This window comes from Serratia sp. 22278 (assembly GCF_052045405.1).
GTDB classification, from domain to species: Bacteria; Pseudomonadota; Gammaproteobacteria; order Enterobacterales; family Enterobacteriaceae; genus Serratia; species Serratia marcescens.
Genome location: NZ_JBQEOW010000005.1, coordinates 1 through 54,602 on the forward strand (window position 1 = coordinate 1; position 54,602 = coordinate 54,602).

The following is a 54,602-nucleotide window of genomic DNA, read 5'->3' on the forward strand; positions in this document are numbered from 1 at the left end:
TGGCTGATCGATGAAACGCTCATGCCGAGTTGGCGCGCGGCCGCGGTAAACGACCCGAACTCAACCACTTTGGCGAATACCGACATCCGTTTTAATCTTTCCATTATTCACTCTGGCTTAAAAGTGATTTAGATCACAGATTGTTGATGCCTTGATAGTAAGCAGGCTAATATAACGTGGTCGGGTGAATAGACCTTACCAACGTGCGAGAGCGATCGGCGACGTAATCCTGCCGCTCCTCCGGCACCCTCGCAATCCCTGTCGTGGACGTCTGCCCCAAAGTTTAACCTTTTTTCGGGTTCGTGACCTGGACAAGCTGTCTGGTCAAGATTTGTGGCGCGCGCACGCTAAAATGTAAAGAGAATGTGAATGGCGAGATGTGTCTTTCCCCGGCGCAGTGAACAATAAGGAAAAAGTGATGAGTTTGCTTCCGGTTATGGTCATCTTCGGACTGTCGTTTCCGCCGGTGTTTTTCGAGCTGCTGGTGTCGCTGGCGCTGTTTTTTCTCTTGCGCCGCCTGCTGCAGCCGACGGGGATTTACGATTTTGTCTGGCATCCGGCGCTGTTTAACACTGCGCTGTATTGCTGCTTGTTTTATCTGATTTCATGTCTTTTTGTTTGAGGTCGCTGTGAAAAATTTTTCGATAAAAATAACCCGAATCGCGATCACTTTGATTCTTGTGCTGTTGGGCATCGCCGCGATATTCAAGGCCTGGGTGTTCTACACCGAGTCGCCGTGGACGCGTGATGCCAAGTTTACCGCCGATGTGGTGGCGATCGCGCCGGATGTCAGCGGCCTGCTGACCGACGTGCCGGTGGTGGATAACCAACTGGTGAAGAAAGGCCAGGTGCTGTTCGTGGTCGATCGGCCGCGTTATGAGCAGGCGTTGGCGGAAGCCGGCGCCGACGTCGCCTACTATCAAGCGTTGGCGGCGGAAAAACGGCGCGAGGCCGGCCGCCGCGTGAAGCTGGGCGTGCAGGCGATGTCGCAGGAAGAGATTGACCAGTCGAACAACTCGCTGCAGACCGTGCAGCACCAGCTGGCGAAGGCCGTGGCGGCGCGCGAGCTGGCGCAGCTGGATCTGGAACGCACCACGGTGCGGGCTCCGGCCGATGGCTGGATCACCAACCTCAACGTCCATGCCGGCGAATACATCACCCGCGGCTCGGTGGCGGTGGCGCTGGTGAAGAAAGATTCCTTCTACATCCTGGCGTACCTGGAAGAAACCAAGCTGAATGGCCTGAATAAGGGCGACCGCGCGGAGATCACCCCGCTCGGCAGCAACCGCATCATGCACGGCACCGTCGACAGCGTGGCGGCGGCGGTGAACAACAGCAGCAGCACGGTGAACAACAAAGGGTTGGCCTCGATCGACAGCAACCTGGAGTGGGTGCGCCTGGCGCAGCGCGTGCCGGTGAAGATCCTGCTGGACGCCAAGGATCAACAGCATCCGTACCCGGCCGGCACCACCGCCACCGTGGTGATCGTCGGCAAGAACGATCGCAATGCCGACAGCGGCTCGCCTTTTGTGCGCCTGATGCACCGGCTGCGTGAGTTCGGCTAATGAGCAGCCCAACCTTTATCCGGCTGAGATTCGCCTTCAAACTCAGCTTCGCGATTGTGTTTGCGCTGTTCGTCGGCTTCCATCTCAATCTGGAAACCCCGCGCTGGTCGGCGATGACCGCCGCCATCGTCGCCGCCGGCCCGGCCTTTGCCGCCGGCGGCGAACCCTTCTCCGGCGCCATCCGCCACCGCGGCTGGCTGCGTATCATCGGCACCTTTATCGGCTGCTTCGTCGGCCTGATCATTATCATCACCACCGCCCGCGCGCCGGTGGTGATGCTGCTGCTGTGCTGCATCTGGGCCGGTTTCTGCACCTGGCTTTCTTCGCTCATCAAGGTGGAGAACTCCTATGCCTGGGGGCTGGCCGGGTATACCGCGCTGATCATCATCGTGACGGTCGCCACCAGCGAGTCTCATCTGCTGGAAGCGCCGCAGTTCGCCATCGAACGTTGCAGCGAGATCGTGCTGGGGATCGTCAGCGCCGTGTTGGCGGATCTGCTGTTCTCGCCGCGTTCGATCAAACAGGACATCGATCGGGCGGTGGATCAGCTGCTGGTAGCTCAATACCGCCTGATGCAGATGTGCATCAGCAACGCCGACAAAGAGGATATCGACCGCGCCTGGAGCAATCTGGTGAAGAGCACCACGGCGCTGGACGGCATGCGCAACAATCTGATGATGGAGTCCTCGCGCTGGCAGAAGGTCAACCGCCGGGTAAAAGCGCTGCATACGCTGTCGCTGACGCTGATCACCCAGGCCTGCGAAACCTATCTGATCTTGGTGAATCACCCGGAGGCACTGAAAGACAGCCTGCGGGAGCAGCTGATGGTCCCGGCGGAAACCCCGCAGGAGATCCACAAGCGCATGAAGCTGTTGCGCCAGGTGCTGACCACGCATCGTTCCGAGGAAACGCTGCCGACCATCACCGGTTGGGTCGGCGCGGCGACGCGCTACCTGCTGCTGTCGAAAGGCGTGCACGCCAACTGCAGCATCAGCGCGGTGGAAGAGGGGGTGTTGAGCAACGAAACCGTGGTCAAGCCGACTTCGGCGGAAGGGCATCACGCGATGATCAACGGCCTGCGCACCTTTGTGGCGACGGCCTTCGGCAGCCTGCTGTGGCTGTGGACCGGCTGGACGTCCGGCAGCGGTTTTATGGTGATCATCGCGGTGATCACCTCGCTGGCGATGCGCACCCCGGCGCCGCGCATGGTGGCGATGGATTTCGTGCTGGGCATGCTGGCGGCGATCCCGGTCGGTTCCCTGTTCTTCATGGTGATCCTGCCGGCGACGCAGCAGAGCATTTTGCTGCTGTGTCTCAGCCTCGGCCTGCTGGCGTTTTTCATCGGCATCGAGGTGCAGAAGCGGCGGCTCGGTTCGCTGGGGCTGCTGGCCGGGACCATCAACATTCTGGTGCTGAGCAACCCGATGGAGTTCAACGTCACCCAGTTTCTCGACGGGGCGCTGGGCCAGTTCCTCGGCAGCTGCGTTGGGCTGATGGTGCTGCTGCTGATCCGCGACAATTCGCGTGAACGCACCGGGCGCACGTTGCTCAACCAGTTCGTCAGCAGCGCGGTGTCGGCGCTGACCACCAAGGCGGCGCGTCGTCGGCAAAACCATCTGCCTGCGCTGTATCAGCAGCTTAACCAGCTGCTGATGATGTTCCCGAACGACATCGCCAAGTATCGTCTGGCGTTGAACCTGATCATTGCCCACCAGCGCATGCAGCGGGCGGAGATTCCGGTCAGCGAAGAGCTGTCGGCCTTCCACCGCCAGATCCGCAGCACCGCCGATCGGGTGGTCTCCGCCAAGAACGACGTCAAGCGCGCCTATTACTACGATCGCTTGCTGGGTGAAATGAACGAGTACCAGCAGAAGCTGGTGGACAATCAGGCGCCGCTCAGCGTCACCGGGCCGGTGAAACGCCTGGCCGACATGCTGCATCGCTATCGTCACGCCTTGATCGATTGATGCGTTCCCTCCTGTTGCGCCGCGTTGTGCGGCGCCTTCCCTGACTATACTGAAAGCAGTGCCTGACATGGCGGGCCGTCTCATGTGAGGCGGCCTGTTTTCAGAGAGACTCCGAGTGCCAGAACGACTGGAAAGTGGCATCATTGTCATGAATGGATGAAACGCTCACCGCCGCGAAAACGTGACGTGCCGGTCATCTTAGTTTCATCCAGGTCGACTATATACCTAACTAGCCTGGGGGAGCTGCGGCGCCTTCGGCGGCATAATTTCAGGGAATGTCATGAACAAGCGGATTCTGTTGGCGATTGTCATCGCCGTGGTCATCGCCGTCTTCAGCGCGCTGCGCGGCAGCGAGCACCGTGCGATCGGCGGCAATGCGACGGTGGTGCAAGCGCCGGCGGGGCAACAGCAGAGCATCGATCGGCTCACGCAGCAGCAAACGGTGGTGAGCTACCTGCAGCAGCATCAGCGGCTGCCGGGCTATTACGTCACCAAGAAGCAGGCGCGCGAGCAGGGCTGGGACCCGCGTTCAGGCAACCTCTGTGCGGTATTGCCGGGCAAGGCGATTGGCGGCGATCGATTCTCTAACCGTGAAGGACAACTGCCGAGCGCCGGCGGCCGGGTCTGGCGCGAAGCGGACATCAATTACCAGTGTGGCCGGCGCGGCGCCGATCGCCTGCTGTATTCGAGCGACGGTCTGATCTTCGTCACGCGCGACCATTACAAAAACTTCATTCGTGTGGAGTGAGTTTGATGGCAAAAGTAGAGTTTGATTTTGAACAGATCCAGGATGTGCCGACCTTCTACCGCGATTTTGCGCACAAGTTTGCGCTGGACGAGGGATTCGGCGCCAACCTCGACGCGCTGTGGGACGTGGTGACCGGCGATATCGGTCTGCCGGTGGAAATCGAGTTCACTCACCTGAATGCCCGCAGCAAGCGTCGTTTCGGCGCGATCATTCTGCTGTTTGAAGAGGCGGAAGAAGAGCTGGAAGGCAGCCTGCGCTTCAATATCCGCGAAAGCAGCGGCGAACCGGCGCATCACCGGGGATGAAACGGGTTCATCCCGGGATGGCGGCGCTTAGTCGGCCGCTTCGGCCAGCTCGCGCAGGTATTGGAAGATCTGGCGGTAAGCCTTAGGCGGCTTGTTGGCGGCCTTCTCTTTCTGCGCGTTGCGCACCAGTGAACGCAGCTGTTGGCGATCGGCGGCCGGATACAGATCCAGGATCGACGGAATGACGTCATCGCCTTCTTCCACCAGGCGGTCGCGCAGCGCTTCCAGTTTATGGAACAGGGAAACCTGCTGGTTGTGGCGGTTTTTCAGCTTGTCGAGCGCGGTCTGGATCGGCTCGATATCGCGGGCGCGCAGCATTTTGCCGATCAGCTGCAGCTGACGGCGACGGCCCTCTTTCTTGATCTTCTGCGCCAGCTCGATGGCGGCGCGCAAATCTTCGTCCAACGGAATGCGGTCCAGCGCGTTTTTGCCCAGATCGACCATTTCGGCCCCCAGGTCTTTCAGCGCTTCGGCATCACGTTTAATTTCACTTTTACTGACCCAGATAATCTCGTCATCGTCCTCGTTTTCATTCTCCGGGACATCGTCGAGCCAGTCTTCAGGCTGTTTGTTCATGGTAGGCTCCGTTAAAAAGAGGCTAATCCTAACAGGTTGTCCGGCAACCCGCCAATTGCGTGCCCTGAGCAAACTGAGTATAGCTGCCGCGCTGGGGCATTATCATGTCTAGGCTCCTGTCCTCTGAATTCATGCTGTTGTTTTTATCATCATGTTTGTATAAAATTTTATACAAAAGGAGGTGGTATTCATGGATGATGGCATCGAGAAAGCCATTGATTGGCGCGGTTCATCGTTAGAGGATTTGTTGGCCTTTCCAATCGATGCGCGAAAAGCGGCAGGATTTGAACTGAGTAAAGTGCAAAGAGGTTTGGAGCCCGGTAATTGGAAAACGATGACCAGTTGTGGAAGTGGCGTTATCGAAATCCGTTTATATGCCATCGGCGGCGCGTTCAGGGTGGTCTATGTGGCAAAGTTCAGCGAAGCGATCTACGTCTTGCACAGCTTTCAGAAGAAGACGGAGAAAACCAGCCGCCACGATATTCAGATAATCAAAGCGCGTTATGACGCGGTTATTAATGAGCGGAGTAAAGGTCATGACCAAACCGATTGATACCGGTTCACGCCACGTTACGCCCGCAGGCGGCAATGTGTTTGCGGATCTGGGATTTTCCGCCGACGAGGCTCGGCAATTGCAAGCGCAGTCCAATGCGGAAATTGCGCAGCTTATCGCACTGAAAAAACAGCTGATGGGTGAGATCAGCGCGTGGATTGAGGAAGAAGGCTATCGCCAGGAAGAGGCGGCGCGTTATCTGCATACTTCCCGGCCGCGCGTGTCCGACGTGGTGAATCAGAAAACCGAGAAATTTACGTTAGATGCGTTGGTCAACATGATGGCGAATATCGGCAAGTCGGTAAAACTGATCGTCGAGTGATGCATGGCTTTTGCATGTTATCCCGACTTTGCCGTTCGGCTTTATGCGAAATTCAACGCGGTTCCTGTTAGACTCAACGGCAGAGATCTCAGGATTTTTGCGCGCCGCCCCGCGTGCACAACTACGCCGCTCCGGCACTTTTCTCAACGATTTTCTGATTAATTATGGCAGATTGATGAAAGTAGTCACTCAAGTTGCAGAACAGCGCAAGGCGCTGGAACAGGCCGTTTCTCAGGCGCTGGAGCTGGCCCGCGCCGGTTCCGACGCGGCGGAAGTCGCGGTCACCAAATCGACCGGCATCAGCGTCAGTACCCGCTTCGGCGAAGTGGAAAACGTCGAGTTCAACAGCGATGGCGCGCTGGGCATCACCGTGTATCACCGCCAGCGCAAAGGCAGCGCCTCTTCCACCGATCTCAGCCCGGACGCCATCGCCCGCACCGTACAGGCGGCGCTGGACATCGCGCGCTACACCTCTGAGGATCCTTGCGCCGGCCCGGCGGAGAAAGATCTGCTGGCGTTCGAGGCGCCGGATCTCGATCTGTTCCACCCGACCGAGCTGGACGCCGAGCGCGGCATCGAGCTGGCGGCGCGCGCCGAGCAGGCTTCGCTGGCGGCGGACAAACGCATTACCAACACCGAAGGCGGCAGTTTCAACAGCCACTACGGCATCAAGGTGTTCGGCAACAGCCACGGCATGCTGCAAAGCTATTGTTCCAGCCGTCACTCGCTGTCCAGCTGCGTCATCGCAGAACAGGACGGCGACATGGAGCGGGATTACGCTTACACCATAGGTCGGGCGATGGGCGATCTGCACAGCCCGGAGTGGGTGGGGCAGGAGTGCGCCCGCCGCACGTTGGCGCGTCTCGCGCCGCGCAAATTGTCGACCATGAAGGCGCCGGTGCTGTTCGCCTCCGAGGTGGCCACCGGATTGTTCGGCCATCTGGTGGGCGCCATCAGCGGCAGCAGCGTTTATCGCAAATCTACCTTCCTGTTGGACTCGCTCGGCAAGCAGATCCTGCCGGCGTGGCTGACCGTCGAGGAGCATCCGCATCTGCTGAAAGGGCTGGCGTCGACGCCGTTCGACAGCGAGGGCGTGCGCACCCAGAGGCGCGATATCGTCAAGGACGGCGTGCTGCAAACCTGGCTGATGACCAGCTACTCGGCGCGCAAGCTGGGCCTGCACAGCACCGGCCATGCCGGCGGCATCCATAACTGGCGCATTGCCGGGCAGGGCGCGGACTTCGCCGGCATGCTGAAGCAGCTCGGCACAGGCCTGGTGGTCACCGAGTTGATGGGCCAGGGCGTCAGCGGCGTCACCGGCGATTACTCGCGCGGCGCCGCCGGTTTTTGGGTGGAAAACGGTGAGATCCAATATCCGGTCAGCGAGATCACCATCGCCGGCAACCTGAAAGACATGCTGCGCAACATCGTCAGCGTCGGCAGCGATATCGAAACCCGCAGCAATATCCAGTGCGGTTCGGTGCTGCTGCCGGAAATGAAGATCGCCGGCCAGTGATCCGCTGCGCGGCCGGCGCCCGCCGGCTGCGCGTTATCCCGTCTCAACCTTGCTTACAAATCTCCGGTTTCGATTTTTCCCGGCCTTGCCTATGGTAACGGTGGGTTAATTAAAACAATAACTGGAAGGTGAGCAAACATGCAGAATACCCTGAAAGCGCTGGCGGCGTTGACGCTGCTGGCAGCCAGTTCGCTGGCGGTCGCCGCCGATCTTGGCGACGATATGGACACCCTGGCGGAAAACTACAAAACGGTGCTGAATACCGACTCCGCCGCTACCCTCACACAGAGCCTGCAGAACATGCGCGCCGCCGCGCAGGATGCCAAACAGGGCACCCCGCCGAAGCTGGAAGACAAAGCCGCCGACAGCCCGGAGATGAAAGATTTCCGCAGCGGGTTGGATACCCTGATCGGCCAAATCGATCAGGCGCTGGCGCTGGCCAATCAGGGCAAAGTCGCCGAAGCGAAGCAGCTGGCGCAGGGCTTCAAGCAAACCCGCGACGCCAACCACAAGAAATTCCGCTAATCCGTCAACCGTCGCGCCCGTCTTCCGTCAGATAGGAGGAGGGCGCCTGCCCCAGCACGCGGCGGAACATGGTTGAAAACGCCGCGCTGCTGTCATACCCCATTTCCATCGCCACCTGTGTCACGCTGCGTCCTTCGGCCAGCAGCGCCAACGCCAGCACCACGCAGGCGCGCTGACGCCATTGCGAAAACGGCAGGCCGGTCTGCGCGCGAAAGAAGCGGCTGAAGGTGCGAATGCTCATGTACAGACGAGGCGCCCACCGCTGCGCGGAGTCGTGGGCGTCGGGGTGCTGCAAAAAGGCGCGGCACAGCTCACCCAGCCGAGGATCGGCGGGCAGCGGGATGTGCAACGGCAAGGGCTGCAGCCTGGCCAGCTCGTGCAGCAGCAGCGCCGCCAGCGCTCCGTCGCGGCCCTGTTGTTCATACTCCAGCGGCATATCCACCGCCGCCATCAACAGCTGGCGCATCAGCGGAGTGACGCTGACCACCTGACATACCTGCGGCCGTTCGGCGGGCAACGCGCCGGGTTCAAGGTACAGGCTGCGGGTGGTGACGCCGACCATCCGCACCGCGTGCGGCATCTGTGGCGGCAGCCACACCGCGTGCTGCGGCGGAACGACCCAATTGCCTTGCTGCGTGAAAACGTGCATGACGCCGGTAGCGCCGTACAGCAACTGCGCGCGCCGGTGGCTGTGCATTGGCAGCAGATGCCCCGGCGGATAATCGGTGCCGATGGCGATCACCGCACGGGTTACGTGGTCGATGTCATCAATGCGGACGTTGCGCATGTGTTCCCTTTGGCGGGCAGATTGGCCGAAACGCAATGATAGTTGGCCCTTCATATAAAGCAAGCCAGCGACGGTCGCCCTACTATCGGGGCAGAAAAATAACGCTTGTTCGGGGCGCCGTTATTTTATCGGCCATGAAGCCCGTGCAAGTCTTCACACCAGGGTGGGACGAAGGTTCTCGTTCTCGCAATACAAGAAGTTAATAAGGAATAAAGCGTCATTTTATTCCAACACCTGAAGCAATAGTTCTTAGCGCAGTTCAATGACTATAAGGTGATATTTCATGTATAAGTTCGGTGTGATTGGCGGCGGGGCCGCCGGCATCTCTTTTGCGTATAACTTTATAAAAAATAAGTCGGTTAATCATTGCAAAAGGCCGCTTTCCCTGACGGTTTTCGACAAGCAGGGATTTAAAGGCGGCATGGCATACAGCAGCGATTTTGACAGCCATATATTAAATATGACGCCGGAAAATATGTCGGCGGATATTTTCGACGATGCGCACTTCGTTGATTGGATCGCCATGCATTTCCCGCAGTTTTGCCAGGATCGTTATCCGCCGCGCTGGCTGTATCGGGAATATCTCGATTTTATTCGCGACATGACAATATATATGGCGGCGGACAGTAACGTGGTGCTGAATTTCGTCACTGCCGAAGTGAATGCCATCGCGCCGCACGAAGCCGGCTATCGGCTGACCACCGCCTGCGGCGGCGCCGAGCAGATGAACGCGCTGGTGCTGTGTTCGGGGCACAACCCGCCGGAGTGCCTTTACCCGGTGGATGGGGTGATCGCTTATCAGGCCCATCAGGATTTGCCGCCGATCAACCCTTATTCGAGCATTGGCGTGATCGGCTGCAGCCTGACGGCGATTGACGCCATCGTTGAACTGATGGAGCGCCTGGGAGCGACCGACATCTGCGCCCTGTCGCGCTCGGGCCTGTTCCCCAGCGTGCAGCCGGCGGTGATGCGTCCGCCGCCGGAGGCGTTTGTTGAGGCGCTGCGGCGCTTTGTCGCCGGCCGCGATTTTATTGACGCGCATCAGCTGGTGCATGCGATCAACGCCGCGCTGGCGCGCCACTATCCGGGGCCGGAGCGGCTGACGGTGCTCTCAGCGCTGGGGGAAAGGCGCGATTGCTACCGCGATCTGGCGGACAGCCTCGATCGCGCGCGTTTTGCCAGAGAGCATATCTGCAGCTATCTGGCGGCGATCCACCCGGCAGTGTGCGCCGCCTGGGTCAAGATGGATGCCAACAACCGGCAGGTCTTCATGCGCTTTTACAACTCCTCCTGGATGCGCAATCGGCACGCCATGCCGATCAAGAATGCCAACAAGATCGTGGCGGCGCTGGAGAGCCAACGCCTGCGCGCCTGCGGCGGCCTGGTGGATATCAGCAAGGCAACGGACGGGTTTATCCTTCGTTGCCATGAGACGCGGGTGCGCGCGCAGTATCTGTTCAACTGCACCACGCCTTCCTATCAACTGCCGCCCAACCGCCTGAGCCAGCAGTTGCTGCAAGACGGGCTGGTGCAAGAGAACCTGTTCGGCGGCGTGAAGTGCAACCCGCATACGCTGAAAATCGCCGACCGACGCGGCCGTGAGCAGCATCTTTACTCGCTCGGCGCGCCCGCCAAGGGCGATCTTTTTTACACCTCGGCGATGGAATCCATCACGCGGGATATCAGCAAAATCGTGTTCAACAACCCTATTTTCAACGCAAAGAAGGCTGAAGTATGAAGAACGTAGCGCTCTTTGTCGGCAACGACATTTTCTCCTGGCTGGTGTGTCAGGATCTGATCGCCGCCCTGAAAGGCGAGTGTGCTTTTACGGTGTATTTCCCCCTGGCGAAAAGCGGCGGCCGCACCCAGGAGCCGGCGGTTCGCCGCCTGGGGCTGTATGAGCGCGAGGTGCTGAACGATTTTGTGTTCCCGTTCGTTGGCCGCAACGCCGCCGCCTGTGAGGGGGCCTATCAATCGCCGGCCCTGTTCCTGGCCGCCGCCGGGGTCAAGGCGCATCGCGTTCTCGACATCAATGACGCCACGTTTATCAGCAGCCTGGAGCATATGGACGCGGTGATCTCCCTGCGCTGCTATCAGAAATTCTCCGCCGATTATGTGCGCGCCTTCAGCCGACGCGGCAAGCTGCTGTGGAACCTGCACCCCGGCGACTTGCCGCGTTATCGCGGGGTGATGACGCTATTCCGCGCGATGATGAACGGTGACAAGGGCTGTGCGGTGACGCTGCATGAAATGGATGAACACTGGGACGCCGGCCCGGTGCTCGCCCGTCTGCCCGCCGAGCTGCGTCACGATCTGTCGTTCCTGGAAAACATGATGTTGCTGGGCGTGCAAAGCGGCACCTTCCTGGCGCGCCAGCTCATGCGGGCGGAACGGAGCGAAGCGATAGCGGCGGAAAAGCAGGGTGATTCGCGCTATTGGGGCTTCCCGGACGCACAGACGCTGGCGCGGGCGGAACAGGCGGGCATTGAGCTGGTGGATCACGACGCCGTGCGCGAGCAGTATTTGGGGCTGTTCGTCGGCGAGCGCTTCCACCCGCTGGCGGGGCAGTTCTGCGCCGGGTTCGACGACTTCGTGCGGGCGCACGGCCATGATTGAAACGTTGATTGTACTGGGCGCCGGTTTTCTGACCGGCATCACCACCATTCTGTTTGGCTTCGGCGGCGGCTTTGTGGTGGTGCCTTTCGTCTATCACCTGATCTCCGCCTCGGGCGAGCAGCCCGGCCAGGCGATGCATATTGCTGTAGCGACCTCGACAGCGGTGATGATCCTCAACGCGAGTTACGCCACCCTGACCAACTGGCGCAGCGGCAACCTGCTGCGAGAAACCATCGTGCCGCTGATCTTTTTCATCGGCATCGGCGCGGCGCTGGGCGCGTTCGCTTCCTCGCTGCTGGCGGACGGCGTGATCCGCGGGCTGTTTGTGGTCTATATGGCGGTGACCATCGCCGACTGTCTGTTCCGCCGGGGCTTCCTGATCAAACCGGCGCGCGCCGAACTGTCTCCCGCCACGTTGTGGGGCGGCGGGCCGCTTATCGGCGGCATCGCCACCCTGCTGGGGGTGGGCGGCAGCGTGATGACCGTGCCGCTGCTGCGCCGCCATGGTTACGACATGAAATATTGCGTCAGCGCCGCCAACCCGCTGTCGATCCCGGTGGCGGTGATCGGAGCGCTGATGTATATCGTGTTGGGATGGCGCGAGATGAGCGGGCCGCAGTATCTGGGGTACGTCAATCTGAACATTCTGGGGCTGCTGGTGGTGGCGGGGATTGCGGGGATCGTGTTTGCCAGGCGCTGTTTGCCGAAGGTGAGCGATGCGCTGCATGCCAAAATCTACGTGCTGCTGCTGATCGCCGTGCTGATCGCTATCTGCATCTGAGACAGAAAGGGCGGCCGGATGCCGCCCTGAAAACCGCTTAACGGTGGTATTCGCCCGCCGCTTCCGGCTGGTACAGCAATTCCAGCACTTCAATCCGCGCTTCTTCACCGTTCGGCAATTGCCAGGAGATCTGCTTGCCGACGTGCATGCCGAGCAGCGCTGCGCCCAGCGGCGCCATCACCGACAGCTGATCGTGGCTGTCTTTCAGCGAGGCTGGGTAGACCAGCGTGCGCACATGCTCTTCATCGGTGTGCAGATCGCGAAAACGCACGCGGCTGTTCATGGTCACCACGTTGGCCGGCATTTTCTCCGGCGGCAGGATTTCCGCGCGATCCAACTCGTCGTTCAGCGCGGCGGCGACGTCGGTGTTGGCAAAGGCCGGTTGTTCCAATAGCGCATCCAGGCGTTCCGCATCCAGCTCATTAATAGTAATGATGGGTTTGGTCATTCCACTCTCCAGTCAAATCAAAGGGCGCCAGTCTGTGCGCCCATAAATTCGGAAAAACAACACAAAGCAACACCCCCGCGCCAGAGGAGCGGGGGTGTGGGTAATGTCGATTTGTCCCATTGATAGTAGGCGGTTGGGGCGAGAAAAGAAAGAGATCCCGATCACGAAGGCTTTTATCGTCAATCGAGGCAAAAAAAACCGTTAGCCGGGTTATGTAATTGTTATCTCATTTACTTTTTCGCCATAACGCCGTTTTGCGAAATGGATCCCCGCGCGTCATTCAATTTCCACTTCGAACTGGAAAAAACCGGTCTACACAGAAAATCTTGCCGGGGGTAGGGTAAAGACATCACAGAAAGCGGGTTATTCAGGTGATGCGCTTTACGGCTTACTGATTAATGTGGGATCTAGGGGTACTGAAAAGTGAATGATGGATCTGCTTCGATAAAAGAAATTGAACAATCCGATGTCAGCGAAGCCGGTGAGATCACCGCTCGGGTGCTGGCGGATATTACCGCGATGCTGAATGCTGAGAATATTTATACCAATGCGGTGCAGCAACAGATGCTGGAATCGCATATTCGCGCCATGGTGCTGCGTTCAATAACCGGTGAGCCGTTGCCGGAGGTGGATAAATCGCTTTTCGACGAAATTTCCGCCGAGTCCATGCAAATGGCGGAACGCGTGGTGAATCAGTTTGGCACATTGCCTATCGAAGAAGCCTATTTGCTGTCCGTGCACTTCGAAGTGGCGAAAGATAATAACGCATAGCGGTTAACGCATCGATTTCAATCAGGAGAATATACCATGGGTCAAATTACCGTAGTGATCGGCGATCGTTTGGGCAAAGGGCAAAAAGTCGGCCAGGGCGTTGAAAACGCAGGTGGAAAAGCGGTGGTCATCCCCGGCGTGGCGGCGGATATGAAGCTGGGCGACGTCATGAAAGCGGAAAACGCGCAGCTGGGCATCTCTTTTTGCGGCAGCGGCGGCGCAGGCGCGATTACCGCGCAAACCAAATACGGCTACAAGGCCAAATACGGCATGCGTTCGGTGGAAGAGGGCGTGACGGCAATTAACGAAGGCTGCAACGTGCTGGGTTTCGGCTTTATGGATAAAGAAGAGCTGGGCCAGAAACTGGTGGAAGCCTACGTCAAAAAACATGGCAACCCATAATGAAAGAGCAATATACCACATCGGTAAAGGTGGAGGGTAAAGGCGACAGCAAAGCGAAAGCTTTTGCTTCCGCCTTGGCTAATGTGCAGGGCGCGGTATTAAAGTCCACCAACAATATTCTGCTGCGCATCGAGCCGCAGGACGTCAGCGTAGTGAAGGCGGAAGAGAAAATAACTAAAGAGAAATTTCTTTTCTTCTTTTTGCCGCGTGAAAGAAAGAGCTATGCCGTTTCTCTGGAAATAACCGTGAACGTAACCATTATCAATACCGAGAAGGTTGTCTTCGTCACGAAATAAAAACGTTAGCATAAATGAAAGGGTATACTGATGTTTTTAATCATCTTATTTAAATCGATTATTATCGGTGGGCTGGTGGGGGTCGGCGTAGGGGCCGGCGCCGCACGCATGTTCCACGCGCCGACAACACAGGGCATGGGAGCGTTTCGCACCCTGGGCGAGCTGAACTCCTGCGAGGGCGATCCGGCTTCCCACTTCTCATTCGGTCTGGGCTTCTTCTTCAACGCCTGGGCGTCTTCCGTGGCGGCGGGCTCCTTCACGCAGGACGTCGATCACCGCATCATCCCGCATTGGGGCGCGGCGGCCCTGATGGTCAAGAACCGCAATCTGGCGCAAACGCTGCACGATCCGAAAAAAATGGCCATCGCCTGCGGCATCATCGGCATGCTGGTGGTGGCCTTCCTCAATACCACCGCTTCCGCCGTGCCTGCCGCGCTGCAGGTTACCGCCATCAAGGTGCTGGTGCCGGCGGCCAACCTGCTGGTGAACACCGTGATGCCGGTGATCTTCTGGCTGGCGGCGATCGACGCCGGGCGCCGTTCCGGCTTCTGGGGCACCATCTTCGGCGGCCTGGCGCAGCTGATCATGGGCAACGCCGTACCGGGCCTGGTGCTGGGCATTCTGATCGGCAAGGGCGTGGAAGAGAGCGGCTGGAACAAAATCACCAAGATCATGATGGCGGTGATCGTGCTGCTGTTCGTGCTGAGCGGCTTCTTCCGCGGCTTCGACATGAAAGTTCTCGAGTCCTTCAGCCTCGGCGTGCCGGGCTGGCTGGACGCCATTCACAACACCCTGAGCGGTAAATAAGGAGCGGGATGATGGAAGAGCAAACCCAAAAAGGCTTCTGGTACGCCGACTGGTCATTCCCGATTTTTGTTGGCCTGCTGTCCTCCGGCGTGTTCGCCGGGACGCACATGTACTACCTGTACGGCATCGGCGCCTTTAACGAAGTGGCGTTCGTCTCCATGCTGCGGGCGGGGATGGATACCGGCGTATACGGCGCGGTGGCGGCGTTCGGCGCCAGCTTCCTGTTCGCGCGCATCATCGAAGGCTCGCTGGTGGGCATCCTCGACATCGGCGGCGCGATCCAGACCGGCGTCGGGCTGGGCGTGCCGGCGCTGCTTTTGGGGGCCGGCATCGTGTTCCCGGTCGCCAACTTCGCCGCTTCGCTGGCCACCGGTCTGATCATCGGCCTGGCGATCGGTTACGTGATCATTCTGGCGCGCAAATTCACCATCAATCAGAGCAACTCCACCTACGGGGCGGACGTGATGATGGGGGCGGGCAACTCGTCGGGCCGTTTCCTCGGGCCGTTGATCATCCTGTCGGCGATGACCGCTTCGATCCCGATCGGCATCGGTTCGCTGCTCGGCGCGCTGCTGTTCTATATCTGGGGTAAACCGATCACCGGCGGAGCGATCCTCGGCGCGATGATCCTGGGGGCGATCTTCCCGGTAGCCATTTCTTAAGAGGCCTGCGCCAAGCGCCGCCCGATACGGCGGCACCCGGGCTAACAGGAGCAATGCGGTATGTATGACTTAGTAATCAGAGGCGCCAGACTGGCGGACGACACGCTGATCGATCTGGCGGTGAAAGACGGCAAAATAGCCTCGGTGGGGCGGTTGGCGGCGGACGTCAGCGCCGTTCGCCAGCTGGATTTGGCGGGCAACTGCCGCCTGAGCGCCGGTTGGATCGACGCGCACGTGCATTGCTATCCCGAATCGCCGATTTACCATGACGAGCCGGATCGGGTCGGCGTCGCCAGCGGCGTCACCAGCGTGGTCGATGCCGGTAGCACCGGCGCCGACGATATCGACGCCTTTTATCAGCTGACGCGCAGCGCCAAAACCAACGTTTTCGCCTTCCTCAATATCTCGCGCATCGGCCTGCTGCGGCAGAACGAGCTGGCGGAGATGACGGACATCGACAAGCGCGAGGCCGGCCAGGCCATCGCCAACCACCCCGGCTTTGTCATCGGCATCAAGGCGCGCATGAGCAGCAGCGTGGTGGGCAAGAACGGCACTCGCCCGCTGGTGTTGGCCAAAGAGATCCAGCAGGAAAACCGCCAGCTGCCGTTGATGGTGCATATCGGCAATAACCCGCCGGATCTGGATGAGATCGCCGATCTGCTGACCCGCGGCGACATCATCACCCACTGCTACAACGGCAAACCGAACCGCATTCTGACGCCGGCGGGCACGCTGCGCGAGTCTATCCAGCGCGCGCTGCGGCGCGGCGTATTGCTCGACGTAGGGCACGGCACCGCCAGCTTCAGCTTCGAGGTGGCGCGCCAGGCGATCAAACTGGGCATTTTGCCGCACACCATCAGCTCCGATATTTACTGCCGCAACCGCATGAACGGGCCGGTGCACAGCCTGGCGACGGTGATGTCCAAGTTCTTCAGCGTCGGCCTGACGCTGCCGCAGGTGATCGCCTGCGTGACGGAGAACGCCGCGTCGGCGCTGCAGCTGAGCGGCAAAGGGCGGCTGGAGCCGGGCTATGACGCCGATTTCACGCTGTTTGAGCTGCGCCGCGAACCGCAGGTATTCGCCGACGCCGAAGGGCAAACCGCCGAGGGCGAACGGCTGCTGGTGCCGCTGGCCGCGGTGGTGGCCGGGGAAATCCTATTAACCGAACAAGGGGAGGCAAGCCATGTCTTCGATTTATGAAAAATACGGTTTGAAGCAGGTGATCAACACCTCCGGCCGCATGACCATTCTCGGCGTTTCCACGCCGCGCCAGGACGTGATCGACGCCGTTGATTACGGCCTGAACCACTATTTCGAAATCAAGGATCTGGTCAACAAGACCGGCGCCTACATCGCCGATCTGCTCAACGTGGAGGATGCGGTGATCGTCTCCTGCGCCTCGGCGGGCATCGCCCAGTCGGTGGCGGCGGTGATCGTTAAAGATAACGCCAATCTGCTGGTGAACCTGCATTCGGCGTCGGTGACCGTGCCGCGCGAGATCGTGCTGCCGCGCGGTCACAACGTCAACTTCGGCGCCCCGGTGGACACCATGGTGGCGCTGGGCGGCGGCAAGGTGGTGGAGGCGGGGTACGCCAACGAATGTTCGCCGGAGCAGATTGAAGCCTGCATCACGCCGCAGACCGCGGCTATCCTGTACGTCAAATCGCACCACTGCGTGCAGAAAAGCATCCTGTCCGTCGAACAGGCGGCGGTGGTGGCGCGCAAACATAACCTGCCGCTGATCGTCGACGCCGCGGCGGAAGAAGATCTGATGTGTTATTACCAGATGGGGGCCGATCTGGTGATCTACAGCGGCGCCAAAGCCATCGAGGGGCCGACCAGCGGTCTCGTGATCGGCAAGAAACAGTACGTCGAGTGGGTGAAGTTGCAATCCGGCGGCATCGGCCGGGCGATGAAGGTCGGCAAAGAGGGCATCCTCGGCCTGACGCAGGCGATTGAAAGCTATCTGACGCTTGAGAAAACCACCGGGCAACAGATGGTGGAACGGATGACGCCGTTCCTCGACAGCCTCAACACCCTGACCGGCGTCAGCGCCAGGACCGTCTGGGACAGCGCCGGCCGCGATATCGCTCGCGCCGAGATCACCTTTGATGAGGCGGTGCTGGGGCGGTCGACCTATGACATCGTCCAGGCGCTGAAAACCGGCGACATCGCCATCTACTTCCGCGGCTATAAGGCCAACGAGGGCAAGATTGAGGTCGACGTGCGCAGCGTCGACGAGCAACAGCTGATGACCGTCTTTAGCTGTATCAAAAACCTGTTTACGGAGAAACAAGCATGAAGCTGCAGCCTAACTACTATCGCGACCGCGTTTGCCTGAACGTGCTGGCCGGCTCCAAAGCCAACGCGCAAGACATCTACGCCGCGGCGGAAGGCCATGTGCTGGTGGGCGTGCTCTCCAAAAACTACCCGGACGTCGACAGCGCGGTGACCGACATGCTGCGCTATGCGCGCCTGATTGAAAACGCGCTCTCGGTCGGCCTGGGCGCCGGCGATCCGAAGCAGTCGGCGATGGTTAGCCTGATCGCTCAGCAGGTGCAGCCGCAGCACGTTAACCAGGTGTTTACCGGCGTCGGCGCCAGCCGCGCGCTGCTGGGCCAGAACGACAGCGTGGTCAACGGCCTGGTGTCGCCGACCGGCCGCGTCGGTTGGGTGAAGATCTCTACCGGCCCATTGAGCGCCGCGGCGCCGGACGGCATCGTGCCGGTGGAAACCGCCATCGCCCTGCTGAAAGACATGGGCGGCAGCTCCATCAAGTATTTCCCGATGGGCGGCCTGAAGTGCAAGGACGAATACCAGTACGTAGCCAAGGCCTGCGCCGAGCATGACTTCATGCTGGAGCCGACCGGCGGCATCGATCTGGAGAACTTTGAGCCGATCGTCGAGATCGCGCTGGCGGCCGGCGTGAAACGCGTGATCCCGCATATCTACAGTTCGATCATCGACGCCGCCAGCGGCGACACGCGCCCGCAGGACGTGAAAACCCTACTGGCGATGACCAAAACGCTGGTGGGCTGAACGCACAATGGGATGAGGTAAACGCTGGGAGGCGAAGGTTTTCCCGTGGCGCGGCATGCCGCGCCGCCGTTACCTATAGCCTATAGCTTTCAAGTTGCAGCTAGGCGGCAAGCGCACTCACCCCAGGAGCTTACTTAAGTAAGTGACTGGGGTGAGTGCGGGCAGCCAACAACGCTGCGGCTTGAAAGATGACGGGTATATACTGAGGATTACTATGCGAAACTGGCAGGTTCCAATCCGACGCTCCGCGTTGTTCCTGGCGCTGCTGGCCGTGACCGGCCCGGCGCTGCATGCTGAGGATACAATGAACTCCACGTCATCTCATTTTGCCTATATCGGCACCTACAATCCCAACGGCGAAGGCGTTTATCGGGTGCAGGTCGATCCGGCCAGCGGCGCGCTGAGCCACGCCACGCTGGTCAGCAATGTGCCGAATCCGGCGCAGCTGACGTTGAGCGCTGACGGCAAGACGCTGTATGTCGCCAGCGAAGTGGCCGATTTCAACGGCGGCAAGCACGGCGGCATCACCGCCTACCGGGTCAATCCGGCCGATGGCGCACTGACGCAGCTCAACCAGGTGGATTCGCAGGGGGCAGGGCCGGTGTATCTCTCCTCGACGCCGGACGGCCGCCATCTGCTGGTGGCGAACTACGTCAGCGGCAGCGTGGCGGCTTTCCCGATTGAAGCGGACGGCAGCCTGGGCGCCGCCAGCTCGGTGCAGCAACAGCAGGGGCCGGCGGGCGCGGCCAAACCGGCGGCGGCGGTGAACGGCAGCTTCGCCATCAGCGATCACAACGGCCCGCATGCCCATATGATCGCCAGCGATCCGAGCGGCAAGTTCGTGTTCTCCACGGATCTGGGGTTGGATCGCATCTACCAATGGCGCTTTGACGCCGCGAGCGGCCGCCTGACGCCGAACGATCCGCCGTGGATCGCCGCCTCTTCCGCCGGCGCCGGCCCGCGTCATTTTGTGTTCCACCCGGACGGCGACACCGTGCTGCTGGTGAACGAAGAGGCCTCGACGTTGACCAGCTACCGTTTTGATCGCCAAAAAGGTACTCTGAAACAACTGCATGCGGTTTCCGCGCTGCCCGCCGACTATCAGGGCACCAGCTTCGCCTCGGGGCTGGCGCTCAGCAAAAACGGCGGCACGCTGTACGTCGCCAACCGACTGCATAACAGCATTGCCCAGTTCAGCGTGGGCGCCGGCGGCGAGTTGAAACCGGTGGCGGAAACCTGGACCCGCGGCGATTATCCGCGTTCGCTGGCGCTGAGCCCGGATGGCCGCTATCTGTATGCGCTGAACCAGCGCAGCGATAACGTCACCCGCTTCAGCGTCAACCCGACGGACGGCAAACTCAGCTTTGTGGGCGGCTATCTGCCGATCGGCAGCCCCTCGCAAATGGCGTTTCTGCCGCCGGCGAAGTAACCCGTGGCCCGCCCGGTTCGCCGGGTGGGCCGCCTGATTGACGGACACAGAATGGTGCGATTTCCTTACCCGCGTTTGGCTTACTTGTTCGATGCTTTGCAAACCGAGACTTTGCCGCAGGATGAGCTGGCGAAGCGTTTCGCCGTGTCCACCCGCACGGTGCGGGCGGATATCACCGCGCTGAACGAGATCCTGGACAAATACGGCGCGCGCTTCGTGCATAGCCGCGGGGCCGGCTATCGTTTGCAGGTCGATAACGCTGCGCTGTTCAGCGCCCTGCAGCATCAGGAGCGCCGCAAACAGGCCACCCCGCGCAGCGCGCAGGAGCGGGTGCATTATCTGCTGGTGCGTTTTTTGACCTCAGCCTTCTCCCTCAAACTGGAAGATCTGGCTGACGAGTGGTTCGTCAGCCGCGGCACGCTGCAAAACGACATGGCTGAGGTGAGAGAGCGTCTGGCGCATTATCAATTGACGATCGAAACCAAACCGCGTTACGGCATGAAGCTGTTCGGCGCGGAGATGGCGATCCGCGCCTGCCTGACCGATCTGCTGTTCCAGCTGCAGCTGGCCGACGCCGAGAACCCGTTGCTCAACAACGAGATCCTGTTGCAGCCGCAGGTGGCGGCGTTCGCCGGATTGCTGCACCCGCTGTTGTCGCAATACGCCATTCGCCTGACCGACGAGGGCGAGCAGTACCTGATCTTCTACTGCGCGGTGGCCCTGCGGCGCATCAACGACGGTTATCCGCTGCCGGACTTTGAGGTGGAGGACGGCGACGAGGCGGTACGCCAGGTGTCGACCCGTCTGGCGGCGGAGCTGCGCGCGGCCTCCGGCAAAGAGATCTCGATGGCCGAAGAGGCCTATCTGCGGGTCAACATCGCCGCGCGCCGCGTGCAGGACGTGCAACCGACCGAGATCAACGCCGACGATGAAGAAGCGTTGGTGGACTACATCCTGTCCTACATCAACGCACACTATAACTACAATCTGCAGGGCGACGAGCAGCTGCGGGCCGATCTGCTCACCCATATCAAGACCATGATTACGCGGGTGAAATACCAGATCAACATCCCCAATCCGCTGCTGGCCAACATCAAGCAGCACTATCCGATGGCTTACGACGTGACGCTGGCGGCGGTCTCCAGCTGGGGCAAATACACCCCCTATACCCTGAGTGAAAACGAGATCGGCTATCTGGTGTTGCACATCGGCGTGGGGCTGGAGCGGCATTACAACATCGGTTATGAACGCCACCCGCAGGTGATGCTGGTGTGCGATACCGGCAACTCGACGGTGCGCATGATCCAGGCGCAGATTGCGCGCAAGTATCCGCAACTGGTGATGACGCGCATCGTCTCGCTGCGCGATTATGAGATGCTTGCGCACATCGACGAAGACTTCGTGATTTCCAACGCCCGCATCGGCGAAAAGAACAAGCCGGTGGTGGTGATGTCGCCGTTCCCGACCGATTATCAGCTGGAGCAACTGGGCAAATTGGTGCTGGTGGATCGCACCAAACCGTACATGCTGGAGAAGTTCTTCGACGCCGAGCATTTCATGGTGCTCGACGAGCCGCTGACGCAGGCGGAGCTGTTCAGCCGGGTATGCGGCCAGCTGGAGCGGGAAGGATACGTCGGCGCGGACTTCTATCCGTCGGTGGTCGAACGCGAGGCGATCGTCTCCACGCTGCTGGGTGAAGGCATCGCCTTGCCGCACTCGCTGGGGCTGCTGGCGAAAAAGACCGTGGTGGTGACGCTGCTGGCGCCGCAGGGCGTCGTCTGGGGGGAAGGTGAGATCGCGCACGTGATTTTCCTGCTGGCGATCAGCAAGAGCGACTATGAAGAGGCGATGGCGATCTACGAGCTGTTCGTCACCTTTGTGCGTGAACGCTCAATGAGCCGCCTGCTGGGCAGCGACAGCTTCGACAGTTTTAAGGCGGTGGCGTTGGACTGCCTGAGCCGGAGTTGAGGGGCATGTGAGTGATTGGGCGCAGAAGCGCCCTCAGCGACTAATCTTCATCAAACCCGGAGTTGAACAGCTCGACCACCGCCGCCAGCGCGTTGACTTCGTCGGGGCCGGTCGCTTCGACTTCGATATGCCGGCCCTGGGCGGAGTCCAGCATCAGCAGCGCGATGACGCTGCTGGCTTCGGCCTCGGTGCCGCTTTCGTTGCGCAGCATCACTTCCGCATCGAAGCTTTGCACCAGTTCGAACAGCTTCATCGCCGGGCGCGCGTGCATGCCCAGTTTGTTTTTGATTTCAACCGTCTGTTTGACCGTCATTGTTTACGCTTTTCCAGCGTGCGGTGGCGCGACTGCACGTTCTTGCCGCGCGAGCGGAAGTAATCGGCCAGCTGTTCCGCCACGTACACCGAGCGGTGCTTGCCGCCGGTACAGCCGATGGCGACCGTCAGGTAGCTGCGGTTGTTGGTTTCCAGCATCGGCAGCCATTGCTCCAGGTAGCTGCGGGTCTGGTAGATGAAGTTGTGCACTTCGGTATGGCGATCGAGGAACGACGCTACCGGCTTGTCCAGACCGGTCATCGGCCGCAGCTTCGGATCCCAGTGCGGGTTCGGCAGGAAGCGCACGTCGAACACGTAGTCGGCGTCGATCGGGATGCCGTGTTTGAAACCGAAGGATTCGAACACCATGGTCAGTTCGCGCTCGCGCTTGCCCAGCAGGCGGGTGCGCAGCATTTCGGCCAGTTCGTGCACCGACATTTCCGAGGTGTCGATAATCAGGTCAGCCCGCGAGCGCAGCGGTTCGAGCAGATCGCTTTCTTCGTCGATCGCGCTTTCCAGCGACAGGTTTTTGCTGGAGAGCGGATGCAGGCGGCGGGTGTCGCTGTAACGGCGGATCAGCGTGTTGCGATCGGCGTCGAGGAACAGCAGCTGCGGTGAGAAGCTGTCCGGCAGCTGAGTCATCGCGTATTCGAACACTTCCGGCGATTCCGGCATGTTGCGCACGTCGATGCTGACCGCCGCGGAGATATTGCGTTCCGCCAGCGTATTGGCGAGCTGCGGCAGCAGAACCACCGGCAGGTTGTCAACGCAGTAAAAACCCATGTCTTCCAGCGCCCGCAAGGCGACGGATTTTCCGGAACCGGAACGGCCGCTGACAATCATCAGCACCATGTGGCAACTCCCCTGGCATCGCGGCGGCGTTCATCGCCACCGGTGGAAACTTTGTTATTCCGGCCGCAGCCGGATCCATCATCGTGAAACAGTAACGTTATCCGGGCTGGAAGTCACGCCGGCCGGGCATCACTCGGTGATGATTTGGTAAAGTTCTTCGTCGCTTTGCGCGGCGCGCAGGCGGCGACATACGGTTTTGTCGGCCAGGCGTTTGGCGACCAGCGACAGGGTATGCAAATGGGTTTTGCACTGATCGGCAGGCACCAATAGCGCGAACAGCAGGTCGACCGGCTGGTTGTCGATAGCGTCGAAAGCGATGGGTTGGTCGAGACGGATAAACACGCCAACGGCCCGCAGTGTGTCCTCTTCCAGTTTGCCGTGGGGAATGGCGATACCGTTGCCGATACCGGTGCTGCCCATGCGTTCCCGGGTGAGAACCGCGTCAAACACCACCTGCGAAGGCAGATTGAGCTGTTTGGCGGCCAGTTCGCTGATAATTTCCAAAGCCCGCTTCTTGCTGGTGCAGTGTACCGAGCTTTTGGTGCACTCGATGTTTAACACCGAGCTTAATTGCATATATTCGTTGTTCATCTCATCTTCACTTAAAACCGCGCCGCCGGGCGCGCCCGGCAAGGCGGTTTTTCGTCGGTTTTAACCCTGATTACCGTTCGGCGCGTCACCCATGCGGGTCACGCGCCGAAGGGGGAGGCGGCGACGGATGCCGCCTCATGGAATGGGTTAGGGTGTCAGTGTTGCTTCAATTTGTCTTTATGTTTGTTCAATTGACGTGCCAATTTGTCGATCAGCGTATCAATTGCGGCATACATATTCTCGTCTTCCGAGGTGGCGTGCAACTCGCCTCCATTCACGTGCACCGTTGCTTCCGCAATTTGCTGCACTTTTTCCACACTTAATACAACATACACCTGATTGATGCGATCAAAATACTGTTCGAGTTTGGCGAACTTGTTGTTCACGAACTCGCGCAACGGATCGGTGATTTCGATGTGGTGTCCGGTAATGTTGAGCTGCATAGTGTCTTCCTTCTCAATAGAGGTCAAACCAACTGTTTACGCTGGTTCGACGGCGGGATGGACAAAGACTCTCGGTACTTGGCGACGGTGCGCCGCGCCACGATGATCCCCTGATCGGCGAGCAGGGTGGCCAGCTTGCTGTCGCTGAGTGGTTTGGCGGGGTTTTCCGCCGCAATCAATTTCTTCACCAATGCGCGGATCGCCGTCGAGGAGGCTTCGCCGCCGCTGTCGGTATTCACGTGGCTGGAGAAGAAATATTTCAATTCGAAAATGCCGCGCGGGCTGTGCAGAAACTTCTGCGTGGTGACGCGCGAGATCGTCGATTCATGCATTTCCACGGCCTGGGCGATATCCGCCAGCACCATGGGTTTCATAAACTCTTCGCCTTGCTCGAAGAACGCCTGCTGCTGATCGACGATGCAGCGGGTGACCTTCAGCAGCGTCTCGTTACGGCTCTCCAGGCTTTTAATCAGCCACTTGGCTTCCTGCAGGTTGCTGCGGATGAACTGGCCGTCGGCTTCGCTGCGGGCGCTGTTGCCCAGCGCTGCGTATTGCTGATTGATCTTCAAACGCGGAACGCTGTCGCCGTTGAGCTCGACCGTCCATTTGTTCTGCGTCTTGCGCACCAGCACGTCCGGGATCACGTATTCCGATTCGCCGGTATTGATCGACTGCCCCGGGCGCGGATCGAGCGACTGAATCAGCAGCATCGCTTCTTTCAGTGTATCTTCTTTTAGCCGGGTTGATCGCATCAGGCTGCGAAAGTCATGGTTGGCCAGCAGATCCAGATGGTCGCTGATGATCAGCCGCGCTTCGGCCAGGTAAGGGGTGTCTTTGGCGTATTGGGAGAGCTGCACCAGCAGGCAATCGCGCAGATCGCGCGCGGCGACGCCGATCGGATCGAAACGCTGCACGCGCTTCAACACCGCCTCGACTTCATCGAGGGTCACGTTTTCGTCGCCCAGGCTTTCCAGAATGTCTTCCAGCGGCACGGTGAGATAGCCGGTGTCGTCCACCGCGTCGACGATGGAGGTGGCGATGGCGGCGTCGGTATCGGAAAACGGCGTCAGATCCACCTGCCACATCAGGTAATCCTGCAGCGTTTGGGTGGTCTCGCCCTGATAGACCGGCAGCTCGTCGTCGCTGTAGTCGGTGCCGGTGCCTGACGGTGTGCCGGCGGTGTAGATCTCATCCCAGGTGGCGTCCAGCGGCAGCTCTTCCGGCATGTCTTTCTGTTCCAGCGCCTCGCGGGTATCGAGCCCCTCGGTCTCCTGGGTTTCTTTGGCGTCGATTTCGTCGTGCAGATCGGTCTGTTCAAGCAGCGGATTGCTCTCCAGCGCCAGCTGGATCTCTTGTTGAAGCTCAAGCGTGGACAACTGCAGCAGGCGGATCGCCTGCTGGAGCTGAGGAGTCATGGCCAGCTGTTGACTGAGCCTGAGTTGCAAACCTTGCTTCATAGTTTTCTGTCTACTTCCGTTAACGGTGTCGCCCCGCAGGGCGCGCCGGCGCTTAGAGGCGGAACTCTTCGCCCAGATAAACGCGTTTAACCTGCTCGTCGGCCAGAATAGCATCCGGCGTGCCGTGGGCAATCAGTTTGCCCTGGCTGACGATGTAGGCGCGTTCACACACGTCCAGCGTCTCGCGCACGTTGTGGTCGGTGATCAGCACGCCTAGGCCGCTGTCACGCAGGTGCTCGATGATTTTTTTGATGTCGATAACGGAAATCGGATCCACCCCGGCGAAGGGTTCGTCCAGCAGAATGAATTTCGGGTTGGCCGCCAGCGCGCGGGCGATTTCGACGCGGCGGCGTTCACCGCCGGACAGCGCCTGGCCGAGGCTGTCGCGCAGATGGGAGATATGGAACTCTTCCATCAGCTCTTTGGCGCGGTCTTCGCGCTGTTCGCTGGTGAGGTCGGGGCGAATCTCCAGCACCGCCATCAGGTTGTCGTACACGCTCAGGCGGCGGAAGATCGACGCTTCCTGCGGCAGGTAACCAATGCCGCGGCGCGCGCGGGCGTGCAGCGGCAGCAGGCTGATGTCTTCTTCGTCGATCACGATGCGCCCGGCGTCGCGCGGCACGATGCCGACCACCATGTAGAAGGTGGTGGTTTTACCGGCGCCGTTCGGGCCGAGCAGGCCGACGATCTCGCCGGATTTCACTTTCAGGCTGACGTCTTCGACAACTTTACGGCCCTTGTAGGCTTTCGCCAGGTTTTCTGCGATGAGTGTTGCCATAAGTGATTAGTTACTCTTTTTTTGCTCGTTTTTGTCTTGCAACTGCGACGGTACCAGAACCGTTGTCACGCGTTTGCCTTTATCGCTAAACGCCTGCATTTGCTGCTGTTGCACCAGATAGGTGATGCGATCGCCTTTCACGTTGCTGTCGAGCTGCTCCAGATAGGCGTTGCCCGTCAGGGTCACCAGCTGGGTCGCCACGTCGTAACGCACTTTCTGCGCGTGGCCTTTGACCGGCTTGCCGCTGTCCTGCATCTGGTAGAAGGTTACCGGGTTGCCGAACGCTTCAATATAGGTCTTATTCTGATCTCCGCCCGGGCGGGTGACGACCACCTTGTCGGCGCGAATATCGATGGTGCCCTGTTTGATCACCACGTTGTCGGTGAAGGTGCTGACGTTGCTTTGCATGTCCAACGACTGCTTGAGCGAGTCGATGCTGACCGGCTGGCTGGAGTCGGATTTCAGCGCCAGAGCGGGGGCGCTGGCGGCCAAAACTAAGCTGCCGAGCAACAGGTTACGGAGTTGTTTTTTGGTTCTGAATTTCATAGTTGGTCTTAACCTTATCAATCAGCTCAGCGGTTTTGGTCCGCAGGTTCCCACGCATTTTCATGCCGTTAGAGGTAAAATTGGTCCCGTAAAGCGTGACTTCGTCATCGGAGGTGACGTCTTGGGTGACCAGGTTTACCTGAGCGTTGTCCGTCTTAATTTTTTCCAGCTGCGAGGTGGTGGTCAGGCTGTTCACCTCGACGTGACCATACAGATACAGCATTCGGTCTTTAGTCAGTTTGGCGCGATCGGCGCGAACTGACCAGGTGGCCACCGCATTCTCATCGAACAGCGTCATCACCGGCTGGGTGAACCAGCTCAGCTCGCCGGCGGTGTAATACTTCGCGTCTTCCGCCACCAGTTTGTAATTCAGCTTGCCGGCCGGGTTGTACACCACGGTGACCGTGTGCTGGCTCTGGTAGGTCGGATCCTGATCGTTGACCGGGCCAGGGGCCGTGTCGTCGCTGAAGTCCGTCATGTTCCAGCCGATCAGCGCCAGAACGATCACCGTCAACAGGATGGTGATCCACAGTTTGGTTTTACTCATATCGACAGCCCTTTGGCGTCCTCCAGCTTATTTTGAGCCAAAAGAATGATGTCGCACAGTTCGCGCACCGCGCCGCGGCCGCCGGCGATGCGGGTGACGTAGTGGGCGCGCGGCGTCAGCAGCGGGTGGGCGTCCGCCACCGCGACCGCCAGGCCGACCTGCGCCATCACCGGCCAGTCGATCAGGTCATCGCCGATATAGGCGACCTGATCCGCCGTTAACGACAGTTTATCCAACAGTTCGCGGAAGGCCAAAAGCTTATCGGATTGCCCCTGATACAGATGGGTGATGCCGAGCGTCTGCGCGCGATCTTCCAGCAGCTTGGCGGAGCGACCGGTGATGATCGCCACCTCGATGTCCGAGGTTTTCAAGCAGCGGATGCCGTAACCGTCGCGCACGTTGAACGCCTTCAGTTCTTCACCGTTGTTGCCCATGAAGATCAGGCCGTCCGACAGCACGCCGTCAACGTCGCAAATCAACAGGCGGATGTTCCCGGCACGCGCCATAACCTCTTGTTCTACCGGCCCGTAGCAGGTTTCTACCATACCCATTCCGTTCTATTCCTTAATTAAACGACGCCGGCGCGCAGCATGTCATGCATATGTACCACACCCAGCAACTGGTCGCCATCGGCAACCAGCAGCGCGGTGATGTGGCGTTGTTGCATCAGGTTCAATGCATCGACCGCCAGGAGGTTGGGGCGCACCCGCACGCCGCCCGGCGTCATGACATCGGCGATCTTCGCCTCGTGCAGGTTGATGCCCATGTCGAACACCCGGCGCAGGTCGCCATCGGTAAAGATGCCGGCGATTTTCATCAAATCGTCGCAGATCACCGTCAGGCCCAGATTTTTGCGGGTAATTTCCAGCAACGCGTCGCGCAACGAGGCGTCGGCGCTGACGTGGGGTATTTCATCGCCGCTGTGCATGATATCGCTAACCCGCAGCAGCAGTTTGCGGCCGAGTGCGCCGCCCGGATGCGACAGCGCGAAATCTTCCGGCGTGAAACCGCGCGCTTTCAGCAGCGCAACGGCCAGCGCATCGCCCATCATCAGCGTGGCGGTGGTGCTGGTGGTCGGCGCCAGCCCCAGCGGGCACGCTTCCTGCGGCACCTTGATGCACAGGTGGATATCCGCCGCTTTACCCATCGCGCTTTCCGGATTGTTGGTCATACAGATGAGGGTGATCTGTTGGCGTTTCAACACCGGGATCAGCGCCAGGATCTCGCTGGACTCGCCGGAGTTGGAGATGGCGAGCACGATGTCCTGCGGGGTGACCATGCCCAAATCGCCATGGCTGGCCTCCGCCGGATGAACGAAGAATGAGGGCGTGCCGGTGCTGGCGAAGGTCGCGGCGATCTTGCAGCCGATATGGCCGGATTTGCCCATGCCCATCACCACCACTTTGCCGCCGCAGGCGGCGATCGTTTCGCAGGCGCGGGTGAAGTCTGCGTTGATGTAGCGATCGAGCTGGGCCAGCCCTTCACGCTCTATCTGAAGCACTTCTTTACCGGCCTGTTGAAAATCGAAGCCCGGTTGCAACTCAATGTTCGACATACTCATTCCCGTCGGTTTAGCCGAAAGTACTGAAAGGGTTAAAGAACAGCACCGCAAGATACGCAATAAAGCCGCATAATAACAGCGCGCCCGCCAGGTGGCCGATGCGATGTTTGCGGCCGATGCACAGCACGCTCAGCAGCACGCTGGCCGCCAGCATCACCCAGTAATCGCGCTGGAAGGCGGCGGTGTCTACGCTGCCCGGCGACAGCAGGGCGGGTACGCCCAGCACGATCACCGTGTTGAAAATATTGGAGCCGATGATATTGCCAATCGCCATATCATCCTCGCCCTTCAGCGCCCCGGCGATGGAGGTGGCCAGTTCGGGCAGGCTGGTGCCGATGGCGATAATGGTCAAACCGACCACCAGTTCGCTCAGGCCGAAATAGTGCGCGATCACCGTCGCGTTATCGACCACCATTCTGGAAGAGAGCGGCAGAATGATAAACGCCAGCACCAGCCACAGCACCGCCACGGTATTGCTGCTGTCCTGCGGCAGCTCGGCGATCTGCTCCATAGTCAGGCTGTCGCTGCCCTCGCGCTGGGCCAGCCGGGCGATTTTCAGCATCAGCAGGATGAAGCCGGCGGCGGCGGCCAGCAGCAGCACGCCGTCCAGCCTGCTCAGGGTGCCGTCCATCAACACGAAACCGCATAATACTGTGACCGCTAACATCAGCGGCAGTTCGCGCCGCAGTATCTCAGAGCGCGCGGCCAGCGGGTGAATCAACGCCGCCACGCCCAGGATCAATAAAATGTTGGTGATGTTGGAACCGACTACGTTGCCAACGGCCATATCTATCTGCCCGTTCAGCGCGGCGGTGGTGGACACGATCAGCTCCGGCAGCGAAGTGCCGATGCCGACGATGGTCATGCCGATGATCAACGGCGGTACGCCGAGCGAGCGGGAAATCACGGCAGCACCATAAACTAAGCGGTCTGCACCGTACACCAGTAGAAATAAACCAACGATTAATAATGCTATCGCGAGAAACATGCAGGGTCCTTTGTCGGGTATTATCCCGGTTCGTTGGTTAAAGCCGTCAATGCGGCGGTATTGCTTGCCCTCCGTTGCGCGCGTTTGAGCCGCAGCAACGGTTTTCCCCGGCTAATAGTTGAACAGTTTCGTTTTTTTTCGTTATGGCACCAATTTTGACCGGGTGGCGCGGAAAAGTAAAACCAATGGCACCATTGGTTGCGAAATGGCAGTAAGTTTTTGTAAAGATGAGACGGATTGCGCCCATTGCTTTAACATCACGGGTAGATTCAGCAAAAGATGAGTCGTAAAGGGTCCATTAACATGCTCCAAAAGGCAGATAATTTGGTCGAAGTGCGCGACATGAGCTTCTCGCGCGGCGACCGACGGATATTTGAAGACATCAACCTGACGGTGCCTCGCGGTAAGGTCACGGCGATCATGGGGCCATCGGGCATCGGCAAAACCACGCTGCTGCGCCTGATAGGCGGCCAGCTGGCGCCGGACAGCGGGGAGATTTGGTTCGACGGCGACAACATTCCCGCGTTGTCCCGCCGTCAGTTATACGACGCGCGCAAAAAAATGAGCATGCTGTTCCAGTCTGGCGCGCTGTTTACCGATTTGACCGTATTCGAAAACGTGGCCTACCCGCTGCGCGAGCACAGCAACCTGCCGGAGCCTTTGTTGCGCAGCACGGTGCTGATGAAGCTGGAAGCGGTGGGGCTGCGCGGCGCGGCTCAGCTGATGCCCAACGAGCTTTCCGGCGGCATGGCGCGCCGGGCGGCGTTGGCGCGCGCGATCGCGCTGGACCCGGAAATGATCATGTTCGACGAACCTTTCGTTGGCCAGGATCCGATCACCATGGGAGTGCTGGTCAAGCTGATCGATGAGCTGAACCATGCGCTGGGCATTACCTGCATCGTGGTGTCGCACGACGTACCGGAGGTGCTGAGCATCGCCGACTACGCCTACATCGTGGCCGACCACCGGGTGATCGCCGAAGGCACCACGCAGCAATTGCAGAACAATCCTGATGCGCGCGTGCGCCAGTTCCTGGATGGTATAGCGGATGGGCCGGTGCCGTTCCGCTATCCGGCCGGGGATTATCAGACCGAACTGCTAGGCTTAGGGAGTAAATAAGCTCATGTTATTAAGAGCGTTAGCGTCGTTGGGGCGCAGTGGCATCAACACCAGCGCCAGCTTCGGCCGCGCGGGGTTGATGCTGTTCAACGCGTTGATTGGCCGGCCGGAACCCGGCAAGCAGTGGCCGCTGCTGTTGAAACAGCTCTACAGCGTCGGCGTGCAGTCGCTGCTGATCATCATGGTCTCCGGGCTGTTTATCGGCATGGTGCTGGGCCTGCAGGGCTATATCGTGCTCACCACCTACAGCGCCGAGGCCAGCCTCGGCATGATGGTGGCGCTGTCGCTGCTGCGCGAACTGGGGCCGGTGGTCACGGCGCTGCTGTTCGCCGGCCGCGCCGGTTCCGCGCTCACGGCGGAAATCGGCCTGATGAAGGCGACGGAGCAGATCTCCAGCCTGGAAATGATGGCGGTCGATCCGCTGCGGCGCATCGTGGCGCCGCGCTTCTGGGCCGGGCTGATCAGCATGCCGCTATTGACCATCATTTTCGTGGCGATCGGCATTTGGGGCGGCTCGGTGGTCGGCGTGGACTGGAAAGGCATCGACAGCGGCTTCTTCTGGTCGGCGATGCAGGGCGCCGTGGAGTGGAAAAAAGATCTGCTCAACTGCCTGATCAAAAGCGTGGTATTCGCCATTACCGTAACCTGGATTGCCATTTTCAATGGGTACGACGCCGTGCCTACCTCTGAAGGGATTAGCCGGGCGACGACGCGTACCGTGGTGCATTCGTCACTGGCGGTGTTGGGATTGGATTTCGTGCTGACCGCACTGATGTTTGGGAATTGATTCGATGCAAACGAAGAAGAGTGAAATCTGGGTTGGGGCATTTATGCTGATCGCGCTGTGCGCCATCGTGTTTATCTGCCTGCAGGTGGCGAACCTTAAATCGATCGGCAGCGAGCCGACCTACCGCATTTACGCGACGTTCGACAACATCGGCGGCCTGAAACCGCGTTCGCCGGTGAAGATTGGCGGCGTGGTGATCGGCCGCGTGGCGGACATCGAACTCGATTCGAAAACCTACACGCCGCGCGTGGCGCTGGATATCCAGAAAAAGTACGACCAAATCCCGGATACCAGCTCGCTGGCGATCCGCACCTCCGGCCTGCTGGGCGAGCAATATCTGGCGCTTAACGTGGGCTTCGAAGATCCTGATATGGGCACCACCATCCTGAAAGATGGCGGCACCATTCAGGACACCAAATCAGCCATGGTTCTGGAAGACCTGATCGGCCAGTTCCTGTATAAAAGCGGCGGTCAGGACAGCGCCAAATCGGGAGACGCGGCCGCTGAGCCGGCTGCCGGCGCCGCACCGCAACCCGCTGTTCCAAATCATTAAGAGAGGATACCTGCATGTTTAAACGTTTACTGATGGTGGCTCTGCTGGTGGTTGCACCGCTGGCGAGCGCAGCCGACCAAACCAATCCTTACAGCATGATGCAAGAAGCGGCGCAGAAGACTTTCAGCCGTTTGAAGAACGAACAGCCGAAGATCAAGCAGGACCCGAACTACCTGCGTGCCATCGTGCATCAGGAACTGATGCCGTTCGTGCAGGTGAAATACGCTGGCGCGCTGGTGCTGGGACGTTACTACAAAGAGGCAACGCCTGCGCAGCGCGAAGCTTACTTCACCGCCTTCCAGGCTTACCTGGAGCAGGCTTACGGCCAGGCGCTGGCGATGTATCACGGCCAGACTTACCAGATCGCGCCTGAACAGCCGCTGGGCAATGCCGACATCGTGGCTATTCGCGTCACCATCATCGACAACGGTGGCCGTCCGCCGGTGCGTCTGGATTTCCAATGGCGCAAGAACAGCAAAACCGGCTACTGGCAGGCGTATGACATGATCGCCGAAGGCGTCAGCATGATCACCACCAAGCAAAATGAGTGGGCGTCTACGCTGCGTACTCAGGGCATCGACGGCCTGACCAAACAGCTGCAGGCCGCCGCCGCGCAGCCTATCACGCTGGACAAGAAAAACTGATGTCGGCAGCGCTCAGCTTCGAATCAGAGCAGCAGACGCTGATCCTGCGCGGTGAACTGGATCGGGAAACGCTGCAGCCGCTGTGGCGGCAGCGCGACGCGCTGATGGCGGATAAAACCGCGATCGACGTGGCGCAACTGCAGCGCGTGGACTCCGCCGGGCTGGCGCTGTTGCTGCATCTGCAGGAAGAGCAGCGCGAGCGCGGCGTAGCGCTGAAAATTTTCGGCGCCACCGAGCGCCTGAAAACGCTGATCGCGCTCTACAACCTGCAGGCGATAATGCCTGTCGATACCGCCGGTTAGCGGCGTTTTACGCCGCTCTTGCGTGGCAAAACGATACAAAGCCCCTGTTATGCAGGGGCTTTTTCTTTAGTTTAAGAAAACATCGTATTCCACTAAGATACTAGGCTGTTTATGATCCTTTAGCGGCAGAACTGGATACTATGGAAACCAACGAGATTAAAGACGTGCTGATGCAGGCATTGGCACTGGATGAAGTACATGTGACGGGCGACGGTAGCCATTTTCAGGCGATTGTGGTCGGTGAACTGTTCGCCGGCATGAGCCGCGTCAAAAAACAGCAGACGGTTTACGCACCGCTGATGGAATACATTGCGGACAACCGCATTCATGCCTTGTCTATTAAGGCGTACACCCCTGAAGAGTGGCAGCGAGACCGCAAACTCAACGGATTTTAAGGCTGTTTGCCCTGCCGGGCGGGCAGCTTCAGATTAGATAACAGAGAGTAGTCAGATGGATAAATTTCGTGTGCAGGGTCGGACCCGCCTGAGCGGTGAAGTGTCTATTTCCGGGGCCAAAAACGCCGCCCTGCCGATCCTGTTCGCCGCCCTGTTGGCGGAAGAGCCGGTCGAGCTGCAGAATGTCCCCAAGCTGAAGGACATCGACACCACCATTAAACTACTCAACCAGTTGGGTACCAAGATTGAGCGCAACGGTTCGGTCTTCGTGGACGCCAGCGGCGTGAACGAGTTTTGCGCCCCTTACGATCTGGTGAAAACCATGCGCGCTTCCATTTGGGCGCTGGGGCCGCTGGTGGCGCGTTTCGGCCGTGGCCAGGTTTCCCTGCCGGGCGGCTGCGCGATTGGCGCGCGTCCGGTCGATCTGCACATCACCGGCCTGGAGCAGTTGGGCGCCGAGATCAAGCTGGAAGAAGGCTACGTCAAGGCGTCCGTCGAGGGCCGTCTGAAGGGCGCGCACATCGTCATGGACAAGGTGAGCGTGGGCGCGACCGTGACCATCATGAGCGCCGCGACCCTGGCGACCGGCACCACCGTTATCGAAAACGCCGCGCGTGAGCCGGAAATTGTCGATACCGCCAACTTCCTCAACACGCTGGGCGCGAAGATCAGCGGCGCCGGCAGTGACAAGATCACCATCGAGGGCGTCGAGCGTCTGGGCGGCGGCGTGTACCGCGTGCTGCCTGACCGCATCGAGACCGGCACCTTCCTGATCGCCGCCGCGGTTTCCGGCGGCAAAGTGATGTGCCGCAACACCCGTCCGGACACGCTGGATGCGGTGCTGGCCAAGCTGCGCGAAGCCGGTGCCGATATCGAAGTGGGCGAAGACTGGATCAGCCTGGACATGCACGGCAAACGCCCGAAAGCGGTCACCGTGCGCACCGCGCCGCACCCGGGCTTCCCGACCGACATGCAGGCCCAGTTCAGCCTGCTGAACCTGGTGGCGGAAGGCACTGGCGTTATCACCGAAACCATCTTCGAAAATCGCTTCATGCACGTGCCGGAATTGATCCGCATGGGCGCGCACGCGGAGATCGAGAGCAACACCGTAATCTGCCATGGCGTTGAACAGCTGTCCGGTGCTCAAGTGATGGCGACCGATCTGCGCGCTTCCGCCAGCCTGGTGATCGCTGGCTGCATCGCCGACGGCGTGACCGTCGTCGATCGCATCTATCACATCGATCGCGGCTATGAGCGTATTGAAGACAAGCTGCGCGCGCTGGGTGCGAACATCGAACGTGTGAAAGGCGAGTAAGTCATTAGCGCCGGCGCGGCTGCGTCGGCAGGATGAATAGCAAAGGGCCGGCTATCAATGCCGGCCCTTTTTTAATTGCTGTCTTCCGGGAATTCACCCACCGTCATTTTCAACGTAATGCGTTTGCCGTCGCGCAGCACGATAACCGGTATCTCGGTGCCCGGTCTGATCTCCGCCACCTGATCCATGGTCTCCAGCACGGACACCGCCGGTTTGTTATCCACGTTGATGATGATGTCGTTGATCTGGAAGCCGGCGTTGTTCGCCGGGCCGTTCGGCGTAATCTCGGTCACGATGATGCCCTGCAGGCGATCGATGCCGGAATTGGACGAGCGCAGCGGAATGATCTCCTTGCCCTGAATACCGAAATAGCCGCGGATAACGCGGCCGTCGCGGATCAGCTTGTCCATGATCTTGGTGGCCAGTTCGATCGGGATCGCAAAGCCCAGCCCTTCCGGCGTTTCGCCGTCGGTGATTTTGTCATAGGTCAGGGTGTTGATACCGATCAGCTCACCCAGCGAGTTGACCAGCGCGCCGCCGGAGTTGCCGCGGTTGATTGAGGCGTCGGTCTGCAGGAACGTCTGCCGGCCGGTGGTGCTCATACTGATGCGCCCGGTGGCGCTGAGGATGCCCTGAGTGACGGTCTGCCCCAGGTTATACGGGTTGCCGATCGCCAGCACCACATCGCCGACGTGGGCAACGCGGTTTTTATTGGTCGGGATCACCGGCAGGTTGCCGGGATCGATCTTCAGCACCGCCAAATCGGTCAGGCCGTCGGAGCCCACCAGCAGCGCTTCGTAACGGCGGCCATCCTGCAACACCACGGTGATCTGCTGTGCGTCTTTGATCACGTGGCGGTTGGTGATGATATAGCCGCGTTCGTTCATGATCACGCCGGAACCGAGCGACAGCACGTTGGCGGCGCCGTTCAGGTTGCGGTTGTAGATGTTCACCACGGCAGGGGCGGCGCGGCGCACCGCCTTGTTGTAGCTCACCGGCGTTTCGTCGCTGGTATTCTCGGTTTTCTCTGCAAACAGACCGTTGGAAGAACGCAGCATGGGCAGAGCGGCCAACAACAGGCCGGCAACGATGAGACCGATAACGACAGAACGCAAGAGCTTAGCAAACATGGAGTTTTCGTGGTGTGGTGAACGATGTTCGGAGGATAGCATGAGTTAACCGGGCGCAGTATGTCACCGAGCCCGGTTTTTGCACAAATTAACGCAGCAGCAGATAAATGGTTTCGTTACCGCGCACGATATTGAGCGCCATCACCGGTGGTTTGGCTTCCAGCACCTTGCGCAGTGCGGTGATACTGTCTACGCGCTGGCGGTTGACGCCGATGATCACGTCGCCTTTTTGCAGGCCGATTTGCGCCGCCGTCGAGCCTTTATCCACGTTCTCCACCTTCACGCCCTTGTCGCCGCTCGGCAGCGCGCCGTTGCTGAGGGATACCCCCTGCAGCGCCGGCGACAGCGTTTCGGCGTTGGTCGAGGCGCTCTCGCTGTTGTCCAGCGTGACCGAGACTTCCTGCGGTTTACCGTCGCGCAGCAGGCCTACCTTGAGGGTTTTGCCCGGTGCGGTGGTGCCGACCTTGGCGCGCAGTTCGGCAAAACTGTTCACCGGTTTGCCGTCGACGGAAACCAGAATATCCCCGGCTTTGATGCCGGCCTTGGCGGCGGCAGATTTCGGCAACACTTCGCTGACGAAGGCGCCGCGCTGCGCGTCGGTGTTGAAGGCTTTAGCCATGTCCGGGGTCATTTCACTGCCCTTGATGCCAAGCAGGCCGCGTTTCACTTCGCCGAATTCGATCAGCTGCTGGCTCAGGTTCTGCGCCATATTGCTCGGAATGGCGAAGCCGATGCCGACGTTGCCGCCGCTCGGCGCCAGAATGGCGGTATTGATGCCGATCAGTTCGCCGTTCAGGTTAACCAGCGCGCCGCCGGAGTTGCCGCGGTTGATGGAGGCGTCGGTCTGAATGAAGTTTTCCAGCCCTTCCAGATTCAGGCCGGTGCGGCCCAGCGCCGAGATGATGCCGGAGGTGGCGGTTTGGCCCAGGCCGAACGGGTTGCCGACCGCCACGGCGAAGTCGCCGACGCGCAGCTGGTCGGAATCGGCCATCTTGATGGCGGTCAGGTTTTTGGTATCGCTGAGCTGCAGCAGGGCGATGTCGGATTGTTCATCGCGCCCGACCAGCTTGGCGTCCAGCTCGCGGCCGTCGTTCAACTGCACGCGGATTTTGTCGGCGTTGTTGATGACGTGGTTGTTGGTCAGCACGTAGCCCTTGGCGGCGTCGATGATCACGCCGGATCCCAACCCTTCAAAAGGGCGGGAGCTCTGCTGTTGGCCGGGGAAATTGGGGCCGAAGAAGCGTCTGAACTCTTCCGGCAGCTGTTGACGCTGCACCTGGGTGCCTGCGACATGCACGCTCACTACGGCGGGCAAGACTTTTTCCAGCATCGGCGCCAGGCTCGGCAGCGGCTGCCCCTGCACGGCGACGGGCAGGGCCGCGTTGGCCGCCGGTGCGGCGCTGAGCGCCAGGCCGAGGCTCATTGCCAATGCACTAAGAATTAACGACTTTTTCTTCATTGATGATAACTCTCTCAATACCTGCCGATGAAAATTTGATGATAAGGCAATCGCCTTGTCATAGTGAAGGGTAAGACCGTGAATTTGCGTGCAAAGTTCAGTAAAGGTAATGCGAAGGAAGGTCAATATGGCGCAAACGGGATTAACCCCGCGGGTGGCCCCGCGGGCGAAGAAAGAATATCAGTCGCGGCGTGCGCTTTGACCGCGCAGCAGGCCGGAGGCCCCTTCAGAATAGTCGCGCGGCATTTCCACCGGCGCCTGATCGTTGTCCGCTTCCGCTTCGGTCAGGCGATAGCGGAACGGGTTCTCCTGCATCGGCAGATCCGGCAGCAGGTTGTTGGAGCTTTTCGCCATGTGCTGATACAGCTGGCGATAATCGCGCGCCATGTTGTCCAGCAGCTCGGCGCTGCGGGCAAAGTGGCCGACCAGCTCCTGACGGTACTCTTCCAGCTCGGTTTTGCTCTTGTCCAGCTCGTTCTGCAGGACTTGTTGTTGACGTAATTTACGGTTGCCAAAACGCATCGCCACCGCACCAATCACGATACCGACGACCAAACCAATCAGCGCATACTCCCAGGTCATGATGACTCCTATTTTGACTTCGTTGTTCCGCAGGGATTTTTCACTTAATAATATCCACTATAACCGTTAACCTTGTCCGAGTGGAATCCTGATGCGCTTCCACCTGGTTTTCACAGGGTTTTCAGCGGCGCCCGCAGCGGGCATTTGTGGCGATAACGGTGCGAATCGGCATCAACTTGCCGCCAACGTTGGCTAAATAATTTCTAAGCGTTCTTAGGGAACATCGAACAGATGCAGGCACTATCACCGTTATCTCGCTACCAGCAGGCGCTGGAGGCGGGGGAATATCAGGCCGATGAGGTTCAACGCCGGGCCGTCACTCAACTGGATCGCATTTATCAGGCTCTGCTGCAAAAGCCGGCGGCGAGCGCGCCGGCCGGCGCGCTGCGCGGCAAGCTCAGCCGCTTGCTGGGCAAGGGCGGCGAAACGGCGCCTCAGCGCCCGGTGCAGGGGCTGTACATGTGGGGCGGCGTCGGGCGCGGCAAAACCTGGTTGATGGATATGTTCTTCCACAGTCTGCCGGGCGATCGCAAAATGCGCCTGCACTTCCACCGCTTCATGCTGCGGGTGCATGAAGAGCTGACCGAGTTGCAGGGGCGGGAAAACCCGCTGGAAATCGTCGCCGACGGCTTCAAGGCCGAGACCGACGTGCTGTGCTTCGACGAATTCTTCGTCTCCGACATCACCGACGCCATGCTGTTGGCCACGCTGCTGCAGGCGCTGTTCGCGCGCGGCATCACGCTGGTGGCCACGTCGAACATCCCGCCGGACGATCTGTACCGCAACGGCCTGCAGCGGGCGCGTTTCCTGCCGGCTATCGATCTGATCAACGAGTACTGCGACGTGATGAACGTCGACGCCGGCATCGACTATCGTCTGCGCACCCTGACCCAGGCGCACCTCTACCTGACGCCGCTGAGCGACCAGACGCGCGAGGCGCTGGATCGGATGTTCGTCAAGCTGGCGGGCAAGGCGGGGGAGGACGCGCCGGTGCTGCAGATCAACCATCGGCCGCTGCAGGCGATCCGTTCGGTGGACGGCGTGCTGGCGGTGGATTTCCACACGCTGTGCGAAGAGGCGCGCAGCCAGCTGGACTACATCGCGCTGTCGCGGCTGTACCACAGCGTGATCCTGTATAATGTGCAGGTGATGGGGCCGCTGAAAGAGAATACCGCGCGCCGTTTCCTGGCGCTGGTGGATGAATTCTACGAGCGGCACATCAAGCTGGTGATCGGCGCCGAAGCGTCGATGTTCGAGATCTATCAGGGGGTGCAGCTGAAATTTGAATTCCAGCGCTGCCTGTCGCGCCTGCAGGAAATGCAGAGCGAAGAGTACCTCAAGCTGCCGCATCTGCCCTGAGCCCGCCGGGCCTATCGCCGGTTGTCCGCCGCCGGCGATAAATTTATTTTCCATTCAAAAACCGTTCGATCTTTGTGAGCGACTTCTCTATAATCTTGCGACCCCACGTTACAACAAAGTTTTTTTTCCCAAAAACTTTATAGTGCCGGCAATGGCTATTCGAAGGGGTAGGTTTGCTGGACTTGTATGGTCGTGTGAGCCTCAACTGTTTTCGAGCGTTTGGGTGTTCACCAACGTGTAACTAATTATTGGGTAAGCTTTCTAATGAAAACTTTTACAGCTAAACCAGAAACCGTAAAACGCGACTGGTACGTTGTTGATGCAGATGGTAAAACTTTAGGCCGTCTCGCTACTGAACTGGCTCGTCGCCTGCGCGGCAAGCATAAAGCGGAATACACCCCGCACGTGGATACCGGTGATTACATCATCGTTCTGAACGCTGACAAAGTTGCTGTAACCGGCAACAAGCGTACAGACAAAGTGTACTACCACCACACCGGCCACATCGGTGGTATCAAGCAAGCGACCTTTGAAGAGATGATTGCCCGCCGTCCTGAGCGCGTGATTGAAATCGCGGTTAAAGGCATGCTGCCAAAGGGCCCGCTGGGTCGTGCTATGTTCCGTAAACTGAAAGTTTACGCGGGCACCGAGCACAATCACGCGGCACAGCAACCGCAAGTTCTGGACATTTAATCGGGATTAATGGCAATGGCTGAAAATCAATACTACGGCACTGGTCGCCGCAAAAGCTCCGCCGCTCGCGTCTTCATCAAGCCGGGCAACGGTAACATCGTTATCAACCAGCGCAGCCTGGAACAGTACTTCGGTCGCGAAACTGCCCGCATGGTAGTTCGTCAGCCGCTGGAACTGGTCGACATGGTTGGCAAACTGGACCTGTACATCACCGTTAAAGGTGGTGGTATCTCCGGTCAAGCTGGCGCTATCCGTCACGGTATCACCCGTGCACTGATGGAATACGATGAGACTCTGCGTTCTGAACTGCGTAAAGCTGGCTTCGTCACCCGTGACGCTCGTCAGGTTGAACGTAAGAAAGTCGGTCTGCGTAAAGCACGTCGTCGTCCGCAGTTCTCCAAGCGTTAATTTTCGCTGCTTCGGCAGTGCGATTTACGCAAAAAACCCGGTGCTTCACCGGGTTTTTTTACGCCTGAAATCCGCCGTCCCCGACTAAAATCTGTGGCATATCAGACAATTCAACATGAATTCGCCGCACCGTCCCCACAAAACAAGCAGAATCTGGTAAACTATCACCCACTTTTGCGCCTGTTCGCCGTGCAGTTGACCTCCTGGGCCGGTTTTTTATGGGCTCGGGTCGCGCTGCGTGCTGCCGGCCTGCGGCAAGATTATTCAGGATAGCAGCCTGTCAGTTGGCTATTCGCAGTATTTTCTAGATAACTTGGAGGTTTTCATGGCTGTCGCTGCCAACAAACGTTCGGTAATGACGCTGTTCTCTGGCCCGACCGACATTTTTAGCCATCAAGTACGTATCGTACTGGCGGAGAAAGGTGTCAGCGTCGAGATCGAGCAGGTCGAAATGGATAACCTGCCGCAAGATCTGATTGACCTCAACCCTTACCAGACGGTGCCTACGCTGGTCGATCGCGAACTGACCCTGTATGAATCCCGCATCATCATGGAATATCTGGATGAGCGTTTCCCGCACCCGCCGCTGATGCCGGTTTACCCGGTTGCCCGTGGTGAGAGCCGTCTGATGATGCTGCGCATCGAGAAGAACTGGTACTCGCTGATGGACAAGATCGAGAAGAGCAGCGGCCAGGAAGCGGAATCCGCCCGTCGCCAACTGCGCGAAGAGTTGCTGGCGATCGCGCCTATCTTCGGTCAGGCGCCGTATTTCATGAGCGAAGAGTTCAGCCTGGTGGATTGCTACCTGGCGCCGTTGTTGTGGCGTCTGCCGCAGCTGGGCATCGAATTGAGCGGTGCCGGTTCCAAAGAGCTGAAAGGCTACATGACCCGCGTCTTCGAACGCGACGCCTTCCTGGCTTCCCTGACCGAAGCCGAGCGTGAAATGCGCCTGCAGACCCGGGGCTAAGCGCGATGGACATGTCTCAGATGACGCCGCGTCGCCCGTATCTGCTGCGGGCGTTCTACGACTGGCTGCTGGATAACCAACTGACGCCGCACCTGGTGGTCGACGTGACTCGCCCGGACGTGCAGGTGCCGATGGAGTTCGCGCGTGACGGCCAGATCGTGCTGAATATCGCGCCGCGCGCGGTAGGCAACCTGGCGTTGGGTAACGAAGACGTGCAGTTCAACGCGCGCTTCGGCGGCGTGCCGCGTCAGGTTTCGGTGCCGATGGCCGCCGTGCTGGCGATCTATGCGCGTGAAAACGGCGCCGGCACGATGTTCGAACCGGAAGCCGCCTACGACGAGAGCGAAGGCGTGTTCGAAGGTCTGGACAATGAGACGATCCCTTCGGAAACCCTGATGTCGGTGATCGACGGTGATCGCCCGGATACCGCGGAAGACAACGGCCCGGATGACGAACCGCCGCAGCCGCCGCGCGGTGGCCGCCCGGCGCTGCGCGTGGTGAAATAACCCCGTGAGAACAAACGAAAAAGCACCCCATGGGGGTGCTTTTTTTTTGCCCGGCAGACGCGCTCAGCCTTTCAAGGCGGCAATGCAGGCGTCGCGCGGCGCGCTGAGATCGCCTACGCGCACGGTAGATAGGGCGTGGGTTGCGCGCTCACGGAAACTGGTGATGGCGGTGTCGCCTTGCACCTCCGGCGGCGCGGTGCAAATGTCATTGAGCGGCAGATCGTTGCCTTTGTTGAGCGCCTGCAACACCGCCGCCGGATTGTAGATCAGGGCCGCGGAGAGGGCCGATTTGATGCCGGCGGTAAAGCCGGCATTGCCGCCGCCGGCCAACTTGGGCGCCAGGGCAATCCAGCTGTCGTCCCCCAGCCGGATGCTGTTTTCCACGGCGCCGAACTGCCCGGCCTTGCCCAACTGCACCACGACCGGCCGTGCGCCGCGCGCTTCGATATTGTAACCAACCTCCTGCGAATCCAGCGCCATGGCTGAAGCGCTGAAACTGACGGCCAGCAGCGCGCCGGCCAACAGGGAAATGGAGCATTTCATGTTCGCTATCCTTATCTCGGTGTCAGGCGCAGCCGCGCCCCGCAATGGTGCTAACTCAATACTATAGCGCGTTGAGGCGGTGAGGAGCGGGGAGGTTGTTACAAAGCGTGGCAGGCTAAAAACAGAGGCCCGGCAATATGCCGGGCCTCTGATGGTACGGAAGGTTTACACTTCGAGGTAGTTCATGATGCCGTCTGCCGCTTTGCGGCCTTCGGCGATCGCCGTCACTACCAGGTCAGATCCGCGCACTGCGTCACCACCGGCGAAGATTTTCGGGTTGCTGGTCTGGAACGCGTTGTCGCTGCCTTCCGGCGCCAGGATGCGGCCCTGTTTATCCAGCTGCACGTCGTGCGCCGCCAGCCAGTCCATGCGGTGCGGGCGGAAGCCGAACGCCATCACCACCGCGTCCGCGTCGATCACGTGTTCGGAACCTGGCACCTGCTCCGCCGTCTGACGGCCATTGGCATCCGGCGCGCCCAGCTGAGTGCGCACCATTTTCACTCCGGCCACGCGGCCGGCGCTGTTCAGTTCGATGCTCAGCGGCTGCAGGTTGAACTGGAAGTCCACCCCTTCTTCCCGGGCGTTCTTCACTTCGCGTTTGGAGCCCGGCATGTTGGCTTCGTCGCGGCGGTAGGCGCAGATGACCTGCGTTGCACCCTGACGCACCGAGGTGCGCACGCAGTCCATGGCGGTATCGCCGCCGCCCAGCACCACCACCCGTTTGCCTTCCATGCTGACGTAAGGCTCGTGCTGATCGGTTTCATACCCCATCAGCTGCTTGGTGTTGGCGATCAGGAACGGCAGCGCGTCGTACACGCCCTGCGCTTCCTCATTCTCCAGGCCGCCGCGCATCGACTGATAGGTGCCGACGCCGAGGAACACCGCATCGTACTCGCTCAGCAAAGTCTCCATGCTGACATCTTTGCCCACTTCGGTGTTCAACTGGAACTCGATGCCCATCTCGCTGAAGATGCCGCGGCGTTTGACCATCACTTCCTTTTCCAGCTTGAAAGCCGGGATGCCGAAGGTCAGCAGGCCGCCGATCTCTGGATGACGGTCATACACCACCGCTTTGACGCCGTTGCGGGTCAGCACGTCGGCGCAGGCCAGCCCGGCAGGGCCGGCACCGACGATCGCCACGCGCTTGCCGGTCGGCTGTACGTGAGACATGTCCGGCTTCCAGCCCATTTCGATGGCCTTATCGCTGATGTAGCGCTCGATATTGCCGATGGTGACCGCGCCGAACTCGTCGTTCAGAGTGCAGGAGCCTTCGCACAGGCGATCCTGCGGGCATACGCGGCCGCACACTTCCGGCAGACTGTTGGTCTGATGCGCCAGGTCCGCCGCTTCCATGATGCGGCCTTCGTTGGCCAGTTTCAGCCAGTTCGGGATGTAGTTGTGCACCGGGCACTTCCACTCGCAATACGGGTTGCCGCAGGACAGACAGCGGTCCGCCTGGGCCTTGGCCTGGGTTTCCGAAAACGGTTCGTAGATCTCGACGAACTCGATTTTGCGGATCTTCAGCGGTTTCTTTGGCGGATCAACACGCTGCAGGTCGATAAATTGGTAAACGTTCTGGCTCATTAATGACCTACCTCTTACTGCGCCTGCACCCGCAGCTCGGCTGCGGAACGGCTACGGTGACCCAACAGCGCTTTGACATCGCTGGACTTCGGTTTGACCAGGGCGAACTTCGGCGCCCACTCCGGCCAGTTGGCCAGGATCTCTTCCGCGCGGGAAGAGCCGGTCGCCTGCACGTGTTCGGTGATCAGGCCGCGCAGGTGCTCCTCATGGATCGCCAGCTGATCGACATCCAGCACTTCCACCAGCTCCGGGTTTACGCGCTTGCGGAACTCGCCGTCTTCGTCCAGCACGTAGGCGAAGCCGCCGGTCATGCCGGCACCGAAGTTGATGCCGGTTTTACCCAGCACGCAGACGATGCCGCCGGTCATGTATTCGCAGCCGTTGTCGCCGATGCCTTCCACCACGGTGATGGCGCCGGAGTTGCGCACCGCGAAGCGTTCGCCCGCGCGGCCGGCGGCGAACAGCTTGCCGCCGGTGGCGCCGTACAGGCAGGTGTTGCCGACGATGCTGGCTTCATGGCTGCGGAAGGCGGAGCCGATCGGCGGACGCACCGCGATGCTGCCGCCGGCCATGCCTTTGCCGACATAGTCGTTGGCGTCGCCGGTCAGGGTCAACTCGACGCCGCCGGCGTTCCAGACGCCGAAGCTCTGCCCGGCGGTGCCGGAGAAGTGCGCCTTGATCGGATCGGCTGCCATTCCCTGATCGCCGTGTACGTTGGCGATCGCGCCGGACAGCATGGCGCCCACGGAGCGGTCGGTGTTGCGAATGTCGAAGTAGAAGGTTTTACCCTGCTTCGCTTCGATGTACGGCTGCGCCTGCGCCAGCAACTCTTTGTTCAGCAGACCCTTGTCGAACGCCGGGTTGCTGCTTTCGGTACAGTACACCGCTTTGCCCGGATGCGGCGTGGCGGTTGTCAGCAACGGCGACAGATCCAGCTTGTTCTGCTTGGCGGAAATGCCGTCCAGCTCGGTCAGGAACTCGGTGCGGCCGATCAGATCCACCAGTTGGCTCACGCCTAGTTGCGCCATGATCTCGCGGGTTTCACGCGCGATAAACTGGAAGTAATTCGTCACGCGTTCCGGCAGGCCGTGGTAGTGATCGCGGCGCAGCTTGTCGTCCTGAGTCGCAACGCCGGTCGCGCAGTTGTTGAGGTGGCAGATGCGCAGGTATTTACAGCCCAGCGCCACCATCGGCCCGGTGCCGAAGCCGAAGCTTTCCGCACCCAGGATCGCCGCTTTGACGATGTCCACGCCGGTTTTCAGACCGCCGTCCACCTGCAGACGGATCTTGTGGCGCAGGCCGTTGGCCACCAGCGCCTGCTGGGTTTCCACCAGGCCCAGTTCCCATGGGCAGCCGGCATATTTCACCGAGGACAGCGGGCTGGCGCCGGTGCCGCCGTCGTAACCGGCGATGGTGATCAGATCGGCATAGGCTTTCGCCACGCCGGTGGCGATGGTGCCCACGCCCGGCTCGGACACCAGTTTCACCGAGATCACCGCCTTCGGGTTGACCTGCTTCAGATCGAAGATCAGCTGCGCCAGATCTTCGATCGAATAGATGTCGTGGTGCGGCGGCGGGGAGATCAACGTCACGCCCGGCACCGAGTAACGCAGTCTGGCGATGTACGGGGTGACTTTATCGCCCGGCAACTGGCCGCCTTCGCCCGGCTTGGCGCCTTGCGCCACCTTAATCTGGATCACGTCGGCGTTCACCAGGTAGGCCGGCGTCACGCCGAAGCGGCCGGAGGCCACCTGTTTGATGCGCGACACCTTGTTGGTGCGGTAGCGCGCCGGATCTTCGCCGCCTTCGCCGGAGTTGGAGAAGCCGCCGAGGCCGTTCATGGCGATCGCCAGTGATTCGTGCGCTTCCGGGCTCAGCGCGCCGATCGACATCGCCGCCGTGTCGAAGCGTTTGAACAGCGACTCCGCCGGCTCGACCTGATCGACCGGGATCGGTTCGCCTTTCGGCGTGATGGCCAGCAGATCGCGCAGCATGGCGACCGGCCGCTCATTCACCAGCTTGGCGTAGGCCTGGTAGTCGCTGTACTCGCCGCTGTGCACCGCTTTTTGCAGCGAGTTCACCACGTCCGGGTTGTAGGCGTGGTATTCGCCGCCGTGCACGAACTTCAGCAGGCCGCCTTGCTCCAGCGGCTTGCGTTTCAGCCAGGCGCGCTTGGAAAGGTTCTGCAGATCCTGCTGGAAGTCGCTGAAGCTGGCGCCGCCGATGCGGCTGACCACGCCCTGGAAGCACAGATCCGCCAGATCGCGGTGCAGGCCGACCGCTTCGAACAGCTTGGAACAGCGGTAAGAGGCGATGGTCGAGATGCCCATCTTGGACATGATCTTGTACAGGCCTTTGTTGATGCCGTTGCGGTAGTTCAGCATCACGTCGCGGTATTTCTTGTCGATCGCTTGGCTGTCCACCAGTTTGGCCAGGGTTTCATAGGCCAGATACGGGTAGATGGCGGTCGCGCCGAAGCCGAGCAGAACGGCGAAGTGGTGCGGATCGCGGGCGCTGGCGGTTTCAACGATCAGGTTGGCGTCGCAGCGCAGGCTTTTCTCCACCAGCCGGGTCTGCACGGCGCCAACGGCCATCGGGGCCGGTACCGGCAGGCGGCCGGGCGCGATGGCGCGGTCGGACAGCACCAACAGCACCGCGCCTTCGCGCACCTTGCGTTCCGCTTCGTCGCACATGGCGCGAATGGTTTGCTCCAGATCCTGCTGCTGCGGATCGAAGGTCAGATCGAGCGTCTCGGCGCGATAGTATTCGCCTTCCAGCGTGGTGAGCTGTTTGAAATCGGAGTACAGCAGGATCGGCGATTTGAAGCTCAGGCGGTGCGCCTGGCCTTCGGCTTCGCAGAACACGTTCATTTCACGGCCGATACTGGTGGCCAGCGACATGACGTGCGCTTCGCGCAGCGGATCGATCGGCGGGTTGGTGACCTGCGCGAACTGCTGGCGGAAGTAGTCGTAAACGATGCGCGGCCGGCTGGAGAGCACGGCGAACGGGGTATCGTCGCCCATCGAGCCGGTGGCTTCCTGGCCAATCTCGCCCAGCACGCGGATCACCTGATCCAGCTCTTCGCTGCTGTAGCCGAACTGTTTCTGGTAGGTTTCGAGCTGCGCGTCGTCGAGCTCGCGGCTGCCGACCTGATCGTCCGGCAGATCTTCGAACGGCACCAGGCGTTTGACGTTTTTCTCCATCCACTCTTTATACGGGTGGCGGCTTTTCAGATCGTTGTCGGTTTCCGCCGAGTGCAGAATGCGGCCGCTGCGGGTGTCGATCACCATCAGCTCGCCGGGGCCGACGCGGCCTTTTTCCACCACTTCATCCGGCTGGTAATCCCAGATGCCGACTTCGGAGGCGCAGGTGATCAGCTTGTCTTTGGTGATCACGTAGCGCGCCGGGCGCAGGCCGTTGCGATCGAGGTTACAGGCGGCGTAGCGGCCGTCGGACATCACGATGCCGGCCGGGCCGTCCCACGGCTCCATGTGCATCGAGTTGAAGTCGAAGAAGGCGCGCAGATCGCCGTCCATGTCGGGGTTGTTCTGCCAGGCCGGCGGCACCAGCAGGCGCATGGCGCGGATGAGATCCATCCCGCCCGCCAGCAGCAGCTCCAGCATGTTGTCCAGCGAGCTGGAGTCGGAGCCGGTTTCGTTGACGAACGGCGCGGCGGCCTGCAGATCCGGGATCAGCGGCGTTTGGAATTTATAGGTACGGGCGCGCGCCCACTGGCGGTTGCCGGTGATGGTGTTGATTTCGCCGTTGTGCGCCAGGTAGCGGAACGGCTGAGCCAGCGGCCAGCGCGGCACGGTGTTGGTGGAGAAGCGCTGGTGGAACAGGCAAATGGCCGACTCCAGGCGCAGGTCCGCCAGATCGAGATAGAAGCGCGGCAGATCCGCAGGCATGCACAGGCCTTTATAGATCGTCACCAGGTTGGAGAAGCTGCAGACGTAGAAGCTGTCATCCTGCACCCGTTTCTCGATGCGGCGGCGCGCCACGAACAGGCGGCGCTCCATATCGCGCGGGCGCCAGCCGGCCGGGGCGTTAACGAAGATTTGCTCGATGCGCGGCAGGGAGGAGAGGGCGATTTCACCCAGCACGTCCGGGTTGGTCGGCACTTCACGCCAGCCGACGATCGACAGCGTTTCGTTTTGCAGCTCTTCTTCCACGATGCGGCGGCTGAGGCGCGCTTCCTCTTCATTCTGGCTGAGGAACATCATGCCGACGGCGTAGTTTTTGGCCAAACGCCAGCCGCGCTCTTCCGCCACCATGCGGAAGAAGCGATCGGGTTTTTGCAGCAACAGGCCGCAGCCGTCGCCGGTCTTGCCGTCGGCGAGGATCGCGCCGCGGTGCTGCATGCGGGCCAGCGCGTGAATGGCGGTGCGCACCACCTTGTGGCTAGGTTCGCCTTCTATGTGGGCGATCAGGCCGAAACCACAGTTGTCCCTCTCTTGGGATTTATCGTACAACATATCGTGAACCTCCCCAGGCTCTGCGTGACTCTCACAACCTACTGCGAGGGGGCTTCCCAATTTCAGGCAGAAGTCCAATCAGCAAGTTAACCCCGCCAATCTGCTTTTCCGCCCTCCATCAATGGCCTCTCGTGACGGTCTCACAAGTGGTATAGGACTTGTTTTAAGAGGGAGTCTTCAATTACTGCATAAATATGACGAGACGTTTGCCCGTCCAGAAAGCTTCCAGCGGACTTCCAACTTAGCGAGAAAGAATTCGCAGGTCAAATGTGGGCTTAAGATAGATTCTTATCGAATTATTGATGTTTATTTATTTGAAAAATAAGTGTTTTAATGCATTTTTGCACTATCGTGGGGCAACGCCGATCCCCGCAGAAGTGTGAGCTGTCTCACTATAGTGCAACCCCTTAATCTCTGCACCATGCTAGTGCGGGGGTTAATGCCAGAATTTTATTCTATAAGATATTGCTTGGCTGATGTTTATGACTATTTTTCACCGTGTTGTCATATTGCCGTTAACGGTTGCGTGACGATTAGAATAATTCATCAGAATTATAGTGAATTGATTTGCATTTATGATGAATAGTTATGCCTGGTGGCGCCTTGCGGGGAAAGCGTTGATCTCTGTCATCGCGGGAAAAACCGTTTCTTATTAGCATCGCGGCTTTGAACACAGAGAACCACCAAGATTATGCAGTTGCCGCAATTAGTCAATATGTTTGGCGCGGATCTCCAGCGCCGCTATGGCGAAAAGATCCATAAACTCACGCTGCACGGCGGATTCGGCTGCCCTAACCGCGACGGCACGTTGGGGCGCGGCGGCTGTACGTTCTGCAACGTCGCCTCGTTTGCCGATGAGGCGATGCAGCGCCAGAGCATCGCCGAACAGCTGGCGCAGCAGGCTGCGCGGGTCGATCGGGCGCGGCGCTATCTGGCCTATTTCCAGGCCTATACCAGCACCTATGCGGAGGTTGAACGGCTGGAGGCGATGTATCGGCAGGCGTTGGCGCAGAGCGCCATGGTCGGACTGTGCGTCGGCACCCGGCCGGACTGCGTGCCGGCCGCCGCGCTGGATCTGTTGACGGGATACCGCGAGCAAGGCTATGAGGTGTGGCTGGAGCTGGGGCTACAGACGGCGCATGATAAAACACTGAAGCGCATCAACCGCGGCCATGATTTTCGCTGTTATCAGCAGACTGCGCGGCTGGCCCGGCAGCGCGGGCTGAAGATGTGCTGCCATCTGATCGTCGGGCTGCCGGGAGAAACCCAGCGCGATCATCTGCTCACGCTGCAGCGGGTGACGGAGACCGGCGTCGACGGCATCAAGCTGCATCCGCTGCACGTCGTCACCGGCAGTATCCTGGCGCGGGCGTGGCAGGCCGGGCGGTTGCCCGAACTGGCGCTGGAGGATTACGCCGCCAGCGCCGGGGAGATGATCCGCCATACGCCGGGCGAGGTGGTGTACCACCGTCTTTCCGCCAGCGCCCGGCGGCCGACGCTGCTGGCGCCGCTGTGGTGCGAAAACCGCTGGAGCGGCATGCAGGCGGTCGGCGCTTATCTGCAACGGCACGGCGGGCAGGGCAGCGCGCTGGATGAAAAACGGCGCTACCGGCCCGGCATGCCGCTCTGAAGTGCAATCTTTGCCACACTTCGGCGTTTGCCGCCTTATCTCACCGCTGTTTTACGGTATGATTCAAAAGATTGTGTCTGAAGGGAGCCGCTATGAAGCAAATCCGGGTGTTGGCCCAGTACTACGTTGATTTAATGGTGAAACTGGGGTTGGTGCGCTTCTCGCTGCTGCTGGCCTCGGCGCTGGTGGTGCTGGCGATGGTGGTGCAGATGGCGGTGACCATGCTGCTGCGCGGCGAAGTTGAAAGCATCGACGTGGTGCGTTCGATCTTCTTCGGCCTGTTGATCACCCCGTGGGCGGTCTATTTTCTCTCGGTGGTGGTGGAACAGTTGGAAGAGTCGCGCCAACGGCTGGCGCGGCTGGTGGACAAGCTCGAAGAGATGCGCCACCGCGATCTGGAGCTCAATCAGCAGCTCAAAGACAATATCAGCCAGCTGAATCAGGAGATCGCCGACCGTATCAAGGCGGAAGAAGAGCGCCTGCAGGTGATGGAAAAGCTGACCGAAGAGATGGAACAGCGCGAGCTGGCGCAGATTGAGCTGGGCCAGCAATCGGCGCTGTTGCGTTCCTTCCTCGATGCCTCGCCGGATCTGGTCTACTACCGCAACGAAGACAAAGAGTTTTCCGGCTGCAACCGCGCGATGGAGCTGCTGACCGGCAAAAGCGAGAAGCAGCTGATTGGCCTGACGCCGTTCGACGTCTACGGCCAGGAGATCGCCGAAAAGGTCATTGAGACCGACGAGAAGGTGTTCCGCCACAACGTCTCGCTGACCTACGAACAGTGGCTGGTGTATCCCGACGGTCGCAAGGCCTGTTTCGAGCTGCGCAAGGTGCCGTTTTACGACCGGGTAGGCAAACGCCACGGGCTGATGGGCTTCGGCCGCGATATTACCGAGCGTAAGCGCTACCAGGACGCGCTGGAGAACGCCAGCAGGGAGAAGACCACCTTTATCTCCACCATCAGCCACGAGCTGCGTACGCCGCTTAACGGCATCGTCGGCCTGAGCCGCATTCTGCTCGATACCGAGCTGAACGACGAGCAGCTGAAATACCTGAAGACCATCCACGTCAGCGCCATCACCCTCGGCAATATCTTCAACGACATTATCGAAATGGACAAGCTCGAGCGGCGCAAGGTGCAGCTCGACAACCAGCCGGTGGACTTCACCGGTTTTCTGGCGGATTTGGAGAACCTCTCGGGCCTGCTGGCGCAGCCGAAAGGGCTGCAGTTCGTCATGGAGCCGCAGACGCCGCTGCCGCAGCAGATCGTGACCGACGGCACCCGCCTGCGGCAGATCTTGTGGAATCTGATCGGCAACGCGGTGAAATTTACCCAGCAGGGGCAAATTGTGGTGCGCGTGCGGCGCGAGGCGCAGGAGAAACTGGTGTTCGAGGTGGAAGACTCGGGCATGGGCATCCCGCAGGACGAGCAGGACAAGATCTTCGCCATGTATTACCAGGTGAAAGATCAGCGCGGCGGCCGCCCGGCCACCGGCACCGGCATCGGGCTGGCGGTCTCCAAGCGGCTGGCGCAGAGCATGGGCGGCGACATTACCGTGCGCAGCGAACAAGGGCACGGTTCTTGCTTTACCTTAACCATCAAGGCGCCGGCGGTGCAGGAAGCCGTCAGCGCGGCGCCGGAAGAAGAGGCGCTGCCGTTGCCGGCGCTGCACATTCTGCTGGTGGAGGATATCGAACTGAACGTGATCGTGGCGCGCTCGGTGCTGGAGAAGCTGGGCAACAGCGTCGACGTGGCGATGAACGGCCACGATGCGCTGGCGATGTTCGATCCGGACGAGTTCGATCTGGTGCTGCTGGACATTCAACTGCCGGACATGACTGGGCTGGACATCGCCCGGGCGCTGCGCGAGCGCTATGCCGGGCAGGCGCTGCCGCCATTGGTGGCCCTGACCGCCAACGTGCTGAAAGACAAAAAAGAGTATCTCGAAGCGGGCATGGACGATGTGCTGAGCAAGCCGCTGTCGGTGCCGGCGCTGACCAAGGTCATCAAACACTATTGGGATCATCAACCTTCTCACACTTCAAAGAAAACGGAGCACAAGGCGATGCAGATTAATGAGTCGTTACTCGATACCGCGATGCTGGAACAGTACATGGATCTGGTTGGCCCGCAGTTGATCCACCAAAGTCTGGAGATGTTCGAACAGATGATGCCGGGCTATCTGGCGGTGCTGGACTCCAACATGACGGCGCGCGATCAGAAAGGCATCACTGAGGAAGGGCATAAGATCAAGGGCGCCGCCGGTTCGGTCGGTCTGCGCCATCTGCAGCAGCTGGCGCAGCAGATTCAAACGCCGACGCTGCCGGCCTGGTGGGATAACGTGCAGGATTGGGTGGATGAGCTGAAACAAGAGTGGCGCAACGACGTGCAGGTACTGCGGGCTTGGGTTGAGAACGCTGAAAAAAAATGACCCCGACCTAAGCCGGGGTGCGCGAATATTGCGCCAACACCAGGGAAATTGTGAACCTGCGTATTGGTTTCAGTGTTCTGGTCGAGCAGGTTGTTGCGAATTCCTAAACATCATACAGCCAACAACATAGCAAATGTAAGCGCTCTTGTTAGAAGATTCATTAAAATGTGTGATGTAGATTAGTGTTTGTCAACTCCGAGCACGAACCAGTTGACAGCAGCGACAGGAGTAAGAGTGATGAAAAAGGTGGGTGTAGTCCTCAGCGGCAGCGGCGTTTATGACGGTACGGAGATCCATGAAGCGGTGCTGACGCTGCTGGCGTTGGATCGTGCCGGCGCCCAGGCGGTGTGCTTTGCGCCTGACAAACCACAACGCCATGTTATTAATCACTTATCTGGTGAGGAGGCGGCGGAGTCGCGCAATGTTCTGATTGAATCGGCGCGCATTGCCCGCGGTGCGGTGCAGCCGCTGGCGCTGGCGGAGGCCGCGCAGCTGGATGCGCTGATCGTGCCCGGCGGCTTTGGCGCCGCCAAGAACCTCAGCAATTTCGCCGAAGCCGGCGCAGAATGTTGGGTCGATGAAGATTTGGCGCGCCTGACGCGCGAGATGCATAAGGCCAGCAAACCAATTGGCCTGATGTGCATCGCGCCGGCGCTGTTGCCGAAACTGCTGGATCAACAAGCGCGGCTCACCATTGGCAACGATCCGGATCTGGGGGAAGTGATTGACGCCATGGGCGGCGAACCGGTGATTTGCCCGGTGGACGACATCGTGGTGGATCGCGAACATAAGATCGTGACCACGCCGGCCTATATGCTGGCGCCGTCTATCGCGCAGGCGGCCCTGGGCATCGATAAGCTGGTGGCGCGGGTGCTGGAACTGGCTGAATGAGAAAATCGCTCGTCGGATGGCGGCGGCTGCGCCCGTGGTACTGGCTGAAGCGCGGCGTCATCGCGATTATCGGCCTGTGGGTGTTGGGCATTGTGCTCTTTGCCTTCCTGCCGGTGCCGTTTTCCGCCGTGATGGTGGAGCGGCAGGTCGGCGCCTGGCTGAGCGGCGACTTCGGCTATGTCGCCCATTCGGACTGGGTGTCGATGGACGACATCTCGCCGCAAATGGCGCTGGCGGTGATGGCGGCGGAAGATCAGAAGTTTCCAGACCATTGGGGCTTCGACGTGGCGGCCATTGAAAAGGCGCTCAGCCACAACGAGAAGCGCCCGACGCGCATCCGCGGCGCGTCCACGCTGTCGCAGCAAACCGCCAAGAACCTGTTTTTGTGGGATGGCCGCAGCTGGCTGCGCAAAGGATTGGAGGCCGGGCTGACGTCGGGCATCGAATTGGTGTGGACCAAGCGGCGTATTCTGACGGTGTACCTGAACATCGTCGAGTTCGGCGATGGGGTGTTCGGCGTGGAAGAGGCTTCACAGCGCTTTTTCCATAAGCCGGCCAAACGTCTGAGCGCGGCCGAAGCGGCGCTGTTGGCGGCGGTATTGCCGAATCCGCATCGCTTCAGGGCCGATGCGCCGTCCGGCTATGTGGTGCAGCGTCAACAGTGGATCAT

At 60.0% G+C, this 54,602-nt stretch carries 59 protein-coding genes (1 of these 59 running past the window's edge); 38 read left to right on the top strand and 21 right to left on the bottom strand.

Annotated elements, in window-relative coordinates:
- On the bottom strand, positions 1 to 104 hold a 104-nt coding region (locus tag ACTJJ6_RS11615; RefSeq protein WP_440827404.1), incomplete at its 3' end, for a LysR family transcriptional regulator.
- Between the two features lie 314 nt (positions 105 to 418).
- Between ACTJJ6_RS11615 and aaeX the strand changes: the two genes are divergently transcribed.
- The 5 genes from aaeX to ACTJJ6_RS11640 all read left to right on the top strand — a co-directional run bounded on the left by aaeX (position 419) and on the right by ACTJJ6_RS11640 (position 4,585).
- Positions 419 to 622 (top strand): p-hydroxybenzoic acid efflux pump operon protein AaeX, encoded by a 204-nt coding sequence (aaeX, locus tag ACTJJ6_RS11620; RefSeq protein WP_004936952.1) that lies wholly within the window; start codon positions 419 to 421, stop codon positions 620 to 622.
- A gap of 7 nt (positions 623 to 629) precedes the next feature.
- Positions 630 to 1,565, top strand: coding sequence for a p-hydroxybenzoic acid efflux pump subunit AaeA (aaeA, locus tag ACTJJ6_RS11625; RefSeq protein ID WP_028127537.1), 936 nt, complete (start codon positions 630 to 632; stop codon positions 1,563 to 1,565).
- Entirely contained in the window at positions 1,565 to 3,532 is a 1,968-nt protein-coding gene (gene aaeB, locus ACTJJ6_RS11630) for a p-hydroxybenzoic acid efflux pump subunit AaeB (protein WP_016930226.1), read from the top strand. Before aaeA ends, aaeB begins: the two co-directional genes overlap by 1 nt.
- 280 nt (positions 3,533 to 3,812) lie before the next feature.
- Positions 3,813 to 4,280 (top strand): ribonuclease, encoded by a 468-nt coding sequence (locus ACTJJ6_RS11635; RefSeq protein WP_049299907.1) that lies wholly within the window; start codon positions 3,813 to 3,815, stop codon positions 4,278 to 4,280.
- A 5-nt stretch (positions 4,281 to 4,285) separates the two neighbouring features.
- The gene (locus ACTJJ6_RS11640; protein WP_004936963.1) at positions 4,286 to 4,585 is read left to right on the top strand and encodes a barstar family protein; all 300 of its coding nucleotides are present in this window, start codon (positions 4,286 to 4,288) and stop codon (positions 4,583 to 4,585) included.
- A 27-nt stretch (positions 4,586 to 4,612) separates the two neighbouring features.
- Here ACTJJ6_RS11640 and yjgA read toward each other — a convergent pair whose 3' ends face one another.
- On the bottom strand, positions 4,613 to 5,161 hold the full coding sequence (gene yjgA, locus ACTJJ6_RS11645) for a ribosome biogenesis factor YjgA (RefSeq protein ID WP_004936968.1): 549 nt from the start codon (positions 5,159 to 5,161) through the stop codon (positions 4,613 to 4,615).
- Between the two features lie 190 nt (positions 5,162 to 5,351).
- Here yjgA and ACTJJ6_RS11650 point away from each other — a divergent pair, with 190 nt between their 5' ends.
- The 4 genes from ACTJJ6_RS11650 (at position 5,352) to cybC (ending at position 8,077) form a co-directional block, all read left to right on the top strand.
- The gene (locus ACTJJ6_RS11650; protein WP_049299906.1) at positions 5,352 to 5,714 is read left to right on the top strand and encodes a type II toxin-antitoxin system RelE/ParE family toxin; all 363 of its coding nucleotides are present in this window, start codon (positions 5,352 to 5,354) and stop codon (positions 5,712 to 5,714) included.
- Positions 5,698 to 6,036, top strand: coding sequence for a helix-turn-helix domain-containing protein (locus ACTJJ6_RS11655; RefSeq protein WP_033636158.1), 339 nt, complete (start codon positions 5,698 to 5,700; stop codon positions 6,034 to 6,036). Before ACTJJ6_RS11650 ends, ACTJJ6_RS11655 begins: the two co-directional genes overlap by 17 nt.
- Before the next feature lie 175 nt (positions 6,037 to 6,211).
- Positions 6,212 to 7,552, top strand: coding sequence for a metalloprotease PmbA (pmbA, locus tag ACTJJ6_RS11660; protein ID WP_004936970.1), 1,341 nt, complete (start codon positions 6,212 to 6,214; stop codon positions 7,550 to 7,552).
- A gap of 138 nt (positions 7,553 to 7,690) precedes the next feature.
- Positions 7,691 to 8,077, top strand: a complete 387-nt coding sequence (gene cybC, locus ACTJJ6_RS11665; protein ID WP_016930224.1) for a cytochrome b562 — start codon at positions 7,691 to 7,693, stop codon at positions 8,075 to 8,077.
- Between the two features lie 4 nt (positions 8,078 to 8,081).
- On the opposite strand, the gene ACTJJ6_RS11670 is transcribed toward cybC, so the two are convergent.
- Complete coding sequence (locus tag ACTJJ6_RS11670) at positions 8,082 to 8,864, bottom strand: AraC family transcriptional regulator (RefSeq protein WP_016930223.1); 783 nt, start codon at positions 8,862 to 8,864, stop codon at positions 8,082 to 8,084.
- A 283-nt stretch (positions 8,865 to 9,147) separates the two neighbouring features.
- On the opposite strand from ACTJJ6_RS11670, the gene ACTJJ6_RS11675 reads away from it, so the two are divergent.
- Genes ACTJJ6_RS11675 through ACTJJ6_RS11685 form a run of 3 tightly spaced genes read left to right on the top strand, consistent with a single transcriptional unit; the run spans position 9,148 to position 12,261 of the window.
- Positions 9,148 to 10,602, top strand: coding sequence for an FAD/NAD(P)-binding protein (locus tag ACTJJ6_RS11675; protein ID WP_016930222.1), 1,455 nt, complete (start codon positions 9,148 to 9,150; stop codon positions 10,600 to 10,602).
- Positions 10,599 to 11,480 (top strand): formyltransferase family protein, encoded by an 882-nt coding sequence (locus ACTJJ6_RS11680; protein WP_016930221.1) that lies wholly within the window; start codon positions 10,599 to 10,601, stop codon positions 11,478 to 11,480. Before ACTJJ6_RS11675 ends, ACTJJ6_RS11680 begins: the two co-directional genes overlap by 4 nt.
- Positions 11,473 to 12,261 (top strand): sulfite exporter TauE/SafE family protein, encoded by a 789-nt coding sequence (locus ACTJJ6_RS11685; protein ID WP_016930220.1) that lies wholly within the window; start codon positions 11,473 to 11,475, stop codon positions 12,259 to 12,261. Before ACTJJ6_RS11680 ends, ACTJJ6_RS11685 begins: the two co-directional genes overlap by 8 nt.
- Before the next feature lie 37 nt (positions 12,262 to 12,298).
- Here ACTJJ6_RS11685 and rnk read toward each other — a convergent pair whose 3' ends face one another.
- Positions 12,299 to 12,709 (bottom strand): nucleoside diphosphate kinase regulator, encoded by a 411-nt coding sequence (gene rnk / locus ACTJJ6_RS11690; protein WP_004936993.1) that lies wholly within the window; start codon positions 12,707 to 12,709, stop codon positions 12,299 to 12,301.
- A 444-nt stretch (positions 12,710 to 13,153) separates the two neighbouring features.
- Here rnk and ACTJJ6_RS11695 point away from each other — a divergent pair, with 444 nt between their 5' ends.
- The 10 genes from ACTJJ6_RS11695 (at position 13,154) to ACTJJ6_RS11740 (ending at position 22,083) form a co-directional block, all read left to right on the top strand.
- A complete protein-coding gene (locus ACTJJ6_RS11695) occupies positions 13,154 to 13,480 on the top strand; it encodes a glycine dehydrogenase (RefSeq protein WP_086013604.1) in 327 nt (108 codons plus the stop codon).
- Positions 13,481 to 13,516: 36 nt separating this feature from the next.
- Entirely contained in the window at positions 13,517 to 13,882 is a 366-nt protein-coding gene (locus ACTJJ6_RS11700) for a glycine-rich SFCGS family protein (RefSeq protein WP_004937000.1), read from the top strand.
- A complete protein-coding gene (locus ACTJJ6_RS11705; protein WP_004937003.1) occupies positions 13,882 to 14,178 on the top strand; it encodes a DUF4312 family protein in 297 nt (98 codons plus the stop codon). Before ACTJJ6_RS11700 ends, ACTJJ6_RS11705 begins: the two co-directional genes overlap by 1 nt.
- A 30-nt stretch (positions 14,179 to 14,208) precedes the next feature.
- Positions 14,209 to 14,985 carry a DUF4311 domain-containing protein gene (locus ACTJJ6_RS11710; RefSeq protein ID WP_004937006.1) on the top strand — a complete coding sequence of 259 codons (777 nt, stop codon included), beginning with the start codon at positions 14,209 to 14,211 and terminating at the stop codon, positions 14,983 to 14,985.
- A gap of 11 nt (positions 14,986 to 14,996) precedes the next feature.
- Positions 14,997 to 15,647, top strand: a complete 651-nt coding sequence (locus ACTJJ6_RS11715; RefSeq protein WP_004937013.1) for a DUF4310 family protein — start codon at positions 14,997 to 14,999, stop codon at positions 15,645 to 15,647.
- Positions 15,648 to 15,707: 60 nt separating this feature from the next.
- A complete protein-coding gene (locus tag ACTJJ6_RS11720) occupies positions 15,708 to 16,847 on the top strand; it encodes an amidohydrolase/deacetylase family metallohydrolase (RefSeq protein WP_016930217.1) in 1,140 nt (379 codons plus the stop codon).
- Entirely contained in the window at positions 16,831 to 17,949 is a 1,119-nt protein-coding gene (locus ACTJJ6_RS11725) for a DgaE family pyridoxal phosphate-dependent ammonia lyase (RefSeq protein ID WP_049241462.1), read from the top strand. Before ACTJJ6_RS11720 ends, ACTJJ6_RS11725 begins: the two co-directional genes overlap by 17 nt.
- Positions 17,946 to 18,686: a 2-dehydro-3-deoxy-phosphogluconate aldolase gene (gene dagF / locus ACTJJ6_RS11730; RefSeq protein ID WP_016930215.1), complete on the top strand. Its 741-nt coding sequence runs from the start codon at positions 17,946 to 17,948 to the stop codon at positions 18,684 to 18,686. The genes ACTJJ6_RS11725 and dagF overlap by 4 nt, the downstream gene beginning before the upstream one ends.
- 214 nt (positions 18,687 to 18,900) lie before the next feature.
- Positions 18,901 to 20,115: a lactonase family protein gene (locus tag ACTJJ6_RS11735; protein WP_049299904.1), complete on the top strand. Its 1,215-nt coding sequence runs from the start codon at positions 18,901 to 18,903 to the stop codon at positions 20,113 to 20,115.
- 51 nt (positions 20,116 to 20,166) lie between these two features.
- Positions 20,167 to 22,083, top strand: coding sequence for a BglG family transcription antiterminator (locus ACTJJ6_RS11740; protein WP_079450135.1), 1,917 nt, complete (start codon positions 20,167 to 20,169; stop codon positions 22,081 to 22,083).
- A gap of 40 nt (positions 22,084 to 22,123) precedes the next feature.
- On the opposite strand, the gene npr is transcribed toward ACTJJ6_RS11740, so the two are convergent.
- The 11 genes from npr to ACTJJ6_RS11795 all read right to left on the bottom strand — a co-directional run bounded on the left by npr (position 22,124) and on the right by ACTJJ6_RS11795 (position 30,158).
- Positions 22,124 to 22,396 (bottom strand): PTS phosphocarrier protein NPr, encoded by a 273-nt coding sequence (gene npr / locus ACTJJ6_RS11745; RefSeq protein WP_004937034.1) that lies wholly within the window; start codon positions 22,394 to 22,396, stop codon positions 22,124 to 22,126.
- Positions 22,393 to 23,247 (bottom strand): RNase adapter RapZ, encoded by an 855-nt coding sequence (gene rapZ / locus ACTJJ6_RS11750; RefSeq protein WP_015379177.1) that lies wholly within the window; start codon positions 23,245 to 23,247, stop codon positions 22,393 to 22,395. Before rapZ ends, npr begins: the two co-directional genes overlap by 4 nt.
- Positions 23,248 to 23,376: 129 nt before the next feature.
- Positions 23,377 to 23,838, bottom strand: coding sequence for a PTS IIA-like nitrogen regulatory protein PtsN (gene ptsN / locus ACTJJ6_RS11755; protein WP_016930212.1), 462 nt, complete (start codon positions 23,836 to 23,838; stop codon positions 23,377 to 23,379).
- 155 nt (positions 23,839 to 23,993) lie between these two features.
- Entirely contained in the window at positions 23,994 to 24,281 is a 288-nt protein-coding gene (hpf, locus tag ACTJJ6_RS11760) for a ribosome hibernation promoting factor (RefSeq protein WP_004937038.1), read from the bottom strand.
- A gap of 23 nt (positions 24,282 to 24,304) precedes the next feature.
- On the bottom strand, positions 24,305 to 25,738 hold the full coding sequence (gene rpoN / locus ACTJJ6_RS11765) for an RNA polymerase factor sigma-54 (RefSeq protein WP_016930211.1): 1,434 nt from the start codon (positions 25,736 to 25,738) through the stop codon (positions 24,305 to 24,307).
- A gap of 52 nt (positions 25,739 to 25,790) precedes the next feature.
- A complete protein-coding gene (gene lptB / locus ACTJJ6_RS11770) occupies positions 25,791 to 26,516 on the bottom strand; it encodes an LPS export ABC transporter ATP-binding protein (protein WP_004937040.1) in 726 nt (241 codons plus the stop codon).
- A gap of 6 nt (positions 26,517 to 26,522) precedes the next feature.
- Positions 26,523 to 27,062, bottom strand: a complete 540-nt coding sequence (lptA, locus tag ACTJJ6_RS11775) for a lipopolysaccharide ABC transporter substrate-binding protein LptA (protein ID WP_028127535.1) — start codon at positions 27,060 to 27,062, stop codon at positions 26,523 to 26,525.
- Entirely contained in the window at positions 27,031 to 27,609 is a 579-nt protein-coding gene (gene lptC, locus ACTJJ6_RS11780; protein ID WP_016930209.1) for an LPS export ABC transporter periplasmic protein LptC, read from the bottom strand. The genes lptA and lptC overlap by 32 nt, the downstream gene beginning before the upstream one ends.
- On the bottom strand, positions 27,606 to 28,160 hold the full coding sequence (gene kdsC / locus ACTJJ6_RS11785; protein ID WP_021505108.1) for a 3-deoxy-manno-octulosonate-8-phosphatase KdsC: 555 nt from the start codon (positions 28,158 to 28,160) through the stop codon (positions 27,606 to 27,608). The genes lptC and kdsC overlap by 4 nt, the downstream gene beginning before the upstream one ends.
- A 17-nt stretch (positions 28,161 to 28,177) precedes the next feature.
- Complete coding sequence (kdsD, locus tag ACTJJ6_RS11790; RefSeq protein ID WP_440803758.1) at positions 28,178 to 29,164, bottom strand: arabinose-5-phosphate isomerase KdsD; 987 nt, start codon at positions 29,162 to 29,164, stop codon at positions 28,178 to 28,180.
- Between the two features lie 16 nt (positions 29,165 to 29,180).
- Complete coding sequence (locus tag ACTJJ6_RS11795; protein WP_028127534.1) at positions 29,181 to 30,158, bottom strand: calcium/sodium antiporter; 978 nt, start codon at positions 30,156 to 30,158, stop codon at positions 29,181 to 29,183.
- Between the two features lie 303 nt (positions 30,159 to 30,461).
- On the opposite strand from ACTJJ6_RS11795, the gene mlaF reads away from it, so the two are divergent.
- From mlaF to murA, 7 genes are all read left to right on the top strand, one after another.
- A complete protein-coding gene (gene mlaF / locus ACTJJ6_RS11800; protein WP_028127533.1) occupies positions 30,462 to 31,277 on the top strand; it encodes a phospholipid ABC transporter ATP-binding protein MlaF in 816 nt (271 codons plus the stop codon).
- Between the two features lie 4 nt (positions 31,278 to 31,281).
- On the top strand, positions 31,282 to 32,064 hold the full coding sequence (gene mlaE / locus ACTJJ6_RS11805) for a lipid asymmetry maintenance ABC transporter permease subunit MlaE (protein WP_004937059.1): 783 nt from the start codon (positions 31,282 to 31,284) through the stop codon (positions 32,062 to 32,064).
- A gap of 4 nt (positions 32,065 to 32,068) precedes the next feature.
- Positions 32,069 to 32,617 carry an outer membrane lipid asymmetry maintenance protein MlaD gene (gene mlaD / locus ACTJJ6_RS11810; RefSeq protein ID WP_004937061.1) on the top strand — a complete coding sequence of 183 codons (549 nt, stop codon included), beginning with the start codon at positions 32,069 to 32,071 and terminating at the stop codon, positions 32,615 to 32,617.
- Between the two features lie 14 nt (positions 32,618 to 32,631).
- Entirely contained in the window at positions 32,632 to 33,261 is a 630-nt protein-coding gene (mlaC, locus tag ACTJJ6_RS11815) for a phospholipid-binding protein MlaC (RefSeq protein ID WP_004937063.1), read from the top strand.
- Positions 33,261 to 33,563: a lipid asymmetry maintenance protein MlaB gene (mlaB, locus tag ACTJJ6_RS11820; protein WP_016930202.1), complete on the top strand. Its 303-nt coding sequence runs from the start codon at positions 33,261 to 33,263 to the stop codon at positions 33,561 to 33,563. The genes mlaC and mlaB overlap by 1 nt, the downstream gene beginning before the upstream one ends.
- A 140-nt stretch (positions 33,564 to 33,703) precedes the next feature.
- Complete coding sequence (gene ibaG / locus ACTJJ6_RS11825) at positions 33,704 to 33,958, top strand: BolA family iron metabolism protein IbaG (RefSeq protein ID WP_004937066.1); 255 nt, start codon at positions 33,704 to 33,706, stop codon at positions 33,956 to 33,958.
- A gap of 55 nt (positions 33,959 to 34,013) precedes the next feature.
- On the top strand, positions 34,014 to 35,273 hold the full coding sequence (gene murA / locus ACTJJ6_RS11830; RefSeq protein ID WP_004937068.1) for a UDP-N-acetylglucosamine 1-carboxyvinyltransferase: 1,260 nt from the start codon (positions 34,014 to 34,016) through the stop codon (positions 35,271 to 35,273).
- 71 nt (positions 35,274 to 35,344) lie between these two features.
- Here the strand turns inward: murA and degS are convergent, their stop codons facing one another.
- The 3 genes from degS to zapG all read right to left on the bottom strand — a co-directional run bounded on the left by degS (position 35,345) and on the right by zapG (position 38,444).
- Positions 35,345 to 36,403: an outer membrane-stress sensor serine endopeptidase DegS gene (degS, locus tag ACTJJ6_RS11835; protein WP_049299901.1), complete on the bottom strand. Its 1,059-nt coding sequence runs from the start codon at positions 36,401 to 36,403 to the stop codon at positions 35,345 to 35,347.
- An 88-nt stretch (positions 36,404 to 36,491) separates the two neighbouring features.
- Positions 36,492 to 37,862: a serine endoprotease DegQ gene (gene degQ, locus ACTJJ6_RS11840; RefSeq protein ID WP_004937072.1), complete on the bottom strand. Its 1,371-nt coding sequence runs from the start codon at positions 37,860 to 37,862 to the stop codon at positions 36,492 to 36,494.
- 180 nt (positions 37,863 to 38,042) lie between these two features.
- A complete protein-coding gene (gene zapG, locus ACTJJ6_RS11845; protein ID WP_004937074.1) occupies positions 38,043 to 38,444 on the bottom strand; it encodes a Z-ring associated protein ZapG in 402 nt (133 codons plus the stop codon).
- A 231-nt stretch (positions 38,445 to 38,675) separates the two neighbouring features.
- On the opposite strand from zapG, the gene zapE reads away from it, so the two are divergent.
- The 5 genes from zapE to sspB all read left to right on the top strand — a co-directional run bounded on the left by zapE (position 38,676) and on the right by sspB (position 42,377).
- Positions 38,676 to 39,803 carry a cell division protein ZapE gene (zapE, locus tag ACTJJ6_RS11850; protein ID WP_440803747.1) on the top strand — a complete coding sequence of 376 codons (1,128 nt, stop codon included), beginning with the start codon at positions 38,676 to 38,678 and terminating at the stop codon, positions 39,801 to 39,803.
- Between the two features lie 264 nt (positions 39,804 to 40,067).
- On the top strand, positions 40,068 to 40,496 hold the full coding sequence (gene rplM, locus ACTJJ6_RS11855) for a 50S ribosomal protein L13 (RefSeq protein ID WP_004937079.1): 429 nt from the start codon (positions 40,068 to 40,070) through the stop codon (positions 40,494 to 40,496).
- 15 nt (positions 40,497 to 40,511) lie between these two features.
- Positions 40,512 to 40,904: a 30S ribosomal protein S9 gene (gene rpsI / locus ACTJJ6_RS11860; RefSeq protein ID WP_004937080.1), complete on the top strand. Its 393-nt coding sequence runs from the start codon at positions 40,512 to 40,514 to the stop codon at positions 40,902 to 40,904.
- Between the two features lie 325 nt (positions 40,905 to 41,229).
- The gene (sspA, locus tag ACTJJ6_RS11865; protein WP_004937082.1) at positions 41,230 to 41,871 is read left to right on the top strand and encodes a stringent starvation protein SspA; all 642 of its coding nucleotides are present in this window, start codon (positions 41,230 to 41,232) and stop codon (positions 41,869 to 41,871) included.
- A gap of 5 nt (positions 41,872 to 41,876) precedes the next feature.
- Positions 41,877 to 42,377, top strand: a complete 501-nt coding sequence (gene sspB / locus ACTJJ6_RS11870) for a ClpXP protease specificity-enhancing factor (RefSeq protein ID WP_004937084.1) — start codon at positions 41,877 to 41,879, stop codon at positions 42,375 to 42,377.
- A gap of 63 nt (positions 42,378 to 42,440) precedes the next feature.
- Here the strand turns inward: sspB and ACTJJ6_RS11875 are convergent, their stop codons facing one another.
- The 3 genes from ACTJJ6_RS11875 to gltB all read right to left on the bottom strand — a co-directional run bounded on the left by ACTJJ6_RS11875 (position 42,441) and on the right by gltB (position 48,979).
- The gene (locus tag ACTJJ6_RS11875; RefSeq protein ID WP_049299898.1) at positions 42,441 to 42,920 is read right to left on the bottom strand and encodes a hypothetical protein; all 480 of its coding nucleotides are present in this window, start codon (positions 42,918 to 42,920) and stop codon (positions 42,441 to 42,443) included.
- 165 nt (positions 42,921 to 43,085) lie between these two features.
- A complete protein-coding gene (locus ACTJJ6_RS11880) occupies positions 43,086 to 44,504 on the bottom strand; it encodes a glutamate synthase small subunit (RefSeq protein ID WP_016930196.1) in 1,419 nt (472 codons plus the stop codon).
- Positions 44,505 to 44,518: 14 nt separating this feature from the next.
- The gene (gene gltB / locus ACTJJ6_RS11885) at positions 44,519 to 48,979 is read right to left on the bottom strand and encodes a glutamate synthase large subunit (protein ID WP_440803742.1); all 4,461 of its coding nucleotides are present in this window, start codon (positions 48,977 to 48,979) and stop codon (positions 44,519 to 44,521) included.
- A 691-nt stretch (positions 48,980 to 49,670) separates the two neighbouring features.
- Here gltB and ACTJJ6_RS11890 point away from each other — a divergent pair.
- The 4 genes from ACTJJ6_RS11890 to mtgA all read left to right on the top strand — a co-directional run.
- Positions 49,671 to 50,609, top strand: coding sequence for a TIGR01212 family radical SAM protein (locus tag ACTJJ6_RS11890; protein WP_176062625.1), 939 nt, complete (start codon positions 49,671 to 49,673; stop codon positions 50,607 to 50,609).
- A gap of 92 nt (positions 50,610 to 50,701) precedes the next feature.
- Complete coding sequence (gene arcB / locus ACTJJ6_RS11895) at positions 50,702 to 53,041, top strand: aerobic respiration two-component sensor histidine kinase ArcB (RefSeq protein ID WP_016930193.1); 2,340 nt, start codon at positions 50,702 to 50,704, stop codon at positions 53,039 to 53,041.
- 237 nt (positions 53,042 to 53,278) lie between these two features.
- Entirely contained in the window at positions 53,279 to 53,932 is a 654-nt protein-coding gene (gene elbB, locus ACTJJ6_RS11900; RefSeq protein ID WP_143778462.1) for an isoprenoid biosynthesis glyoxalase ElbB, read from the top strand.
- Positions 53,929 to 54,602, top strand: partial view of a monofunctional biosynthetic peptidoglycan transglycosylase gene (mtgA, locus tag ACTJJ6_RS11905; protein WP_143778463.1) — the 5' portion only. The gene runs 58 nt beyond the window's last position; the window shows 674 of its 732 coding nt (coding positions 1-674); the start codon lies at positions 53,929 to 53,931; the stop codon falls past the right edge of the window. Before elbB ends, mtgA begins: the two co-directional genes overlap by 4 nt.

Excerpts from the sequence above, each read along its gene's own strand:
- aaeX (WP_004936952.1), top strand. The coding sequence starts at position 419 with ATGAGTTTGCTTCCGGTTATGGTCATCTTCGGACTGTCGTTTCCGCCG.
- aaeB (WP_016930226.1), top strand. The coding sequence starts at position 1,565 with ATGAGCAGCCCAACCTTTATCCGGCTGAGATTCGCCTTCAAACTCAGC.
- ACTJJ6_RS11635 (WP_049299907.1), top strand. The coding sequence starts at position 3,813 with ATGAACAAGCGGATTCTGTTGGCGATTGTCATCGCCGTGGTCATCGCC.
- ACTJJ6_RS11640 (WP_004936963.1), top strand. The coding sequence starts at position 4,286 with ATGGCAAAAGTAGAGTTTGATTTTGAACAGATCCAGGATGTGCCGACC.
- yjgA (WP_004936968.1), bottom strand. The coding sequence starts at position 5,161 with ATGAACAAACAGCCTGAAGACTGGCTCGACGATGTCCCGGAGAATGAA.
- ACTJJ6_RS11650 (WP_049299906.1), top strand. The coding sequence starts at position 5,352 with ATGGATGATGGCATCGAGAAAGCCATTGATTGGCGCGGTTCATCGTTA.
- ACTJJ6_RS11655 (WP_033636158.1), top strand. The coding sequence starts at position 5,698 with ATGACCAAACCGATTGATACCGGTTCACGCCACGTTACGCCCGCAGGC.
- pmbA (WP_004936970.1), top strand. The coding sequence starts at position 6,212 with ATGAAAGTAGTCACTCAAGTTGCAGAACAGCGCAAGGCGCTGGAACAG.
- cybC (WP_016930224.1), top strand. The coding sequence starts at position 7,691 with ATGCAGAATACCCTGAAAGCGCTGGCGGCGTTGACGCTGCTGGCAGCC.
- ACTJJ6_RS11670 (WP_016930223.1), bottom strand. The coding sequence starts at position 8,864 with ATGCGCAACGTCCGCATTGATGACATCGACCACGTAACCCGTGCGGTG.
- ACTJJ6_RS11675 (WP_016930222.1), top strand. The coding sequence starts at position 9,148 with ATGTATAAGTTCGGTGTGATTGGCGGCGGGGCCGCCGGCATCTCTTTT.
- ACTJJ6_RS11680 (WP_016930221.1), top strand. The coding sequence starts at position 10,599 with ATGAAGAACGTAGCGCTCTTTGTCGGCAACGACATTTTCTCCTGGCTG.
- ACTJJ6_RS11685 (WP_016930220.1), top strand. The coding sequence starts at position 11,473 with ATGATTGAAACGTTGATTGTACTGGGCGCCGGTTTTCTGACCGGCATC.
- rnk (WP_004936993.1), bottom strand. The coding sequence starts at position 12,709 with ATGACCAAACCCATCATTACTATTAATGAGCTGGATGCGGAACGCCTG.
- ACTJJ6_RS11700 (WP_004937000.1), top strand. The coding sequence starts at position 13,517 with ATGGGTCAAATTACCGTAGTGATCGGCGATCGTTTGGGCAAAGGGCAA.
- ACTJJ6_RS11705 (WP_004937003.1), top strand. The coding sequence starts at position 13,882 with ATGAAAGAGCAATATACCACATCGGTAAAGGTGGAGGGTAAAGGCGAC.
- ACTJJ6_RS11710 (WP_004937006.1), top strand. The coding sequence starts at position 14,209 with ATGTTTTTAATCATCTTATTTAAATCGATTATTATCGGTGGGCTGGTG.
- ACTJJ6_RS11715 (WP_004937013.1), top strand. The coding sequence starts at position 14,997 with ATGGAAGAGCAAACCCAAAAAGGCTTCTGGTACGCCGACTGGTCATTC.
- ACTJJ6_RS11720 (WP_016930217.1), top strand. The coding sequence starts at position 15,708 with ATGTATGACTTAGTAATCAGAGGCGCCAGACTGGCGGACGACACGCTG.
- ACTJJ6_RS11725 (WP_049241462.1), top strand. The coding sequence starts at position 16,831 with ATGTCTTCGATTTATGAAAAATACGGTTTGAAGCAGGTGATCAACACC.
- dagF (WP_016930215.1), top strand. The coding sequence starts at position 17,946 with ATGAAGCTGCAGCCTAACTACTATCGCGACCGCGTTTGCCTGAACGTG.
- ACTJJ6_RS11735 (WP_049299904.1), top strand. The coding sequence starts at position 18,901 with ATGCGAAACTGGCAGGTTCCAATCCGACGCTCCGCGTTGTTCCTGGCG.
- ACTJJ6_RS11740 (WP_079450135.1), top strand. The coding sequence starts at position 20,167 with ATGGTGCGATTTCCTTACCCGCGTTTGGCTTACTTGTTCGATGCTTTG.
- npr (WP_004937034.1), bottom strand. The coding sequence starts at position 22,396 with ATGACGGTCAAACAGACGGTTGAAATCAAAAACAAACTGGGCATGCAC.
- rapZ (WP_015379177.1), bottom strand. The coding sequence starts at position 23,247 with ATGGTGCTGATGATTGTCAGCGGCCGTTCCGGTTCCGGAAAATCCGTC.
- ptsN (WP_016930212.1), bottom strand. The coding sequence starts at position 23,838 with ATGAACAACGAATATATGCAATTAAGCTCGGTGTTAAACATCGAGTGC.
- hpf (WP_004937038.1), bottom strand. The coding sequence starts at position 24,281 with ATGCAGCTCAACATTACCGGACACCACATCGAAATCACCGATCCGTTG.
- rpoN (WP_016930211.1), bottom strand. The coding sequence starts at position 25,738 with ATGAAGCAAGGTTTGCAACTCAGGCTCAGTCAACAGCTGGCCATGACT.
- lptB (WP_004937040.1), bottom strand. The coding sequence starts at position 26,516 with ATGGCAACACTCATCGCAGAAAACCTGGCGAAAGCCTACAAGGGCCGT.
- lptA (WP_028127535.1), bottom strand. The coding sequence starts at position 27,062 with ATGAAATTCAGAACCAAAAAACAACTCCGTAACCTGTTGCTCGGCAGC.
- lptC (WP_016930209.1), bottom strand. The coding sequence starts at position 27,609 with ATGAGTAAAACCAAACTGTGGATCACCATCCTGTTGACGGTGATCGTT.
- kdsC (WP_021505108.1), bottom strand. The coding sequence starts at position 28,160 with ATGGGTATGGTAGAAACCTGCTACGGGCCGGTAGAACAAGAGGTTATG.
- kdsD (WP_440803758.1), bottom strand. The coding sequence starts at position 29,164 with ATGTCGAACATTGAGTTGCAACCGGGCTTCGATTTTCAACAGGCCGGT.
- ACTJJ6_RS11795 (WP_028127534.1), bottom strand. The coding sequence starts at position 30,158 with ATGTTTCTCGCGATAGCATTATTAATCGTTGGTTTATTTCTACTGGTG.
- mlaF (WP_028127533.1), top strand. The coding sequence starts at position 30,462 with ATGCTCCAAAAGGCAGATAATTTGGTCGAAGTGCGCGACATGAGCTTC.
- mlaE (WP_004937059.1), top strand. The coding sequence starts at position 31,282 with ATGTTATTAAGAGCGTTAGCGTCGTTGGGGCGCAGTGGCATCAACACC.
- mlaD (WP_004937061.1), top strand. The coding sequence starts at position 32,069 with ATGCAAACGAAGAAGAGTGAAATCTGGGTTGGGGCATTTATGCTGATC.
- mlaC (WP_004937063.1), top strand. The coding sequence starts at position 32,632 with ATGTTTAAACGTTTACTGATGGTGGCTCTGCTGGTGGTTGCACCGCTG.
- mlaB (WP_016930202.1), top strand. The coding sequence starts at position 33,261 with ATGTCGGCAGCGCTCAGCTTCGAATCAGAGCAGCAGACGCTGATCCTG.
- ibaG (WP_004937066.1), top strand. The coding sequence starts at position 33,704 with ATGGAAACCAACGAGATTAAAGACGTGCTGATGCAGGCATTGGCACTG.
- murA (WP_004937068.1), top strand. The coding sequence starts at position 34,014 with ATGGATAAATTTCGTGTGCAGGGTCGGACCCGCCTGAGCGGTGAAGTG.
- degS (WP_049299901.1), bottom strand. The coding sequence starts at position 36,403 with ATGTTTGCTAAGCTCTTGCGTTCTGTCGTTATCGGTCTCATCGTTGCC.
- degQ (WP_004937072.1), bottom strand. The coding sequence starts at position 37,862 with ATGAAGAAAAAGTCGTTAATTCTTAGTGCATTGGCAATGAGCCTCGGC.
- zapG (WP_004937074.1), bottom strand. The coding sequence starts at position 38,444 with ATGACCTGGGAGTATGCGCTGATTGGTTTGGTCGTCGGTATCGTGATT.
- zapE (WP_440803747.1), top strand. The coding sequence starts at position 38,676 with ATGCAGGCACTATCACCGTTATCTCGCTACCAGCAGGCGCTGGAGGCG.
- rplM (WP_004937079.1), top strand. The coding sequence starts at position 40,068 with ATGAAAACTTTTACAGCTAAACCAGAAACCGTAAAACGCGACTGGTAC.
- rpsI (WP_004937080.1), top strand. The coding sequence starts at position 40,512 with ATGGCTGAAAATCAATACTACGGCACTGGTCGCCGCAAAAGCTCCGCC.
- sspA (WP_004937082.1), top strand. The coding sequence starts at position 41,230 with ATGGCTGTCGCTGCCAACAAACGTTCGGTAATGACGCTGTTCTCTGGC.
- sspB (WP_004937084.1), top strand. The coding sequence starts at position 41,877 with ATGGACATGTCTCAGATGACGCCGCGTCGCCCGTATCTGCTGCGGGCG.
- ACTJJ6_RS11875 (WP_049299898.1), bottom strand. The coding sequence starts at position 42,920 with ATGAAATGCTCCATTTCCCTGTTGGCCGGCGCGCTGCTGGCCGTCAGT.
- ACTJJ6_RS11880 (WP_016930196.1), bottom strand. The coding sequence starts at position 44,504 with ATGAGCCAGAACGTTTACCAATTTATCGACCTGCAGCGTGTTGATCCG.
- gltB (WP_440803742.1), bottom strand. The coding sequence starts at position 48,979 with ATGTTGTACGATAAATCCCAAGAGAGGGACAACTGTGGTTTCGGCCTG.
- ACTJJ6_RS11890 (WP_176062625.1), top strand. The coding sequence starts at position 49,671 with ATGCAGTTGCCGCAATTAGTCAATATGTTTGGCGCGGATCTCCAGCGC.
- arcB (WP_016930193.1), top strand. The coding sequence starts at position 50,702 with ATGAAGCAAATCCGGGTGTTGGCCCAGTACTACGTTGATTTAATGGTG.
- elbB (WP_143778462.1), top strand. The coding sequence starts at position 53,279 with ATGAAAAAGGTGGGTGTAGTCCTCAGCGGCAGCGGCGTTTATGACGGT.